This window comes from Pseudoalteromonas sp. bablab_jr011 (assembly GCF_016464045.1).
Lineage (GTDB): Bacteria > Pseudomonadota > Gammaproteobacteria > Enterobacterales > Alteromonadaceae > Pseudoalteromonas > Pseudoalteromonas lipolytica.
Genome location: NZ_JACDWU010000200.1, coordinates 1 through 57,671, shown reverse-complemented (window position 1 = coordinate 57,671; position 57,671 = coordinate 1). Strand labels below are relative to the sequence as shown.

41 protein-coding genes and 1 pseudogene are annotated in these 57,671 nt (G+C 42.7%); 29 read left to right on the top strand and 13 right to left on the bottom strand.

Annotated features, from left to right (window positions below):
* Positions 1-205: 205 nt before the first annotated feature.
* Complete coding sequence (locus JIG41_RS12210) at positions 206-2,383, bottom strand: malate synthase G (RefSeq protein WP_199524830.1); 2,178 nt, start codon at positions 2,381-2,383, stop codon at positions 206-208.
* Positions 2,384-2,617: 234 nt separating this feature from the next.
* Between JIG41_RS12210 and JIG41_RS12205 the strand changes: the two genes are divergently transcribed.
* Positions 2,618-4,219, top strand: a complete 1,602-nt coding sequence (locus tag JIG41_RS12205) for an isocitrate lyase (protein ID WP_036972569.1) — start codon at positions 2,618-2,620, stop codon at positions 4,217-4,219.
* A gap of 830 nt (positions 4,220-5,049) precedes the next feature.
* Here the strand turns inward: JIG41_RS12205 and JIG41_RS12200 are convergent.
* Positions 5,050-7,077 carry a S9 family peptidase gene (locus tag JIG41_RS12200; protein ID WP_065979218.1) on the bottom strand — a complete coding sequence of 676 codons (2,028 nt, stop codon included), beginning with the start codon at positions 7,075-7,077 and terminating at the stop codon, positions 5,050-5,052.
* 150 nt (positions 7,078-7,227) lie between these two features.
* Here JIG41_RS12200 and JIG41_RS12195 point away from each other — a divergent pair, with 150 nt between their 5' ends.
* Entirely contained in the window at positions 7,228-7,605 is a 378-nt protein-coding gene (locus JIG41_RS12195) for a VOC family protein (protein WP_065979219.1), read from the top strand.
* A gap of 662 nt (positions 7,606-8,267) precedes the next feature.
* On the top strand, positions 8,268-9,251 hold the full coding sequence (locus JIG41_RS12190) for a WD40 repeat domain-containing protein (protein ID WP_199524829.1): 984 nt from the start codon (positions 8,268-8,270) through the stop codon (positions 9,249-9,251).
* Between the two features lie 56 nt (positions 9,252-9,307).
* Here JIG41_RS12190 and JIG41_RS12185 read toward each other — a convergent pair whose 3' ends face one another.
* The 5 genes from JIG41_RS12185 to JIG41_RS12165 all read right to left on the bottom strand — a co-directional run bounded on the left by JIG41_RS12185 (position 9,308) and on the right by JIG41_RS12165 (position 14,428).
* Positions 9,308-10,165: an aminotransferase class IV gene (locus JIG41_RS12185; RefSeq protein ID WP_065979221.1), complete on the bottom strand. Its 858-nt coding sequence runs from the start codon at positions 10,163-10,165 to the stop codon at positions 9,308-9,310.
* A gap of 2 nt (positions 10,166-10,167) precedes the next feature.
* Positions 10,168-11,022 (bottom strand): glutamate cyclase domain-containing protein, encoded by an 855-nt coding sequence (locus JIG41_RS12180; RefSeq protein WP_036972560.1) that lies wholly within the window; start codon positions 11,020-11,022, stop codon positions 10,168-10,170.
* Positions 11,007-11,738 (bottom strand): 5-oxoprolinase subunit PxpA, encoded by a 732-nt coding sequence (locus JIG41_RS12175; protein ID WP_118845284.1) that lies wholly within the window; start codon positions 11,736-11,738, stop codon positions 11,007-11,009. The genes JIG41_RS12180 and JIG41_RS12175 overlap by 16 nt, the downstream gene beginning before the upstream one ends.
* Positions 11,739-11,745: 7 nt before the next feature.
* A complete protein-coding gene (locus JIG41_RS12170; RefSeq protein ID WP_199524828.1) occupies positions 11,746-12,543 on the bottom strand; it encodes a putative hydro-lyase in 798 nt (265 codons plus the stop codon).
* 67 nt (positions 12,544-12,610) lie between these two features.
* A complete protein-coding gene (locus JIG41_RS12165) occupies positions 12,611-14,428 on the bottom strand; it encodes a glycoside hydrolase family 3 protein (protein ID WP_199524835.1) in 1,818 nt (605 codons plus the stop codon).
* A gap of 350 nt (positions 14,429-14,778) precedes the next feature.
* Here JIG41_RS12165 and JIG41_RS12160 point away from each other — a divergent pair, with 350 nt between their 5' ends.
* The gene (locus tag JIG41_RS12160) at positions 14,779-17,646 is read left to right on the top strand and encodes an FAD-binding and (Fe-S)-binding domain-containing protein (RefSeq protein ID WP_199524827.1); all 2,868 of its coding nucleotides are present in this window, start codon (positions 14,779-14,781) and stop codon (positions 17,644-17,646) included.
* Positions 17,647-17,727: 81 nt separating this feature from the next.
* Here the strand turns inward: JIG41_RS12160 and JIG41_RS12155 are convergent, their stop codons facing one another.
* Positions 17,728-18,915, bottom strand: a complete 1,188-nt coding sequence (locus JIG41_RS12155) for an acyltransferase family protein (RefSeq protein ID WP_199524826.1) — start codon at positions 18,913-18,915, stop codon at positions 17,728-17,730.
* A 275-nt stretch (positions 18,916-19,190) separates the two neighbouring features.
* Between JIG41_RS12155 and JIG41_RS12150 the strand changes: the two genes are divergently transcribed.
* Together JIG41_RS12150 and JIG41_RS12145 are read left to right on the top strand one after the other, a co-directional pair.
* Positions 19,191-20,846: a sensor domain-containing diguanylate cyclase gene (locus JIG41_RS12150; RefSeq protein ID WP_312000497.1), complete on the top strand. Its 1,656-nt coding sequence runs from the start codon at positions 19,191-19,193 to the stop codon at positions 20,844-20,846.
* Positions 20,847-20,898: 52 nt separating this feature from the next.
* Positions 20,899-21,600 (top strand): M15 family metallopeptidase, encoded by a 702-nt coding sequence (locus JIG41_RS12145; RefSeq protein WP_206770764.1) that lies wholly within the window; start codon positions 20,899-20,901, stop codon positions 21,598-21,600.
* A gap of 145 nt (positions 21,601-21,745) precedes the next feature.
* Here JIG41_RS12145 and JIG41_RS12140 read toward each other — a convergent pair whose 3' ends face one another.
* Positions 21,746-23,911: a M3 family metallopeptidase gene (locus tag JIG41_RS12140; RefSeq protein ID WP_036972554.1), complete on the bottom strand. Its 2,166-nt coding sequence runs from the start codon at positions 23,909-23,911 to the stop codon at positions 21,746-21,748.
* A gap of 423 nt (positions 23,912-24,334) precedes the next feature.
* Here JIG41_RS12140 and folE2 point away from each other — a divergent pair, with 423 nt between their 5' ends.
* From folE2 to JIG41_RS12070, 14 genes and pseudogenes are all read left to right on the top strand, one after another.
* Positions 24,335-25,216, top strand: a complete 882-nt coding sequence (gene folE2, locus JIG41_RS12135) for a GTP cyclohydrolase FolE2 (protein ID WP_199524825.1) — start codon at positions 24,335-24,337, stop codon at positions 25,214-25,216.
* Positions 25,217-25,330: 114 nt separating this feature from the next.
* Positions 25,331-27,490 (top strand): S46 family peptidase, encoded by a 2,160-nt coding sequence (locus JIG41_RS12130; RefSeq protein WP_036972550.1) that lies wholly within the window; start codon positions 25,331-25,333, stop codon positions 27,488-27,490.
* A gap of 190 nt (positions 27,491-27,680) precedes the next feature.
* Entirely contained in the window at positions 27,681-28,322 is a 642-nt protein-coding gene (locus JIG41_RS12125; protein WP_051501895.1) for a thermostable hemolysin, read from the top strand.
* Positions 28,319-29,296 (top strand): annotated as a pseudogene (locus tag JIG41_RS12120) (AMP-binding protein); the annotation flags it as partial. The gene JIG41_RS12125 and the pseudogene JIG41_RS12120, both read left to right, overlap by 4 nt.
* 492 nt (positions 29,297-29,788) lie before the next feature.
* Positions 29,789-30,478, top strand: a complete 690-nt coding sequence (locus tag JIG41_RS12115) for a TenA family transcriptional regulator (RefSeq protein ID WP_199524833.1) — start codon at positions 29,789-29,791, stop codon at positions 30,476-30,478.
* Positions 30,475-31,251 carry an SDR family oxidoreductase gene (locus tag JIG41_RS12110; protein ID WP_065979227.1) on the top strand — a complete coding sequence of 259 codons (777 nt, stop codon included), beginning with the start codon at positions 30,475-30,477 and terminating at the stop codon, positions 31,249-31,251. The genes JIG41_RS12115 and JIG41_RS12110 overlap by 4 nt, the downstream gene beginning before the upstream one ends.
* Before the next feature lie 20 nt (positions 31,252-31,271).
* Positions 31,272-31,871 (top strand): hypothetical protein, encoded by a 600-nt coding sequence (locus JIG41_RS12105; RefSeq protein ID WP_199524824.1) that lies wholly within the window; start codon positions 31,272-31,274, stop codon positions 31,869-31,871.
* 51 nt (positions 31,872-31,922) lie between these two features.
* Positions 31,923-32,582, top strand: a complete 660-nt coding sequence (locus JIG41_RS12100; RefSeq protein ID WP_036972544.1) for a response regulator transcription factor — start codon at positions 31,923-31,925, stop codon at positions 32,580-32,582.
* Positions 32,582-33,892, top strand: a complete 1,311-nt coding sequence (locus JIG41_RS12095; protein WP_199524823.1) for an ATP-binding protein — start codon at positions 32,582-32,584, stop codon at positions 33,890-33,892. Before JIG41_RS12100 ends, JIG41_RS12095 begins: the two co-directional genes overlap by 1 nt.
* Positions 33,893-33,911: 19 nt before the next feature.
* Positions 33,912-34,229 (top strand): cupredoxin domain-containing protein, encoded by a 318-nt coding sequence (locus JIG41_RS12090; protein WP_118845288.1) that lies wholly within the window; start codon positions 33,912-33,914, stop codon positions 34,227-34,229.
* The gene (locus JIG41_RS12085) at positions 34,216-34,962 is read left to right on the top strand and encodes an iron transporter (protein ID WP_199524822.1); all 747 of its coding nucleotides are present in this window, start codon (positions 34,216-34,218) and stop codon (positions 34,960-34,962) included. Before JIG41_RS12090 ends, JIG41_RS12085 begins: the two co-directional genes overlap by 14 nt.
* A complete protein-coding gene (locus JIG41_RS12080; protein WP_036972537.1) occupies positions 34,950-35,654 on the top strand; it encodes a hypothetical protein in 705 nt (234 codons plus the stop codon). Before JIG41_RS12085 ends, JIG41_RS12080 begins: the two co-directional genes overlap by 13 nt.
* A 202-nt stretch (positions 35,655-35,856) precedes the next feature.
* Positions 35,857-36,066: a cold-shock protein gene (locus JIG41_RS12075; RefSeq protein ID WP_036972536.1), complete on the top strand. Its 210-nt coding sequence runs from the start codon at positions 35,857-35,859 to the stop codon at positions 36,064-36,066.
* A gap of 110 nt (positions 36,067-36,176) precedes the next feature.
* Entirely contained in the window at positions 36,177-36,941 is a 765-nt protein-coding gene (locus JIG41_RS12070; RefSeq protein ID WP_036972534.1) for an ABC transporter substrate-binding protein, read from the top strand.
* On the opposite strand, the gene JIG41_RS12065 is transcribed toward JIG41_RS12070, so the two are convergent.
* The 3 genes from JIG41_RS12065 to udk form a co-directional block, all read right to left on the bottom strand.
* Positions 36,938-37,669: an ABC transporter substrate-binding protein gene (locus JIG41_RS12065; RefSeq protein ID WP_036972530.1), complete on the bottom strand. Its 732-nt coding sequence runs from the start codon at positions 37,667-37,669 to the stop codon at positions 36,938-36,940. The two genes, JIG41_RS12070 and JIG41_RS12065, sit on opposite strands and share 4 nt — an antisense overlap.
* Before the next feature lie 158 nt (positions 37,670-37,827).
* Positions 37,828-39,051, bottom strand: a complete 1,224-nt coding sequence (locus JIG41_RS12060; protein ID WP_075593388.1) for a NupC/NupG family nucleoside CNT transporter — start codon at positions 39,049-39,051, stop codon at positions 37,828-37,830.
* An 18-nt stretch (positions 39,052-39,069) separates the two neighbouring features.
* Positions 39,070-39,699 (bottom strand): uridine kinase, encoded by a 630-nt coding sequence (gene udk / locus JIG41_RS12055; RefSeq protein WP_036972527.1) that lies wholly within the window; start codon positions 39,697-39,699, stop codon positions 39,070-39,072.
* 191 nt (positions 39,700-39,890) lie between these two features.
* On the opposite strand from udk, the gene JIG41_RS12050 reads away from it, so the two are divergent.
* From JIG41_RS12050 to JIG41_RS12035, 4 genes are all read left to right on the top strand, one after another.
* Entirely contained in the window at positions 39,891-41,120 is a 1,230-nt protein-coding gene (locus tag JIG41_RS12050) for a phosphopentomutase (protein WP_036972526.1), read from the top strand.
* Entirely contained in the window at positions 41,120-41,821 is a 702-nt protein-coding gene (gene deoD, locus JIG41_RS12045) for a purine-nucleoside phosphorylase (RefSeq protein WP_036972525.1), read from the top strand. Before JIG41_RS12050 ends, deoD begins: the two co-directional genes overlap by 1 nt.
* Positions 41,822-42,184: 363 nt before the next feature.
* The gene (locus tag JIG41_RS12040; RefSeq protein ID WP_199524821.1) at positions 42,185-53,461 is read left to right on the top strand and encodes an Ig-like domain-containing protein; all 11,277 of its coding nucleotides are present in this window, start codon (positions 42,185-42,187) and stop codon (positions 53,459-53,461) included.
* A gap of 7 nt (positions 53,462-53,468) precedes the next feature.
* Positions 53,469-54,161: a hypothetical protein gene (locus JIG41_RS12035; protein ID WP_199524820.1), complete on the top strand. Its 693-nt coding sequence runs from the start codon at positions 53,469-53,471 to the stop codon at positions 54,159-54,161.
* Between the two features lie 160 nt (positions 54,162-54,321).
* Here JIG41_RS12035 and JIG41_RS12030 read toward each other — a convergent pair whose 3' ends face one another.
* The gene (locus JIG41_RS12030) at positions 54,322-54,540 is read right to left on the bottom strand and encodes a hypothetical protein (RefSeq protein WP_199524819.1); all 219 of its coding nucleotides are present in this window, start codon (positions 54,538-54,540) and stop codon (positions 54,322-54,324) included.
* A 19-nt stretch (positions 54,541-54,559) separates the two neighbouring features.
* Between JIG41_RS12030 and JIG41_RS12025 the strand changes: the two genes are divergently transcribed.
* From JIG41_RS12025 to JIG41_RS12005, 5 genes are all read left to right on the top strand, one after another.
* Positions 54,560-55,417, top strand: a complete 858-nt coding sequence (locus tag JIG41_RS12025) for an RHS repeat-associated core domain-containing protein (RefSeq protein ID WP_199524818.1) — start codon at positions 54,560-54,562, stop codon at positions 55,415-55,417.
* A gap of 2 nt (positions 55,418-55,419) precedes the next feature.
* A complete protein-coding gene (locus tag JIG41_RS12020; RefSeq protein ID WP_199524817.1) occupies positions 55,420-55,911 on the top strand; it encodes a hypothetical protein in 492 nt (163 codons plus the stop codon).
* Between the two features lie 61 nt (positions 55,912-55,972).
* Positions 55,973-56,137, top strand: coding sequence for an RHS repeat domain-containing protein (locus tag JIG41_RS12015; protein WP_199524816.1), 165 nt, complete (start codon positions 55,973-55,975; stop codon positions 56,135-56,137).
* A 330-nt stretch (positions 56,138-56,467) separates the two neighbouring features.
* Entirely contained in the window at positions 56,468-56,899 is a 432-nt protein-coding gene (locus JIG41_RS12010; protein ID WP_199524815.1) for a hypothetical protein, read from the top strand.
* Positions 56,900-57,337 (top strand): hypothetical protein, encoded by a 438-nt coding sequence (locus JIG41_RS12005; RefSeq protein ID WP_199524814.1) that lies wholly within the window; start codon positions 56,900-56,902, stop codon positions 57,335-57,337.
* Positions 57,338-57,671 lie beyond the last annotated feature (334 nt).

Genomic DNA, 57,671 nt, shown 5'->3' with positions numbered 1-57,671 from the left:
TAAAGCAATACAGGCGCAATTGCCGAGCACAACTCAATACAAAATTTTTGTCTTGTTATCAACGATGTATTATTGCCTCAAAATAGACCACTTAATTAAGCGAAATGGTATATAGACATGCGTTTATTGATTTTTAGACGAAAAAAAGCAGCCCGAAGGCTGCAAAGAACGACACATCAAACTCGAAAGGGAGTGAGAAAAGTGATTAATGTTGAGACTTATACTTTATACGAAACGCATGCAGTAATGGTTCAGTATAACCACTTGGCTGTTTAACGCCTTCTAAAACAAGGGCTAATGCTGCTTGGTACGCAACACTTTGTGCTAGGCTTTCGGCTGAGTCAGCCATATTGGTGTAAGCTGGATCCCCTTCGTTTTGCCCATCGACGACTTTAGCCATACGTGCCATCGTTTTACGAATTTGCTCTTCATTGCATACACCATGATACAGCCAGTTCGCCATATGCTGGCTTGAAATACGTAGCGTTGCACGGTCTTCCATTAAGCCTACATGGTTGATATCTGGCACTTTTGAGCAACCAATACCTTGATCAATCCAGCGCACTACGTACCCTAGAATGCCTTGTGCATTGTTATCAAGCTCGGCTTGGATATCTTCTTTTGATAACGTACTTGGGTCTTTCATCAGTGGGGGGGTAAGTAAGCGTGTGAGGCTTGCTTCTTTACGGTCCATCAGTGTCTTTTGACAGGCAAATACATCAATATCATGATAATGCATTGCATGCAGTGTAGCCGCAGTAGGAGAGGGCACCCACGCGGTATTAGCCCCGCTTTTCGGGTGGCCAATTTTTTGTTCCATCATCAACGCCATTTTATCAGGCATTGGCCACATACCTTTACCAATTTGCGCTTTACCACTGAGGCCTGTTGCAAGGCCAATATCGACATTACGGTCTTCGTAAGCGCTGATCCAAGGTTCTAGTTTTATAGCGCCTTTAGGCAGTACGACACCTGCTTGCATTGAGGTATGAATTTCATCACCTGTACGGTCTAAGAAACCCGTGTTAATAAACACAACACGGTTTTTTGCTTCGTAAATACAGGCTTTTAAATTTGCTGAAGTGCGGCGCTCTTCGTCCATAATCCCCATTTTTATGGTGTTTGCAGGTAAACCAAGCATCTGTTCAACACGTGTAAATAGGGTATTGGTGAAGGCCACTTCTTCTGGGCCGTGCATTTTGGGTTTAACAATATTGATGCTGTGAGCTGACGAATTTTTAAGGCCGTGCGTGCCTTTTAAGTCATGCAGGGCTGCGGTACTGGTGATGATGGCATCCATTATGCCTTCAAACACATCATTCCCCTCGCTATCTTGAATTGCTGGGTTTGTCATTAAGTGGCCTACGTTACGCACAAACATCATGCTTCGCCCTTTTAGGGTCACCGTTTCGCCATTAATACCCTGATATTGGCGGTCTTCAGCTAAGCGACGTTCAATAGTCTTCCCATCTTTGTTGAATGCTTCAACAAGGTTGCCTTGCATCAAACCAAGCCAGTTTTTGTAGACATTAACTTTGTCTTCAGCATCGACCGCAGCCACAGAATCTTCGCAGTCCATAATGGTGGTTAGTGCAGCTTCAAGTACAACATCTTTGAGGCCCGCTTTGTCTGCTTGCCCAATTGGGTGATGATGATCGATTTGTAGCTCAACATGTAAGCCATTATTTTTCAACAGAATAGCACTCGGATTTTGTGCTTCACCTTGATAACCAACCAATTGTTCTGGGTGTGCCAGACGCACTTGGCTGCTATCACGCAAGGTGATAAGTAGCTCGTTATTCACAATGGCGTAGCTGGTACTTTCAATGTGTGAGCCATTGGCTAAAGGCAGTGCTTTATCAAGGAATTGGCGTGCAAAAGCCATTACTTTAAAGCCTCGCACAGGATTGTATGCAGCGCCTTTTTCTGCGCCATCGTCTTCACTGAGCACGTCGGTGCCGTACAGCGCATCGTACAAGGAGCCCCAGCGTGCATTAGCTGCATTCAGTGCAAAGCGTGCATTACTAACAGGCACAACTAGCTGAGGGCCTGCTGTATTGGCTATTTCGGGCTCTACGTGTTCGGTTTCAATTTTGAAATTGGCGGGCTCTGGCACCAGGTAGCCAATCTCCTCAAGGAAACGTTGGTAATTGGCTGCATCCCATACCGGCTGCTGTTTATGGTAGTTATCAATCTTGGCTTGCAGTTGTTCGCGTTTTTCTAAAAGCGCCCGATTGATAGGAGTTAACTCATTAACAATATCGGCAAAGCCTTGCCAAAACGCTGCTGGAGAAATGTCTGTACCAGGTAGCAATTGTTGTTCAACGAACTGTGCTAGCTGCTGGTCAACACTTAACCCATTTAGTGAGGGAGTGGTGGTCATAATAATGTCCTTTAAACGGTCGTAATTCGATCAGTCATGGCTCAACCATATCGTAAAAAAGGGTAAATGGCAGGCTAAATGTCATTCACCAAAAGTATAGTGGCAATAACAACTATAAATTTACTAAATCCAAAAAATCGGCCTAATGTTGATTTAAGCGCTACGGAGCGAACACTTCTTAGCCACTCTCACTAACAAAAAAGATTAAATGAACCCGTTCGAAGGATTTTTATTATGACTACATATCAACGCGAAACAGATAACTTAGCGACTTTATGCCAAAGCCAGGGCAAAACGTGGCAATCAATTAACCCTGAATATGCAAGCCGCATGCGTTTACAAAACCGTTTTCGTACAGGGTTAGACATCGCACAGTACACAGCAGATATCATGCGCGCCGATATGGCAGCATACGATGCAGACCACAGCCAATACACGCAATCTTTAGGGTGTTGGCACGGTTTTACTGCACAACAAATGATGATGGCGATTAAACGTCATAATAAAACAACGAAACGCAGCTACGTGTATTTAAGTGGTTGGATGGTTGCTGCACTGCGCTCAGAGTTCGGTCCATTACCTGACCAAAGCATGCACGAAAAGACTTCTGTTCCAGCGCTAATTGAAGAAATTTATACGTTCTTAAAGCAAGCAGATGCACGTGAGCTTGATCACCTTTATAAAGACCTCGATGCGGCGAAAGCAAACGGCGGAGACGTACAAGCAGTCCTTGATAAAATTGATAACTTTGAAAGCCACGTAGTGCCAATTATTGCCGATATCGATGCTGGTTTCGGTAATGAAGAAGCAACATACCTACTTGCGAAGAAAATGATTGAAGCAGGTGCGTGTGCGATTCAAATTGAAAACCAAGTATCTGATGCAAAACAATGTGGTCACCAAGCAGGTAAAGTAACCGTTCCACATGAAGATTTCTTAGCAAAAATCAATGCGGTTCGTTATGCATTCCTAGAGCTAGGCATTGATAACGGTATTATTGTTGCACGTACTGACTCACTAGGTGCAAGCTTGACACAAAAAGTACCTGTATCGAAAGCGCCTGGCGACTTGGCAAGCCAATATACTTCATTCTTAGAAACAACGCCTGTAAACAGTGTTGATGAGTTAAACGAAGGCGACACCGCAATGAAGCTGAATGGCCAACTATGTAAGCCAACACGTTTAGACAATGGTTTATACCAATTCCGTGAAGGAACAGAGAAAGACCGCGTTGTACTCGACTGTGTAACAAGCTTGCAATCAGGCGCAGACTTACTGTGGATTGAGACAGAAAAACCAAACGTCAAACAAATTGCAGAGCTTGTTAACCGCGTTAAAGAGCACGTGCCAAATGCGAAGCTTGTATACAATAACTCACCTTCGTTCAACTGGACGCTTAAGTTCCGTGAGCAAGTATACGCTGAATGGCAAGAGCAAGGTAAAGACCTATCTGCATACCCAAGCATTGATGACAACAAAGCATTAATGGCACCAGAAATGGATGATACTGAGCTTGCTGCAGCGGCTGATGTGCTTGTTCAAAACTTCCAACGTGATGGTGCGCGTGAAGCCGGTATTTTCCATCACTTAATTACACTGCCGACTTACCACACTGCGGCGCTAAGCACAGATATCCTATCAGAAGGTTATTTTGGTGACTTAGGCATGCTAGCGTATGTTCGCGATGTTCAACGTCAAGAAATCCGTCGTGAGCAAGCGTCAGTGAAACACCAAGATTTAGCAGGTTCTAATATTGGTGATACGCACAAAGAGTACTTCTCTGGTGAAAACGCACTGAAAGCGGGCGGTGAAGCAAACACCATGAACCAGTTCTAACCAAGTTGTAATATTCCTTTATAGCTATTCAATAATGTTGTTAGGGGCCTTCGGGCCCTTTTTCTCTTTTAGTTATCAGTCTTCAGACTCGCATCCCGTAACTCGCATCTCGCATCTCGCACCTCGTAACTCGCATCTCGCACCTAGCATCTCGCACCTCAGATCAGAGTTTAACTAAGTCTTGGATCAGCCATTTACTAGCTTTTAGAAAAGACAGATCACGCTTTTACCAGCCTGCATTTTTTGGATCAGGATTTAACTACCTCCGCTATTTCTTGGTTGATTCAGCCTATTTATTGCTTATAAGTGTGGGTAAAAGGCCAAAATTGGCTTTTATAGCTGATTAGGGGCGGTAATTTGCGAGGAGAACTTCGTTTATAAACCGATATTTTACCAACTTAAACGACCTACAAACCAAAATTTTACTAACTGATGCTAGGTTTTTAGCGGCACAAACCGATTTTTTACCAACTCAAGTTATTGATATTGGCCATAAACCGATTTTTTACTAACTGATGAGGAGACTATGTCCGATATTTGAGAAATGTATGTAAGGAGTTACTTACATATGTACTGTAAAGGGGGTTTACAATAATGGTTAAGAGTAAAGTCAAAAAGTAACAGCGGGTTTACCCCGCGTAATGGTTTTATTCATGACACGGCATAAAGCCACTGCTACTGGTATGTGCGAAACTATTTTACATTTTATGCTTTGCAAGTGACGCGATATAAAATCGCGTCTAATACTTTTTGCGATAAGTTAAACGAAACTGCGTCACGAAATCAGTTCACCTTGCGCAAATGAAACGTTCTTGCTTCGCTCTATGTTGTTAATCATTTCCACTGTTCTTATCAAACCACCATTGAATATACGCTACTTTGCTCATTAAGTTTGATGGACGAGCTGTAATGCCATGTGACGCATTTGGAATGCGTACCATTGCCGTATCAACACCTTGTAGCTTTAACGCTTGATAGAATTGCTCTGTTTCAGAAATCGGCGTGCGATAATCAGACTCACCCGTTAATAGCATAGTAGGAGTTTTTACATTACCTACATAACTAATGGGTGAGCGTTTCATATAATGCTCAATATTGTCCCAAGGTTTGCCCGGAAACCAATAATCAGCAAAGAAAGGGTAGTAGTCGGCAGTTAGTACAAAACTGATCCAATTGATAACCGGCTTCGCAACAACGGCAGCTGCAAAGCGGTCAGTATGACCCACAATCCATGCCGTCAATACGCCACCACCTGAGCCTCCAGTAACAAACAGTTTGCTTTCATCAATAAAGCCTTTAGCGATAACCGCATCGACACCTGTCATCAAGTCATCAAAGTCATTGCTTGGGTAGTTATGATGAATTGTTTGCGCAAACTCTTTACCGTATGAGTCACTGCCACGTGGGTTCATGTATAGAACGACATTGCCCTTCGCAGCAAACAACTGAACTTCAGGGCTAAAGTGAGGTCCATAGTTTGCAACGGGCCCACCATGGATTTCGAGTACCAATGGGTACTTTTTGTTTTTATCAAAGCCAGGAGGGTAGGCAATCCACCCTTGAACAGCTAAGCCATCATGGCTTGATTTAACCCAAATTTCTTCCACTTTAGCCAGCTCTTTGTTGCCAAGTGCATCTTCGTTAAGTTGAGTTAAACGATTCACTTTACCGCGTTTAATTAATGCAATATCTGCAGGGCGCTGAGTGTCAGCCAGTGTAATTGCAACATCACCGTCTTCGCTTACATCAAAATCTCCGCCTGAATACGGGCGACCAAATGCCACACTGCCTATCTTCTCGGTAATAACCTTGTGTTTACCGTTTCGAGGTTGGTACGCTAAATGCGTTTTCCCTTCGCTGTCATAGCTAAAGTAAATGCCTCTACTGTCATCATCCCACTTAATTTCTTCAACGCTACGGTCAAGGTCTGTTGTTAAAACTGAGGTCTCACCAGACTTAAAATCAAGAAGGTAAATGTCACTGTTTTCATAGTTTGTTTTTTTATCATCGTAGCCTGTGTAGGCAAGGTATCGGCCATTGGGAGAGACTGCTGGTCGTGAGTCAGGACCTACCCGGTCGGTCACCTGTGAAATTGATAAGTCAGCTACGTTTAATTTGTAAATTTCCGAGTTAGTAGGTTTTAACTCATGATCTTCATGACGATTAGCTGAAAAATAAAAAGCATCACCCGTTTCGTTAAAGCTAATTGAGCCGCCATGATCAAAGTTACCAAAGCTCAGCTGACGCGCGTTACCGCCAGTTGCACTGATCATGAAAAAATGGCGATAACCCGCCTTTGTATAACCGCCCCCATCGGCACGGTAATAGACGTCATCAATATATTTTGCAGGCTCCGCCCACTTAGCGCCTTCAGGCTTGCCCGGTAAAGACACAGGGCCGGCTGATTTTTCAGGAACAAATTGGCTAAACACCAAATTTTTACCATCTGGCGTCCATGTTAAACCACCCGGACTTTGCGTTAGGTTACTAATTTTTGCGACATTCCCTGTTTTTAGCCACTTAACATAAATTTGGCTACTCCCATCACGGGTTGAAATAAATGCCAAGCGAGTTTCGTCAGGCGACAACACAGGTGAGTAATCCATATGTACGCCGGATGTAAGCGGTAGCATTGTTTTACCATCAGGATTAACCGACCAAATATTACTGACTTTGCGATCGGTTTTAATGTCCATTCGATTTCGTACGAAAAAAATGGTCTCGCCATTTTTTGTCATTTCTAATTGGTTCGCGTATTCAAGATCGAAGACATTTTCAAGTTGGAATGTGTTGCTAGTTTGTGCGTGGCTATAAAAGCTGGCTACAGCAAGTAACGCCAAAGACGCTTTGAACTTCATAATGATTCCTTGTTATTGGTCGGTGTATATTCTGTTATAAAGTAGCAAACCATAAAAATATAGTTCATTGCGATGAATGGAAAAATCAATAGACAGATGCCCAATTCCCTTCTATGTTGAACACACTATTTTTTTCTTAAGGAGCAGAAAATGATTGGTTACATAATGTTAGGCACGAATAACTTAGCTAAAGCGGTGAAGTTTTATGATGAACTTTTTTCTACCTTAAACGCTGAGCGCTTTTTAGAAACTGACCGCTTTGTGGCATGGAGCACAGGCCAAGATAAACCAGGCTTTGCAGTTACAAAACCTTATAATGATGAAAAAGCCACTGTTGGTAACGGTACGATGATTGCGATTGCCGTTGAAACACCAGCTCAAGTTGATGAGTTTTATAAAAAAGCCATTGAACTCGGTGGAACAGATGAAGGTGCTCCGGGTCCTCGCGAAATGCCCGGTTTCTATGCCGGTTACTTTAGAGACCTAGATGGTAATAAACTTAATGTGTTTTGTTTTACACATGGGTGAGGAAAGTTAGCAGGCGCTAGGCACTAGAAAATAGGGCCTAGCAAATGTAGCTGCGGCTTTTGTTCGGCGCTAAAGCACCTCCTACCTCGCACCTCGCATCTGCCACATTGCACAAATGGTGACGGCCTCGCGCGAAATAAATTTCACGCCTACAAGAAAATCGTAGGGTTACCTTAAGCTGTGATGGGGCGGCTTTTGTTCGGCGCTAAAGCACCTCCTACCTCGCCCAACTGGTGATGGCCTCGCGCGAAATAAATTTCACGCCTACAAGAAAATCGTGCGGTTACCTTAAGCAGTGATGAGGCGGCTGTTGTTCGGCGCTAAAGCACCTCCTACCTCGCCCAACTGGTGACGGACTCGCGCGAAATAAATTTCACGCCTACAAGAAAATCGTGGGGTTATCTTAGCTGTGATGGGGCGGCTGTTGTTCGGCGCTAAAGCACCTCCTACCTCGCACCTCGACTATCTAACCACTAACCACTAACCACTAACCACTAACCACTAACCACTAACCACTAACCACTAACCACTAACCACTAACCACTAACCACTAACCACTAACCATCGAAAGCTGACAGCTAAAGTCAGAACTCCTACCCACTTCTACTTATTTTTATTACACTGCTGCTATACAAAATAATTATAAAAATAAGAGTAGTAGTATGACGTCGAAATTGCTTAAATCGCTTTCTTGTTTATTTGCTTTAAGCCTTGTGGGTTGTGGTGGGGGTGAGGTGTATACCGCGCCAGCAAAGGATGAATTTGCTCATGGTGATGAGTTATTAAGTGCCGCAGCATTGACTGAAGATGCCAGTCACTCTCTACTCGCAACTGAGTCTAAAGTGTGTGTTTGGGATAACCAGTTAAAAGCACGTCTATACGATTGCATAATAGGGCAGGGCGCTGAGCATGTGGAGCTTGCGGGCTTTAGTGCTAACAAATCGCGTTTTTATATTTCTAATCGTTTATCGGTGACCTTATTTGATACCCGCACGGGTCGAAGTATTGGCTCTTGGCTAACAGGGCAGGAGATAGCCAGAGATATCGCTATTTCAGCGTCAGGCGATACATTAGTGATTGCTTATCGTAGCGGCAAGGCTGAGGTAATAAATACCCGTACGGGCGATACTAAGCGCTTTGACATTCATCGTCTTGATATTAATAGCGTGGCGTTGTCGGCTGATGGGCAATGGGCGTTTACCGGCTCGAGCGACAAATACGTTAAGCTTTGGTCAACGAGTGATGGCAGTACGCGCTTTGAACAGCGTTTAGCTACCAGAGTGAATCGTGTCACCTTAAATAGAGCAGGCACGTTAGGCTTTGCAATCGACTCGGTCGATGATCGAATTTTCTTTGATTTAGCTAATAAAAAAGAGCTTGCTGAGGTAGCCTCATACTCTAACTTTATTGAGTTCACCGCATCGCAATTTATCAATCAAGACAAATGGCTATTGACGGGATCGCCAAAAATGAAGATGCGATTATACCGTGTTGCTGATGGCGAGCTAATCGCTGAATATGAAGCAAAACAGCAGCGCCAACGTACCTCGGTGCTGAGTGTGGCTTACGATGGTACGCAGTTGTATTCAGAAACCAGTGACGGTCTATTACAGGCTTGGCCGTTTGAGCCAAAAAGCAGCAAATAGCAGATAAAACAAAAACGCCTACTTTAAGTAGGCGTTTTTTAGATTTCTAATTTTAACTAGTAATCAAATTTATGCTTGGTAAACAAGCTTTGTACTTGTTGCCATACTGCACCCGGTTTACCGTCACCCACCAATTTACCGTTCACTTTTACCACTGGGCCCACTTCTTTGGTGGCGCTGGTGATCCACACTTCGTCGGCATCGAGTAGCTCATCTTTGCTTATAATGCGCTCTTGCACCTTAAAATCACTGTGGCTGTGTAAAATATTGAGGATTAACCAGCGAGTGATCCCCGGTAAAATTTGGTTATCAAGAGGTGGAGTGCTGATCGCCCCCTCTTTTACAATAAACACATTACTTGAGCTGGCTTCGGTAATTTCTTCTAAGCGGTTAAATAAAATTGTTTCTTTGTTGCCCGCTGCTGCGCCATGTTGGTAATGCATAACATTGCCCAGTAGCGCTGTTGATTTTATATGGCAGCGTTGCCAGCGACGGTCTTGCTCAAGTGATACCGTGTACGTTGTTGCACTGTCGACATCGCTTTTGGGCTCTGCAGGAATTTCAAAGGCAAAGGCGAATACGGTTGGCGTGATATTGCTTGGGTAGCCGTGAGCGCGTTTTGTGTCGGCACCACGACTAACATGCAAGTAAATGCCTAGGTTATCACCGTGGTTTTTTTCGCATAAGTCGTTACAAATTTTACGCCACGTATCAGCACTGTAATCTAGCTTTATTTCGAGCTCATTTAAGCCGTTATTCATGCGTTCGATATGCGCACCAAAGCCGAGCATTTTACCGTTGTAAGATGGGATCACTTCATAGATGCCATCGCCAAATAAAAAGCCGCGATCCATTGGTGAAATCTTTGCTTCATCAGCACTTAGGTATTCACCGTTTAGGTATACCGTACCCATTGTTAAACCTCATTCTGTCTAGTAAGTTGGCGAAGCCGAGTTATTAATTGTTGGCCATGCATTGCATGAAGGCCGTCTTCAGTGAGCTCGTTTTTATGGGTAACACCATCCACACTGCCGCGCTCACTCAGGTATTGCAAAATGTTCAAAGGCTCTATATCAGCCAAAAAATCGGTGTTATGCCAGCGGCTTAAAAATGCGATAAGGCCATAGGCTGCCCAGTTAGATACATCGGCAAGTAGTAATTCATCGCAAGGCGTTACACTGGGTGTTATGTTGAGCCCATGCATATGCTTTGCAAGATTACCCATGCCAATTTCGTTGCCACCATCGCCTATTGCTATGGTTGGGCAGGTTGCTTCTGTTATAAAAAAATCAAAACAGCCACAGTGCTCCGAAATATCGATACCACGCATATTGTAATAACGTTGATGCTCATTAAGCCCCGGACGTTCGATTGACAGTACGCAATCTGGCTTTAATTGCTCAAGCGCTTTAATGCTAAAGGTGCGGGCATTTTCTATACTGTTAATCGGCAATTCAAAACAGTTAAAATCGTTTTTTAATGCGCTGTAAAGGGGGTTGCCAGTGACTAAAATGGGCTGTTTTCCTAGCTTGTCTAACACGCTATAAAGTGCAATTGCACCAACCGGGCCATCGGTTTCAAAGGTGTTATTAACCGCAAATCCAGTGCCAATTAATACCGGTCCATTTGCTTTATGTAATGCCTGAGCTGCGCGTAAGTACGTGCCGGTGCTTTGCATTGCGTATAAATGCTGCATACCACGTGGATTTTGTTCAACCATCATGGTTTCAATTTGTCGGCTGAGGGCTTCGTCGCTTAGGCTTGCTGACATAATGTTTTAATCTCTTGAATTAGGGCAATGCCTGCTTCGTTATCACCATGCACGCAGAGGCTATCTGCATTCAGCGTTAACTGTTGACCGCTTCGAGTGGTCACAGTACCGTGTTTAATCAACTGTTTAACTTGTGCGATTAACGCGGGCTTGTCGTGTACACTGCCAGCAAGGTTACGTGACACAAGTGTACCTTCGTCGGTGTATTGGCGGTCGGCAAATGCCTCTAAAATAAGTTCTAAATTGAGTGCGCTTGCGTGTTCTTTGTGTTTATCTGCTTGATTGGTAGCTAAAATCATTAATTTTAATGACTTTGGGTAACTTGCAACGGCACGCATTACACTCTCTAAAATACGCTCATCACGCATCATGTCATTGTAAAGCGCGCCATGAGGTTTCACATAATTAAGTGTTAAACCATGGACTGCTGCCATGCCATCAATCGCCGCTATTTGGTAATGCAGGCAATTTATCAATTCTTGAGCGCTCATAGCCATTGAACGGCGACCAAAACCTTGTTTATCGGGGTAGCTTGGATGAGCGCCAACAGTGACATTATGCTGCTTGGCAAGGGCCAATGTGTTTGCCATTACATCGGCATCACCCGCATGAAAACCACAGGCAATATTGGCCATATCAATATGTGGCATTACTTGCTCATCAAGGCCCATTTTCCACATGCCAAAGCTTTCGCCTAAATCGCAATTAAGTTTCATGGTCATTTTATAACGCCGCCATTCTACTGTTTGGAATATCGGTGATCAGCATATGACCAGGACTATGTGTAATGCAAAAATCGGGTGCTGCATTCGCAATGGCAATTTGTGGGGTGACACCACAGGCCCAAAACACCGGAACTTCGCCATTTTTAATGGTGACAGCATCGCCAAATTCAGGCTTATTTATATTTTTTATACCAATCGCTGCTGGGTCACCAAAATGAACTGGTGCGCCATGAACACTTGGAAAACGGCTACACACTTGAATAGCGCGAATCGCATCAGCAGGCTTCATTGGTCGCATACTTACGACCATATTTGCATGAAACATTCCTGCACTTTGACAGGGCATATTAGTCACATACATCGGCACATTTTTATGCTCGGTGATATTACGAATTTCAAGCCCTGCGGCAATCAATGCTTCTTCAAATGAGAATGAGCAGCCAATTAGAAAGGTCACTAAATCATCACGCCATACATCGCTTATGTCAGTGACTTCTTCAACCATTTGACCATTTTTGAATATGCGATAGCGAGGCAAGTCGCTGCGTATATCAATGTCTTCACCAACGGTTGGCATATTGGTTACACCTGGCGAGTGGCTGGTTGCAATAATAGGGCATGACTTAGGGTTGGCTTGGCTAAATTGCAAAAAGTCGAACGCATATTGTTTCGGTAAAATAACTAGATTTGCCTGCACGAAACCAGGAGCAAAGCCAGAAGTATGACCGCTGTAGTCACCTGCCCGCACCAATTTCCTAATCGCTGCTGGGGTCGTTAATGATGCATCTTTTTGCACGTGCCTCTCCTTCAGTATTTAGCTTGAACCAACCATAACATTCAGCTCAATCTAAGGGTATTAGACATTAATTTATACCGTTAATTGTAACGGGAAGCTGTCCTTTCGCAGGGGCTTTACCCAGCAAAACTTTTGCCAATGCTGTGAATGCAGGGCCTGCGATTTTCTCGTCAGTGTCCACGTCAATATTGTAAGCATAGGTGGCAAGGACTGCATCACCAAATTTGCCAAATTGGGCAATATCGTACGGTGCGCGTAAGCTGACAAATACGGTCTTTTTGTTTGCTAATTTAGCTTGTTTAAGTAACGATTCTAGCGCGGCTGATTGGTCTGCAATCGCAAACTCTGGGTTATCGGCCAAGTCATCCATACCACCTACTTCGACAGCACTTTGCTTGGGTGAAGCATTCGCCGCAATAATCACATCCGCTTCGTTTAACTCTTTTAACGTTGAAAGTGGCTCAAAGCCTTGCAAGCTGGTGCAGCTAAAGCTTAACAACGTGTGTGTGTTATCCAGCAGAGCTTGTTGCAGAGCGAAACATTTTCGTGTGTCAGGCATAATTATATGCACTTTGGTGTTTTCTTTAAGTTTAAGCGGTAAAGTGTGCTTTTCGTTTTTAACTTCGGTAATGGCCGCTAATGCCAGTTCTGCCTCTACTTTTCGGTGGTGTTGATCACCAAGCAGTAACTGCGCTTTTTTTATTGCGGCTTCATCGTCAAGCTGCGTTGTTAGGTTGAATTTTTCTTTAAGTTTTAAAATGCGTGTTGCTGATGCACTCACTTCATCGGCATTTAAGGTGCCACGTTTTACTTCGTTTTCTAATCGCTCTAGCAGTGTTTCGAGTACGGCTAAGTCTTTAGGGCTTCTGATTTCAATTGGCATCAGCGCGATATCAACGCCTGCGGCAAATGTGTTGATTACAGCTTCGATAGGTTCAAAAAAATGGCTGATACCAGCCATATCGAGGGCATCAGTGATAACAACCCCTTGATAGCCAAGCTCATCGCGTAGCAAATCGGTGATGATTTTGCGCGACATGGTTGCAGGCTTGATCATGGTTTTACCTTCTTTGCTCACAAAGGTGCTGTTATCAAGCGCTGGGTACTGTATGTGCGCGGTCATTATCATACCCGGTTGCTGGTTTTTAATGATCTCTTTAAACGGCGGTAAATCTTGTTGCCAAATAGTCTCTTTGTCGTGCATCACTTTAGGCAGGCCTGTGTGGCTATCGACATTGGTATCGCCATGCCCCGGAAAATGCTTTAACGATGAAATAACCCCATTATTTTCAAAGCCTGCCACTTGAGCGCCACCCAGTTTAGCAACCAATTGGGGGTCTTCACCGTAAGAGCGTACGTTGATCACAGGATTATCGGGGTTCATGTTTACATCAACCGTCGGCGCATAATTTACGTTAACGCCCAGAGCAAGCAGTTCATCAGCAATAATACGAGCGGACTCTTTGGCAAAGTGAGTTCCATGCTCTTTATACGTTGCGCCAATCGACATATTGCCCGTGAATGACGTGCCTACATCGCGTGGTATACGAGCAACCCGGCCACCTTCTTGGTCAATCGAGATAAACAAAGGTAAGCCTAACGCTGACTTAGCCGCGGCTTTTTGTAAGTCGTTATTAAGTTTAATTACTTGCGGCACGGTATCAATATTTTCGGCAAATAAAATTACGCCACCAATATTATGTTTAGTGATGATATTGGCTAAATCAGCGGGTAAGTGTGTAACTGGCGTGCGGCATTTTTGCTCGCCGGTGTCTTGCTCGCCGATTTTTTGTTCGCAGTAATAGCGTAAGTCGAGCATTAGTTTTTGCCCTAACTGCTGTTTTAAAGTTAACGCAGACTCAGCAAATGATGATTGTAATGGCATGAAACACCCTAATCCGATAACCAGTGAAGATAGTGCAAACTTATTTAACACAGCAAGCTCCAAAGCAAAACGCTTAATTAATTTTAAGAATAAATTATTCTCGATGTTAATGTGTTTTTAAATAGAAATACAGTATTTTTTTGCTACCCTAACGGTTTTTGGTTTGGACTGCAAAAAGCGTAGTTAAAACACTGAATATTACTTATAACCCCAAAAAATATAACGAAAACCCGACCTGCTCAGAACGAAGTTGATAATTTATCAATTTAATAAGTCGCTTTTTGATTAAAATTAAAGTAATAATATATTCCATATTTATCACACCAGATTAAGGCTAGCTTGGGGGCGAGATGGCATTAACCCGATTGCATGCGTTTAAACAATACATTACACCTTTTTTACCAGAGTCCGCATTAATAGAAGATTACTCGCGCCGCTATGCGTATGGAACAGACGCGAGCTTTTATCGTTTAATTCCAGAGTTAGTGGTTCTTGTCAGTAACCAAAAACAAGCAAAGCAGGTTATTAGCGCGGCAAATCAACATAACGTGCCTATTACCTTTCGGGCTGCGGGCACTAGCTTATCTGGCCAAGCAATTACCGACTCTGTCTTGGTTTTGCTGTGTGATAGTTGGAGCAACTTTGAAATTTTAGATAACGCCGATGCAATTCGTCTTCAGCCTGCCATTATTGGAGCAAGAGTCAATCAGGTGTTGGCCCCTTATGGTAAAAAGATTGGTCCTGATCCTGCGTCGATTAACAGCTGTAAAATTGCCGGTATGGCCGCTAATAACTCTTCTGGTATGTGCTGTGGTGTCGCACAAAATAGCTACCATACACTAAAAGATATGACGCTTATTTTTGCCGATGGCACAGAACTTAATACGGCTGACGAACACAGCTGCCAACGTTTCTTAAGCACCCATAGCGATTGGGTTAATGAGTTAATGAATTTAGTAGCCAGTGTTAAGCAAAACGCTGCACTCAGTGAGCTAATTACGCATAAGTACCGACTAAAAAACACCACCGGTTACGGTTTAAATGCGTTGTTGGATTTTTCTGATCCAATAGACATTATTAAGCATGTGATCATTGGTTCTGAGGGGACGTTAGCATTTATTGCCGATATCACTTACCACACGGTTATTGAACACAGCCATAAGCACACCGGCTTCTTTATTTTTGATGACATAAACAAAGTGTGTGAGTTAGTGCAAAGACTTAGCGAGCTTGATGTCGCCGCCGTTGAGCTACTTGATAAACGTGCCTTGATGTCAGTGGCAGAGCACGCCATTATGCCCAAGAATGTTGCTGATTACCCAGAGCACGCCGCGGCGCTTTTAATTGAGCTAAGAGCAGAAGATGCACACACGCTCAATGAGCTTACGCACGCCACGCAGCTGTTAATTAATGAGTTTAGCGAATCTGCGCTTGCTACCATCGCCTTTTCGGCAGATAGCGTGCGCAATGCCGCACTGTGGAATATTCGCAAAGGAACATTTCCAGCGGTGGGAGCTGTGCGCGAAACAGGCACCACAGTAATTATAGAAGATGTTGCTTTTGCCCTTGATAAGCTGGCTTTGGGTGTTAATGCGCTTCATCAGCTCTTTATAAAATATGGCTACGATGAAGCGATCATTTTTGGTCATGCGCTGGCAGGAAATCTACATTTTGTGTTTACACAAGCATTCGATACTAAGCAGCAAGTAACGCGCTATGAGCAATTTATGGCAGATGTTGCCAACTTAGTCGCCGTTGAGCTTAAAGGATCACTAAAAGCAGAGCATGGCACGGGCCGTAACATGGCGCCTTTTGTGGCGACAGAGTGGGGCGATGATGGTTTTGCCGTTATGGTGAAGCTTAAGCAATTGTTTGATCCGAAAAATATACTCAACCCCGGGGTGATCATCAATGCTGATAAAAATGCGCATACGCAACATTTAAAAACCATGCCCAAAAGTGACGATATTATTGATACCTGCATTGAGTGTGGCTTTTGTGAAGTTGTGTGCCCTTCAAAAGGACTCACTCTAACCCCAAGACAGCGCATAACTTTGTGGCGTCATCGCACTGAATTACACTCCGCGTTGCAGGCAGCAGACGATTTAAAAACCAAGCAACAGTTAAATCAAAAGCTCACCGTTATTGAAAATGACTTTAAATATCTGGGAATTGATTCGTGTGCAGCAACAGGGCTGTGTGGCTTAAAATGCCCTGTGGGTATTAACACGGGCGAATTTATTAAATCATTAAGAGCCGAAAAAGCGGCTACAAACAAACTCACACGCTCGCTTGCAGCCTTTGCGAGTAAGCATTTTGCGGTCATGGCCGGTGGGGCACGATTGGGTTTAAATGTGATGCAGGTGCTTGAAAAAGCTATCGGCACAAACAACCTTGTGAGCTTAACTAAACCTGCTCACAGACTACTGGGTACGCCTTTGTATTTTTCGGCGTGGCCTCGTGCTGAGCAACCAATTAATTGTCACGTAAAGCAAAAGCCGCAACATAAAAAAATGGTGTATGTGCCAAGCTGCGCAGGACGGGTTTTTGCTGCCGATAAAGGCAGTGATGATACGCGTTCTCTTGTCGAAGTAATGCATTCGTTAGCTGCAAAGGCAGGGTTTGAAGTTATCATCCCTAAGCAGCCAGATTCATTATGCTGTGGTATGCCCTTTGCGAGTAAAGGCCTTAATAAAGAGTTTAAAAACAAAAGTGAGCAATTACTAACAGAGCTCATTGACTGTTCAAATAATGGAGAATACCCCATCGTTTTTGACGCCAGTCCCTGCGCTTTAACCACATTGAATGCAGCAAAAAATACGCAACTGACTATTTTCGAAAGTGCAGACTTTGCAACCGAGCAGCTTTTAGCGCATTTGCAGGTAACTCAAACAAGCGAGCCTATTATGTTGCATGTAACTTGTAGCTCAAAGCGGTTAGGAAAAGAGCAAAGTTTAGTCACACTTGCCAAGGCATGCAGCTCAGACGTTATTATTCCGGCTGATATAGAATGCTGCGGCTTTGCTGGCGATAAAGGGTTTAACCTGCCCAAGCTTAACGCCAATGCGCTCAAAACACTCAAACAACAGGTACCAAAAAACTGCAATCGAGGGGTGTCTAATAGCCGCAGTTGTGAAATAGGCTTAACAGAGCACAGTGGTATTAGTTATCAATCTATTTTGTATCTACTCGATAAGCAAAGCAGCACTGTTAATTAGGAGCCTGTCTTATTAACAGTCAGTTCTATTTACGAGCCAGAACGAGCCAGTTGTGTTGCCACAACTGGCTTAATTCATTATTTACACTTTCCAAAAAATGCCTTTCTTATAGCAGCCATACATCACACCGTATGACACAGCTAAAAACAGCAACGAAAACACAAAAGAAGCTAAGTGGTTATCTGTGATCAACGTGTTTATTGAGCCGTAAATAAGGCCCTTTAAGCTTGTATCCCCCACGGGGATCATAATTAATAACCGCGCCAGTATTGCTGCAAACATAAAGAATAAAATGGCGTTAGCACCAAACACAATGAAGGGAGCACCCCATGCACGTACTTTGTAAATGTCTAAAATTGCACTGCAAAACGCATAGGTAATTATTGCAAGTCCAGAGCTGAGTAACACATAGCTTGGTGTCCAAAGTGCTTTATTGATAGGTGTAAGTGGCGAGATTAAGTAGCCTGCAATAACCGCTAGCACACCTGTGAGGATAAAGACGCGCGCTTGTTTTTTTAGGTCTGTTTGTTTGGTTAAGTACACCGCCGCCAGTATGCCACTCAGCGCGCTGGCAATGGCAGGCAAAGTAGAGAAAATCCCCTCAGGGTCAAAAGGTAAGGGCTGTGCTTTAGCATAATAAACATGGTGACTACCCAGTACTGCATTATCAATCCACGCGCTTAAATTATTACCGTGTAACCATAAACCATTAACTATATCTCCGTTGGGCAGTGGGTAGGGAATGTAAAGCATCGCTACAGCATAGACTGCAAGTAAGCTGATACAGGTTAATGCAATTTTTTGAGGCGTTAAATAGAGGTAACAACACAGTGCTACGATATACACTAAGCCAATACGCTGCAGCACGCCAAGCACTCTCAGTTGCAAAAGTGTGTCATCAATCCAGCTAAAGGTTGGATCACGAAAATTATAAAAAAACAGTGCTAAAAACCAACCAAGAGCGAGTAGTTTAACGGCTCTAATTGCCCCCATTTTTAGTATATAAGCATGGTTAAACCCTTTAGCTCGCATGCTATCGACAGAAAGAGTAATCGACATACCAACAATAAAAATAAAAAAGGGAAAGATTAAATCGGTTGGTGTCCAGCCGTGCCACTCAGCGTGTTTTAGCGGCCAATACATTGCGCTCCAACTGCCTGGATTATTTACTAGAATCATTGCGGTGATGGTTAAGCCGCGCATAACGTCTAACGCCATTAAGCGATGCGGCGGTAATGTGTTTAGAATGGATGAACAGTGTTGTTTCATTTTGAATTTTTTATCTTTTATTAATGATTTTAATCTAGATAATTTATTCCTTTAAAGCAAGCCGTATCTAATTTTTTATAAACGAGGGCACCACACGCATGAATTTAAATGAAAGTGTATGAACCTATGAACCTATGAATCTATGAATCTATGGCAGTGGTTAATCAATAAAGTGATTTATTAGAGTAAATGCACTTATTGTTGCGCTAAATCAATATTTGAGAAAAGTTCTATAGAGGTACAAATTTATAATTGCTAGTATAAAGGTATTAGATGTGCTCGATACGGAGATTGGGCTTTATAAAATGAGATGTATCGTGCTTAATTGTCTTAGAGCGGGCTTGAACCTGCATCGCTTAATTTTACTGCTGGCGTTTTCTGCAACGCTCATTACCTTGCTAAATAGTTACTACTCAAGCTATCAAGTTCAAAAACAGCAGCTGATAGATAACACATTAAATAATCATGAAGCGTATGCGGCGAAGCTTGTGTCTGCTACCGATAACTTTTTATTGGCGGCGCAGCAGCAATTAGCATACGTTGCCAAAATACTTGAAGCAGATTTTACAAATCAAACGCTCATTAATGCTGAAGCAGAACGATTAAGGCTGCAAACAAACAGTTTTAACTCAACAATTATAGTCAATAAGTTTGGTGACATATTAGGGGTGTCGCCCCTTTCACTTAACTTACAAAATCGTAAAGTGGATAGTTATGGTACCAAAGCCGCGTTGTCGTATCGCGTGCCTATGATCAGTGAGCCCTATATCTCAATGGCCGGTAACTTACTGATTTTTATGTCGCAGCCGTTATTTAACTCAAATAATGAATTTATTGGCTATGTAGGCGGCACGTTATATTTAAAGCGTGCCAGTATTCTCAACGAACTATTGCAGGTGCATTATCACCAAGACGGCTCGTATTTGTATGTCGTTGATGAAAACAACCGTTTGCTTTATCACCCCGATAAAGAGCGCATAGGTGAGCAAGTATTTGATAACCAAGTGATCAATGCTGTGCTTAAAGGCAAAGTTGGTAAGCAACAAGTGATTAATAGTCAAGGTGTTGCAATGTTAGCGGGGTATGCCCCCATGACAATGGCACCCTGGGGTGTGGTAACACAACGTCCGCTTGAAAGTACCCTTGCACCGCTTGATAGCTTAATGTGGCAAGTATTTATTAAAACGGCGCCAATAGGAATATTAACATTCGTGTTAATTTGGGTGCTTGCAAAATTGATAGCTCAGCCTTTAAGAAAGCTGGCTGAAACAGCAAATACTTTGGATGAGCCCACAACATCAGTTGCACTTAAACACATTCGCTCTTGGTATTATGAGAGTGATGAACTGAGAAAAGCAATGCTCAAAGGCATTGGGCTGTTAGAAAGTAAAATAGGCCTTTTGCGTCACGAAGCACACACTGATCCGTTAACGGGTTTGCACAATCGAAGAAGCTTAAATATGCAGTTAAGCCAATTAATGGCACAGCAGCGCTCATTTGCGGTATTAGCGATTGATATTGATCACTTTAAACGCGTAAATGATGAGTTTGGTCACGATATTGGCGATGTTGTTTTGCAATCTTTAGCAAAAATACTCCTCGATGTGACGCGTGATAGCGATATTGTGGCACGCACTGGCGGTGAGGAATTCATTGTTATTTTACCTAATGTGCACCCTAAGCGTGCGTATCAATTGGCTGAACGTTTACGTATACGCATTTCTAAAAGCATTATTGAACCGGTGGGTAATATTAATGTATCGATTGGTATTGCGGGCTGGCCGCTTGAGCAATTAAGCCTAGACGACGTTATGAAATTAGCCGACCAAGCGCTTTATCTAGCAAAAAGAACAGGTCGCAATCGCTGTGTTGTCGATACGATTTATGATCAACAGGATACGTCGCTTTTTGAGGCGACAGAGTTGGAATAAGTTATTTATTGTGTAATAGTGAAATTAATTAAGTTATTAACGGATAAATTTAATGGCATTCACTCACTTATATAGCGTGTCTAAATCAATGGCCTTTGTCAGTGTGGCATTACTGGGCGCGGCATCGGTCAATGCAACCCCACAAGAAGATAAGCGCAGCGAGTTTGTAGATGTCGGTGCATTATTGCCAAATGCGATGCTCGATATTCGTTATTTTGGCCATCATAACTTTGTCGGCAAACCGATAGAGGGCTATAACGCCCCTAAGTGTTTATTGCACACCAGCGCTGCCAATGCGCTTAAAAAAGTGCAAAATGCGGCGCAAATTGAGGGACTTGGTCTAAAAATATTTGATTGTTACCGCCCACAACGCGCTGTTAATCATTTTGTGCGTTGGGTAAACGACCTAGAGGATACCCGCACAAAAGCTGAGTTTTATCCAAATTTAGGGAAAGACCAGCTGCTTGGCGACTATATTGCTGCTAAATCAGGCCACAGCCGAGGTTCAACTATCGACTTAACGTTGGTTGACTCTAAGGGGAAAGAGCTTGATATGGGGTCACCGTTTGATATGTTTGATACCCTTTCTAACACCGACGACTCACGAATTAGCCCCAGTCAAAAAGCAAATAGATATAAACTTAAACAGTTGATGACCGATGCAGGCTTTGCCCCGTATTCAATGGAATGGTGGCACTTTACTTATCAGCCTCAGGCATACCCAGCCACCTACTTTGATTTTGTGGTGGAATAGAAAAGCTCTAAATTATTAAAAACGCGGTATAAAACGTTGTGACAGGTCGGTGTGAAACTACGGGGTTAATCCCACATAGCCATTGCCTAGCGAAATGCCCCCACTTCGTGCCTTTATAAGCACAAAGTGGGGAGTCGCAACTGCTCTACTGAACAGTCGCTTTTAAACCACGGCGTTTTAATAGCGCTGAGGTATCAGGTTCTTGACCACGGAATGCTTTGAACGATTCCATAAGGTCACGTGAGTTACCAACTTCTAAAATCTCTTTACGGTATTTATCACCCATTTCGCGTGTTAAACCACCTTGCTCTTGTACATAAGCAAAGGCATCTGCCGCTAAGATTTCACTCCACATATATGCGTAGTAACCAGCTGAGTAGCCACCGCCCATAGAGTGTGAGAAGAAGGCTGATTTATAACGAGGTGGAACAAATGGCACGTTCACGCCGTGTTTAGTCAGTGCTTCTTGTTCAAACTTCTCGATATCTTGCAGGGGAGCATCTGCACTTAGTGAGTGCCATTCCATATCTAACAGCGCTGCTGCAACATACTCAAGCGTATCGTAGCCTTGGTTAAAGCTGCGAGATTGAATTACTTTTTTCAGTAATTCATCAGGAATTGGTTCACCTGTTTTGTGGTGTTTTGCATAATTAGCGATAACTTCAGGGTACATTGCCCAGTCTTCTTCAAAGGTAGAAGGGAACTCTACGAAGTCACGCGATACCGACGTACCAGACAATGTTGGGTACTTCACGTTTGAGAACATGCCGTGTAGGCCATGACCTAATTCGTGGAAGATTGTCGTGGCTTCATCATAGCTGATAAGTGTTGGTTCGCCATTGGCACCTTTTTGAATGTTCATAACATTCACAACCACGGGTTTTTGCTCTTTTAAGCCAGACTGTTTCACGAACGAGCTCATCCATGCACCACCACGTTTACCTTCACGGGCAAAGTAATCAGCAAAGAAAATAGCTAAGCTCTTACCGTCTGCATCAAATAATTCGTACGCTTTCACATCTGGGTGATAAACGGGCAGATCGTTGCGTGGTTTGAAAGTAATACCGTATAAACGGTTCATTGTGTAAAACACGCCGTCTTCTAATACGCGGTTAAATTCAAAATATTCTTTAACAGCGTTTTCATCTAGGTTGTATTTATCTTTACGCACTTGCTCTGCGTAGAATAACCAGTCCCACGGTTGCAGCTTAAATTGCTCACCTGACTCATCAATTTTCGCTTGGATTGCTGCCGCTTCTGCGTTGACGTTTTGCATCAATGCCGGGATCATGCTGGCAAACATATCAAATACGGCTTCTGGTTTTTTCGCCATTTGCGACTCTAAACCAAACGCAGCCCAGCTGTCATAACCTAGTAATTTGGCTTTTTGAGCACGTAACTTAGCAAGTTCAGCAACAATTTCACGGTTGCTGTTTTCGCCTGAAAGAGCACGCTCTGCAGATGCACGCCATACTTTTTCACGCAGGTCACGATTTTTCAGTGTGGCTAAAATTGGTTGACGTGTGGTGTTAGTGATTTTGATTAGGTACTTACCCGGGTGACCCGCTTCTGTGGCAGCATTAGCAAGCTGTTCAACTTGACCCGCAGGTAAGCCTTCAAGCTGTGCTTTGTCATCAACTAACACAACGTTGGTTTTAGTCAGTGCTAATAGGTTTTGCGAGAACTGCGTGGTTAAGCTTGAATGCTTTGTATTGATATCACGGATTTGTTGTTTTTCTTCTGCGTTTAGTTTTGCACCTGCACGTACAAAGCGCTTGTAGTAAACATCAAGTAAGCGCTTTTCTTCGGCTGTTAGCGCTAAAGAATCCATTTGTTCATGTACGCTAGCAACTTTGTCGAACAGTGCTTTATTTAAGAAAATATTGTCGTTATGTGCAGCAAGCTTTGGAGCGAGTTCTTTTTGTATTTCACGACGAGCAGGGTTTGAATCACTGCCTGCTAGGTTATAAAAAATGCTGCGTGTGCGCGTTAATAATTCACCGCTTTTTTCAAGTGCAACAACGGTGTTAGCAAAGTCAGGCTTTGCTGTGTTGTTGATGATCGCTTGAACTTCTGCCATTTGCTCTGTCATGCCCTTATTGAAAGCAGGCATGAAGTGCTCATCTTTAATGGCGTTGAAATCAGGCGTTTCGTATTGTAGTTCGCTTTTCACAAACAGTGGGTTTGTTTGTTCAACAGCGCTTGCCGGTGCTGTTTGCTCTGTAGTGGTATTGTTTGCTGTTGTTTGTGGTTCAGAACAGGCCGTTAACAATAACGCTGAACTGATCGCTGTTGCGAGTAAGTGTTTCATTGTTTATCTCTTTTTTATTTCTAAAATTAAATTGCGCCGGTAATGCGAAAGCTTCGTTAATAGTTAGTCGCGGCGCAGTTATGCTCACTAGGAGCACAATGACTGTGTAACCAATAGACTGAGGATACTGTGGATGACGACGAATGACCCCATCCGTTGCGATAAGGTGATTATTGGCTGCGATAAGTGGTGAATCTACCCTAAACCCCGACTGTCTTTATTATATAAACAGACCAAAATCATATCGCCTTTTTGTCAATTTTAAAAGCAACCGTATTTTTTAGCCCCATTCCCAGTGAATAAATGGTATGTTATATTGTATCATTAATTATTCAGATAGACTTTATTGGCATTTTATTTTTAAGTCAGTCATTAGGAAAAGGCCATCAGGCTTTTAATTTTAGTCATTTATAAGAATCCACTATGTATTTACCCGATATAACCTCACACAGTAATAGCCATTTTCAATTTCCGTTAAAGTGGGTCGGTATGGAAAAAATAGCCTTACCTATCAAGCTTGAGTTGGCGGGGTTAAATGTGGCGCTTAATGCGTTTGCTGATGTGTTTGTTAGCCTAGACAGCAATGCTAAAGGCATTCATATGTCGCGTTTGTATTTAATGCTTAATCAGATGTTGGCACAGCAAACATTAACTCAGCATCGATTGGCTGAGTGTATGAACCACATGCTTGCTTCTCAACAGGGCTTAAGCCAAGGAGCAAAGCTGGTGCTGCATTTTGATTTACCGTTGTTAAAACCGGCATTGCTCAGTGATAACGCGGGGTATAACGCTTCCCCCGTGGTGTTAACCATTACTCAGCAAGCGCACCTAACGGTTAAATTAAACGTCACGATTGCATACAGTAGTACATGCCCGTGCTCAGCGGCGTTGTCGCGACAGCTTTTAAGTGAAGCGGTCGACACACATTTCAAAGAAGACAGCATCGATAAGCACGCATTGTTAGGCTGGCTTGCCAGTGAAGAAGGCTCGATTGCAACGCCGCATAGCCAGCGCTCTTATGCCTACATAGACGCCACCTTTGAGAGTGAACAATTGCCTGATCTTTCGCATTTTATACAAACATGTGAACACGCAATTGGTACTCCCGTGCAAACCGCGGTTAAGCGTGAAGATGAGCAAGCATTTGCAGCCCTTAATGCAGAAAACTTATTATTTTGTGAGGATGCAGCAAGGCGATTAAAGGCATGTTTAGAGGCAATGAATGGGCTTGCTGACTATCAGTTTAAAATTGAACATCAAGAAAGTTTGCATGCGCATAATGCAGTGGTTTACGAGGCTAAGTAGGCTTAAATGTTTACAAACTTTGACAATCGTAGTCGCAAATTATTGCTATTGTACAAAACAAGGTGAATGATACGACCGCTAAAAATGATTAACAAAATAATATAAAGGTATTCTATGCGTTTTAAATTTATTGCAGCTGCAGTGGGTCTCGCTGTTGCAAATGTTGCTGTTGCAGACGAAGGTATGTGGCAACCTCACCAATTGCCAGAACTTGAATCAATTTTGAAAGCGAAAGGCTTGAACATCGACGTACAGTCAATCTCAAAATTGACAGAGTTTCCAATGAATGCAGTTATCAGCCTTGGGGGGTGTACCGCTTCGTTTGTTTCACCTAAAGGGTTAGTGGTAACAAATCATCACTGTGCGTATGGCTCAATTCAGTACAACTCAACAACTGAGAACAACATTCTTGAAAACGGCTTTCTTGCTAAAAATCATGCCGAAGAAGTACCTGCTGCACCAGGTTCACGCGTGTACGTGACTGAAGACGTCGTTGAAGTCACAGATAAAGTAAACCAAGGCACCGATACCCTAACAGGTAAAGCGCGTTTTGATGCCATTGAAGCAAACCGAAAAGCATTGGTAAGCGAGTGTGAGCAAGATGATAGCTACCGCTGTAATGTGTATACTTTTCATGGTGGCTTAGAGTATTACTTAATTAAGTCACTTGAAATTAAAGATGTGCGTTTAGCGTATGCCCCAGCCATGGGTGTGGGTAAATATGGCGGCGATATTGATAACTGGATGTGGCCGCGTCACACGGGTGACTTTTCATTCTACCGTGCTTATGTGGGCAAGGATGGCAAGCCCGCTGAGTTCTCTAAAGACAATGTTCCTTACCAAAGCGATGCGTTTTTAAAAGTCAGTGCCAAGGGCGTACAAGAGGGTGACTTTGTAATGGTAACGGGCTACCCAGGTAGCACTAACCGCTACCGTATTTCACCTGAGGTTGATTACGTGTTTAACACGGCTTATCCACTGGCACGCAAATACAATTCAAAATATGTTTCATTGATTGAAGAAAATGCCCCAGAGGGTTCCGCGGCGCGTATTGCTTACGAAAGCACAATCGCTGGCTATAACAATTACATTAAAAATTATGGCTCAATGATAGAGAGCTTTAATAAAGGTTCAATGTATACCCGCAAACAGCAATTCGAGAAAGATCTAGCAGCGTGGATTAATAAAGACAGTCAACGTAAAGCTAAATACGGCAGCGTGTTGGCAGATTTAACTGCGTTAGTCGATGAGTCGCAGCAGCATAATCAACGCGACCGCATGTTAGGGTATGTGCATCGTTCGCAAATGATGTCATCAGCGCGCATGCTGTATCGTTTAGCCTATGAAAAGCAAAAGCCAGACGCAGAACGTGAAAGCGGCTACCAAGAGCGTGATATTCCACGTATTAAATCTCGCCTAGAAAGCATGAGCCGCCGTTACGACGAAACGGTTGATAAAGCTATTTTACTGTACTTTATTGAGCAGTATGCAGCGCTACCAAGCGACGAGCGTGTTGCAGAAGTTGATAAAGCACTTGGTTTAAGCGCTGGTTTTGACAAGCAAAAGCAACAGGCTTTGCTTGATGATATGTATGCTAACTCAGTGCTAAGCGATGAAACAAAGCGTCTATGGATGACTGATTTAGACCTTGCACAATTAAAGCAAAGCAGCGATCCATTTATTCAATACGCACACGCTATTTTTAACGTGATGAAAGACATTGAAGATGCGAAAAAAGAGCTTGAAGGTAAGCAACAAGCTGCGCGCCCAGCTCTAATGGAAGCCATTATTGCTTACAACAAAGCGATGAACAAACCTGTTTATGCTGATGCTAACAGCACATTACGTGTGACGTATGGCACGGTAGGTGGCTATTCACCGCAGGATGGCTTAGTGGCAACCCCCTTTACATCTTTAGAAGGATTGCTTGCAAAGAACACCGGCGTTGAACCATTCAACTCTCCTGAAAAGCAAAATGAGTTGATTAAACAAAAGCTTTACGGCGACTACACGGGCGGCATGAATACGGTGCCCGTTAACTTTTTATCGAATGTTGATACCACAGGTGGTAACTCAGGTTCACCTACTTTAAACGGCAATGCCGAGCTGGTTGGTTTACTGTTTGACGGTGTGTACGAGAGTATTATTGGTGATTGGGATTACGATGCTAATCTAAATCGCTCTATCCATGTTGATTCACGCTACATGCTGTGGGTGATGGATAAGGTCGACAATGCCCAAAACTTATTAAAAGAAATGAGCATCGTTAAATAACACGGTTAAATAGCTTTATTATCTGAGCGATAAAATGCCAGTCCTTGCGACTGGCATTTTTGTTTTTAATGAAAATAAACGCATTTCAGTTCAAGGAAATAAAAATATTTTATAAAAATAAATATTTCTTAAGTTTTATTTAAGTTTCGCTCGATAAATTTTACACATAACCTATGTGGAGCGAACGATAATGCTTTCAGTTAAACACTCACAATATACGCAAGTAAACGATCCCACTTTTGTTTGTGTACGCGAAGGGGGACACGGCCGTGACCGTCTCGAGAATACTATTAAGCAAGGTTTTGCTGCTGCCTATAATGCGAAAATTACGCAATTTATGCCGTTACTTTGCGAGCTCAATATTGATGGTGAAGTGTGTACGCTAGGGCTTCGCTCTGCATCATATCCTTTGTTTATTGAACAGTACCTGCCAGCGCCTATTGAGCATTTCGTGAATGCCAAGCGTGAGCAGATTTTTGAGCTAGGTAATTTGTGCTCAACGCATCGAAAAGCCACCTTGGCGCATTTTGTGTTAATGAACGAAGCGCTTTATCAAGTAGGGGCAAGCCATTTAGTGTTTTGCGCCACTCGTAAAGTACGTGCTTTATTAAAAATGCTGGGTGTTCATTGCAATGAAATTGGTGTTGCGAATGCCTATGCACTTCAAGACCCTGCGAGTTGGGGCAGCTATTACGATAACCAACCGACCCTTTGTGTCGTTGACTTAAATGAAGCACATCAATGCATCATAAACACTCCCGCTTTATTCAATATTAAACAACAGTGTTTGTTGTCATCGCTTGAGCTTGCTGTGTTTTTGGAGGCGCTATGAATTGGTTTGCACAGTTACCGCACCGCGATAGCGACGTTTTATTGATGTGCCAGCACCCTGATGGTGTGCGTTCTTTAACTAAGCATGGCTTTCTTGAAGAGGTCGCACGTTTATTACCAACATTGGCTGAGTTTTCAGGTAAAGGCGTTGCTTTCCAACTGGATAACACGCCTGCATGGTGTGTGCTTGAAGCCGCACTCACTGAACTTGAAAGAGTCGCAATTCCGCTTCCAACGTTTTTTACCGCACAGCAAATTGCGCTGAGTCTACAAAATAGTGGGGCTGAGTTGTTTGTATGTGACCGTGTTTTCGAAGGCGAAAATGCAACATTAGTGGCCTTGGTTGACGTATGTAAACGCTACCCTTTATATGTATATCAGTTATCTGATACACAGCCGATTACATATTTCGAAAATACGCAAAAAATAACCTTTACGTCGGGCTCAACAGGTACGCCAAAAGGGGTGTGTTTATCGCTTGAAAGCCAAATTAAGGTGGCAACGTCACTTTATAAACGTATTGGTTTAGAAAAACCAAACCATCTGTGTCTTTTACCTTTACCTGTACTTCTTGAGAACTTAGCTGGTGTATATGCGCCTTTGTTAGCGGGTGGGAGCGTTAATGTAGTGCCATTGGCTGAACTTGGTTTTTCGGGGGCTCAGTTACGTGAACCGCAAAAACTGATTGCTGCAATAGAGCGCACTGAGCCTAATACCCTCATTTTAGTGCCAGAACTTCTCAGCTGCTTAGTGGCCTTTGCAAAGCAGGGATGGCAAGCCCCGACTAGCTTACAATTTATTGCTGTGGGGGGAGCTGTGGTGAGTAGCAAACTGATCAAGCAAGCCCGTGAATATGGCTTACCGGTTTATCAGGGTTATGGCTTATCTGAGTCTTCATCGGTGGTGAGCTTAAATACCCCAGCTGATGATGATATTGAAACGGCGGGGCGCGCGCTCAATCACATTCAATACAAAATTGAAAACAACCAACTGTTTATTAAAGGCTCATTATTTTTAGGTTACTTAGGGCAAGCGGCACATAAGAGCGATGATTGGTATGCAACAGGCGACTTGGTCGCTGAGCACGAGGGTCGCATAGTGATCCAGGGACGCTTAAAAAACCAGCTAATCACGAGCGTTGGCCGCAATATCAGCGCTGAGTGGCCTGAGTCGTTATTACTTAGTCACAGTCATGTACAGCAAGCGGTCGTTGTTGGTGAAGGCCGCGCGTTTTTATCGGCGCTAATATTTGCCAACCCAGCAATGACTGATGATGAACTTGCCGCGCATGTTGCTGCCCAAAACGCGCAGCTGCCTGAGTACGCACACATCCTAAAATGGCACCGTTTGGCAGAGCCAATGAGCCACACACAAGGTTTATTAACGAGCAATAATCGCCCTAAGCGCGAGGTGATTAACTCATTTTTTGCTAGCGAGATTTCAGCATTCTATCAAGAGGCGACGAACATGAGTCAATTTTTCAATACATTACAAGCCGAAACACAAAAAGAGCGTGATTACCTATTAGCAGCACCAATCATTGGTCGTGTGTTTAAAGGTGAGGTAAACCTTGCAGAATATGCGTCGTTTTTATCGCAAGCGTATCATCATGTTAAGCACACCGTACCGCTTTTAATGGCGCTGGGTGCAAAGCTAAGCGATAAACAAGAGTGGCTACGTGAAGCCGTTGCAGAATACATCGAAGAAGAGTTGGGCCATCAAGAGTGGGTGTTAAACGATATTGCTGCCTGCGGTTTTGATAAAGAGCGGGTACGCAATTCGCGTCCGCAGTTTTCAACAGAGCTGATGGTGTCATACGCGTACGATTTAATAAATCGTGGTAATCCTGTGGCATTTTTTGGCATGGTGCATGTGCTCGAAGGCACTTCAATTGCCTTGGCAGATAACGCAGCAGGGCAAATTCGTGACGTCATTGGTTTACCTAAAAAGGCGTTTACTTACCTTACGTCACACGGTGCACTTGATATTGAACATGTGAAGTTCTTCGAAAGTTTAATGAATCAAATCGATAACGAAGACGATCAACACGCCATTATCCACGCTGCTAAATGCTTTTATAAACTTTACGGCAATATTTTCCGTGATCTTGATACCGAGCCTTTCTTTCGTGAGTCAGATTTGGAGCAAAGCGCATGAGTAGCCCCGTTTGTGTACTAACCGGTGCAACGGGGGGCATTGGTCGTGCTATTGCGCTTCGTCTTGCAAAAGAAGGCTGGCGTGTGGTGTTGGTAGGGCGCAACATTAAGCAACTTGCTGCACTGCAATTAGAATGTGGCAACGACGCTGAATATTTTCAGGCCGACTTAAATAACAGTGAATCACGCGATGAGCTCGCTAAATTTGCGAAGCAAATAGGGGGGGCAAGTTTACTTATAAACAATGCGGGTGTGAACGTTATGCAAGGCTTTAGTGAAATGAGTGAGCAGCAAATAGATCATCTATTGAATATTAATCTCACTGTACCGATTAAATTATGCCAGCTGTTTTTGCCCCAAATTACTCGCAATAAAGGCACCATAGTCAACATAGGTTCGTCGTTTGGAAGTATCGGGTATCCGTATCAAACGGTGTACTGTGCCAGTAAATTTGGCCTGCGAGGTATGACAGAAGCACTTGCTAGAGAGCTGAGCCACAGCGAGGTTAAGGTGTTGTATTTAGCACCTCGTGCAACCGACACCGCCATTAACTCGCCACAAGTACGCGCCATGAACAAAGAACTTGGTAACACGATGGATCCGCCAGAAAAAGTAGCTGATGCATTGGTTGAGTTAATTAAATCAAAAAAACGTCGCCGCTTTATCGGCTTCCCTGAAACATTATTTGCCCGTATTAACGGTGCATTTCCATCACTAGTTGATAACGCAATTGCAAAACAACTTCCTAAAATAAAAAGTTTTTTTGCGAACTAAATTGATTAAGGTGAACGATTATGACTAAACTAAATTTAAAAGCCCTGATGATGTTAGGCGTTATTATGGCAGCCCCAGCAAAAGCCGACTTTAATAGTGATTTAAGCTCGGTGCAAAAGCAGTGGGCAGTGGTTAATTACGAATTAGTTGATGATGCACAGTTAAATGCGTTTGAAAAGTTGGCCAGTGAAACGGCTGAATTTACAAAAGCAAATGACGCACAAGCGGCAAGCCATATTTGGTATGGTATTGTGTTATCGAGCTATGCAGGTGCAAAAGGCGGGCTAGGGGCGTTAGGTCTGGCTAAAGATGCTAAGGCGCAATTTGAAAAAGCGCTCAAACTTGACCCAAATGCACTTGATGGCTCAGCATACACAAGCCTAGCAACCTTATACGGAAAAGTACCCGGTTGGCCCATCGGTTTTGGTGACGATGATGAAGCGAAAAAACTATTTAAACAGGCGCTTGAGCTAAATCCTCGTGGCATCGACAGCAACTATTTATATGCCGCGTTTTTATATGATGAGCATAAATACAAATCAGCAAAAGAATTTTTACTGGTTGCTCAGCAAGCGCCTGCGCGCCCTGATAGAGTAAAAGCAGATCTTTATCGCCAATAAGAAATCACGCAATTATTGGCGAAGGTCGAGAAAAAATTAAAGAGATAACTCATGCATTTATTGCTCGTTGAAGACGACCATTTAGTCGCAGAAGGCCTGTGTCGCTCTTTACGTCAACAAGGTTATAGTGTTGAACACAGTGCGACCGTTAAGTCTGCGATGCAATGGTTGCAAAGCGATGAAATTGAACTGGTAGTTCTTGATTTAGGGCTACCAGATGGTGATGGCATCGATATTCTAAAGCACATAAAAAAGAATCGTAAACAGCTTCCTGTGGTGATTTTAACAGCCCGTGGCAGCATTGATGATAAAGTGATGGGGCTTGATTTAGGTGCTGATGATTATTTGGCTAAACCGTTTGATCCAGCCGAGTTATTTGCTCGCCTTAGAGTGGCAAGCCGGCGTTTAACGCAAGCGCAAACGAGTATACTGCAAGTGGGCGACGTCGAAATGGATACCGCAGCTTTTACCGTGAGTTATCAAGGCGAGCCTGTCAATTTACCTCGCAAAGAGTTTATGTTGCTTAAAGCCTTGTTAGAAAACCAAGGTCGGGTGCAGTCCAAACAGCAGTTAGAAAGTAAACTCTACGAATGGGGTGAAGAAGTAGGTTCAAACACCATCGAAGTGCACATTCATCATTTGCGTAAAAAATTCCCTAAGGAATTTATTAAAACCTTGCGTGGTATCGGCTATGTGGTGGGTAAACGCTAGTGTCAATTCGTAAGCGACTCACCTTATTAATACTCTCAATGGTGATTTTGACCTGCTTTTTGGCTTTCACCAAAGGTTACCGCGAAAGTATGAATCAGGCTGAAGCATTACTCGATAATGAGTTGGTGACGCTTGCACATGTGCTGATTGAACAACCGCTAAGCAAAGAAACACCCTCATATAGCACTGATTTGCCCCAGCTGTTGTTTCAGGTTTGGGTTGATGACAAAGTGGTCTCAAGTTCAACGTCATTGCACAATAACCCTATTAATCAAAGCCAATGGCAGCCAGGTTTTAGTGTCGAAAACTTAGCGGGGCAACGGGTCAAGGTTTACCGTTTAAGCGAAGCTAATAAGCGGGTATTAATTGCAGAGCCGTTAAGTAAGCGCGTAGCGCTCACCGAAACCGTTATTCTGTCAGCAATGACCCCATTGCTGTGGAGTGTGCCCATTTTGGCTGTTCTAATCAGTGTCTTTGTAAAACAAGGGCTTGCACCGCTAACACGTCTTTCTAATCAGCTTCAGCATCGCCAAGCAAATGACTTTACCGCAATACCATGGCAAACCCCAGAGCAAGAAATTAAACCCGTTATTAACCGCTTAAACGACTTGTTTAAGCGTGTTGAGAGTGCCTATTTACGGGAGCGTTTTTTTGCTTCAGATGCTGCCCATGAACTGCGAACTCCACTCAGCAGTTTAAAAATCAATGTACATAATTTACTTGCCCAAGGGGGTGATAATATTGAACTTGATGCGATGGAAAAAGGGCTCGATAAACTCAGTAACATTGTTGAGCAAATGTTGATTTTAGGGCGAACTTACCCCGAGCAATGGCAGGCGCAATTTAGCCCCATTTCAGTGCTAGAAATTAGCCAGCAAGTGGTGTCGCAACTTTATGACCGCATTGATGAAAAAGAGCACACAATTAGCATAGAAGGAGATGATTTTATCATCGACGGAGACGAATTTACGCTCGTCACTTTATTTGGCAACTTACTCAGTAACGCCATAAAATACACCCCCGCTCAGGGAGAACTGAGCATTACCCTGAAAACCGACAATAGTCGGTATATCTGGCAAATTGATGATTCAGGCCCCGGTATTGATGAAGCCCAAAAACAGCGTATTTTTAACCGTTTTTATCGGGTGGGCGGCGATAAACACCCATCAGGAGAGCAAGGGGCAGGACTTGGTATGGCGATTGTTGAACACATTGTATCGATTTATAACGCTGATATTGCGCTTGCCGATAGCCACTTAGGTGGCTTACGTGTGAGCGTGTCCTTTATACAAGGAGACAGGAGTGAATAAATGGATTTTTGCGTTCACTATGATGTTGTGTCTGCCTTCTTGGCTCGCTTATGGCAAAGAGTACACACTCATATTAAAAGATCATTTATTTTATCCCGCCGAAATTAAAGTGCCGGCAAACAAAAAACTACGTTTACTGATCGACAATCAAGATAACACCCCAGAAGAGTTCGATAGTTTTGATCTAAACCGCGAAAAAGTACTTTACCCAGGCCGCACAAGCGTTATTTATATTGGCCCGCTAAGCCCCGGACGCTACGACTTTTTTGGTGAATTTTCGCCCAATACTGCACGCGGCACCGTGATTGCGACGGAGGATAAAAATGCTGATAACTAGTTTATTAATGAGCATAAATCAGTTGTTGCCAGTGGTAATTTTAGCCGTTTTATTAAGTTTGATTGTGCCCCTTAGCCAACGACAAGTACTGATACACACCATGGTAGGTATTGCGGTTAGTTTACTGTTTGTTCAAGCTGCGGCGTGGGTCAGTCAGCTGTTTCAGCACCGAGGGTTAGAGTTTATTCAAATGCTACTGTGTGTGGTGATATTTGTTGCCGCGTTACTAAGCTGTCGGCACAGTAAAGTGGCAGCAGCAGTGGCATTAGTAGCGACTATGGCGTTGTATTTAAGTCATTACATGATTTATTTGGTGAGCTTTTGGCACAGTAAAGACGCGGCCGAACCACTACTATTAGGGACCTTTTTAGGAGTCGGTATTTGCATTAGCTTTGGCGTGCTGTTGTTTTTTTTACTCGAGAGCATTGTCAGGCGTGCAGGATGCCAGCCATTAATTGTGTTGTTGGCATTAAATGCGACGGCGAAATTACTCATATTGCTTGATTTAGCGAGTCAAATCGACGTACTCGATATAACATCAAACTATTTAGACTGGCGCGGGTTTGTGGTTGAAAACTCCGAGTTGGGTCGGGTGTTAAAAGCGTTGCTAGGCTACGAAGCAACGCCCAGTAAAACGGCGCTATGGGTTTATGCAATTGCCACAATTGTATTTTTAGTCCTCGCCCGTGTTTTAAACGTTAAACACACTAAGGAGCCTGTATGCGGTTCTTAATTATTAGCTTTAGTTGCTTGTTATTGGCAAGTATGGCACATGTTGCGCACGCCGATGGCATGGTGGTTGATAAAGTATATCACCCCTATGTTATGCCGTTTGAGCGTGAGGTTGAATGGCGGCTCGTTTCAAGGCAAACCGACCAAGGCAACGTACTTGCTCAGCGTGCAGGTTTTGGCGGAGCCATTAACGATACCATGAGCCTTGAGGGGTATATGGTTGGCGAAAGAGACGATAATGGCGATTTCGGTTTAGCGTCTTATGAGGTTGAACTGCGCTGGCAGCTTGTTGAGCAAGGGCGGTTATGGGCTGACTGGGGCGCCTTATTCGAGCTTGAAAAACAACATACAATTGATGCTTACGAGGCCACGACAGGCTTTTTATGGGAAAAAGAATTTGGTCGTACAAGCTTAACCATGAATGCATTTTTAGTGTACGAGTGGGGCGCAGACATAGAAAGTGAATGGGAAACCGAGTTCCGCTTACAATACCGTTATCGTTATCGCGCTGAGTTTCAGCCATCGATAGAGGTGTATTCGGGTGAAGACTTTTTTGGTGTAGGACCTGGTTTTATCGGTTTGCACCGCTTTAGCCCTAAACACCAGCTTAAATGGGAAGCCGGCTTTATAAGTGAATTAAGTCAATCGGGTAAAGACCACAGCTTTCGTTTAGCGCTTGAATTTGAATTTTAATTGTCGATAGTGTTTGACTTATCGCTTTAACTCTATATAGTGGGCGTCAGCTAGAAAGAAAGCGTGTAATTAATAAATCTTTATTTCGTTGTTGTATAAGTAATACTTGTAGTACCGTCCTGAAGTTTTTAAGTACCATCTCATTTTTTGCTACACCCGCCCACATGGGCATTTTTAATTTTTTAATATCAGGAATAATACTATGTCTAACATCGTATCAGGTACAGTTAAGTGGTTTAACGAGTCTAAAGGTTTTGGTTTCATCGAGCAAGAAAATGGCCCAGACGTGTTTGCACACTTCAGCGCTATCAAAAGCGACGGTTTCAAAACTTTAGCTGAAGGCCAACGTGTAGAGTTCACTCTTTCACAAGGTCAAAAAGGTCCTCAAGCGGATAACATCACTCCGTTATAATTTTTACTGAAAAGTAAAAGTTAAAAAGAAGCAAGCTACGGCTTGCTTTTTTAATGCCTAAAAATTGACTGGCATGATGAATATTCCTATATTTAATGCAGTAATTTTATCTGAGTGCATTAGCTATTTTAAAATATTTAATATTAGTATGCCTATGTTTTGCCCCTGTCGCGTTAGCAAAACAAACGCTCACGATCTACACTGAGCAGTTTCCGCCATATAACTTTTCTAATAAAGGGCACTTAGAAGGCATTAATCTCGAGTTTGTAAGTGCAATGTGCATTGATGCAGGCATTGAGTGTCACTTCGAACTGTTACCCTGGGCAAGATCCTACCATTTAGCACAGCAGCATCCTATGTCTGGGCTTATATCAGCTGCGCGTATTAGCGAGCGTGAAGCATTGTTTAAGTGGGTTGGGCCATTGGCATCATCGCGTAATTACTTTTACCGCTTAAAATCGAATACCCATGTTAATCCCCGTGACTTATCAGAAGTGAAAGACTACACCTTAGGTGTTGTACGAGATGGCATTTACGAAAAATTTGTCGAAAGTATTGGCTTCGAAAATAATAAAAACTTACTCAAATTCGGCCATCATTATGAGTGCATCAACCTCTTTTTCAAAAATAAACTCGACTTAATAATTGGCTCTGAGTTGTCATTTCATTACCAGCTTACGCAATATGGTTATGTTGGAAAAGAAGTGGTAAAACTTATTGAGTTGCCACTAAATGAAACCGTGGGTAACTTTTTGGCGCTTAACAAAAACATGCCTCAAGAGTTTGTTGAGCGTTTGCAAGCGAGCTACAACAAGTTAAGTCGCCAAGGGCTACTTGATAAATATATTGCTAAGTACGCCCCACCCAATAATTAATGTTGTTTGTTAAGCATCATTATTTCTTTATACCGTTGTGTTTTTGATACTTCATTGAATGCGGCTTTTAAGGCCATTATGTAGCGTGGGTTGGTGTGTTTATTGGCAGCTAAATAGCCATTTATGCTTAAAAAATCGATAGCATGAACAAAGGTAAAACGTGACTCATCCTGTGCCAGTTGATCGGCCATCGCATTAAGATAGTTTTTATCATCGATAATTAAATCAACTTTACCCGAAATTAATAACTGATACGACTTTGTAATATCCGTCGTATAGACCAGAATATAGTCACGCTCGGTCAATTGCTTCGCAGCAAGATCATCACGTTGTACCGCTATTTTATAGCGTTTTGCTTGTTCGTTTGAGCTGATTTTAATGTCTTTACGGGAGGTCAGTTTAACAAATCCCATATGGTACGTCGCTACTTCACCAATCCATTCAAATTGATTTAATCGCTCAGGCGTTTTTGCAATGCTGTAAATAAAGGTATTAGGTTTTTTTTGCGCCATATTAAAGGCACGTGCCCAAGGGTAAAGTTCAATATTTGCTTGTAAGTCAGCTTTGTCAAAAATAGCTTTCACTAACTCAGTGCTTACGCCCGTAACCTGATTATTGATGAGCGTTTGATTAGGAGGAGAGAGCTCAGTCACGACCGTGAGTGATGGTGCGGCGAATACAGACCAACTCATACATAAGAATAAAGATATAAGTAGAGAAGATTTCATTTATGTACTTAAAAAGACTTAGTAAATAAATATTAGCACATAAAAACGATAAAAGGGCCTTTCGGCCCTTGGTGAAGTATCGTTCAAGTCAGATAGACCTTTAACCCCTTAAAGTCCTATCCTATTGTTTTGCAACTACGGCTCATCTCATTAAGTTTCTAAGCTAGCGAGAGGAAAAAACCTGCAATTGCTGCACTCATGAGGTTAGCCATAGATCCTGCTAACACTGCTCTGAGCCCTAAGCGTGCGATATCCTTTCGCCGACCAGGCGCCATACCGCCTAATCCACCTAGTAAAATTGCTATCGATGATAAGTTAGCAAACCCACATAACGCGAATGTGACAATCGCTTGTGTGTGCGCACTTAACGTATCGCGATAATTTATAAAGTCGAGGTAAGCAACGAATTCGTTAACTACAACCTTTTGACCTATAAAACTGCCTGCGATTACGGCTTCGCTCCACGGTACACCTAATAACCAGGCAACTGGGGCAAATACATAACCTAAAATTTCTTGTAGCGTTAATGTTGGGTGATCAAACCAACCACCAATACCGCCTAATAAACCATTTAGAAGTGCAATAAGCGCCACAAAAGCAAGTAACATTGCACCCACATTGAGCGCTAAATGCATCCCGTTTGCGGCACCTGACGCCGCAGCATCGATGACATTAACGGGCTTTTCTTCTTGCACGTCTAAATCGGCTAAATCTTCTTTAGGGGTCTCAGTCTCTGGCACAATCATTTTTGCCATTAAGAAACCACCCGGTGCAGCCATAAAGCTGGCCGCAATTAAGTATTTGAGCTCTACACCAATTGTCACATAACCCGCCATAACAGAACCTGCTACGGTTGCTAGGCCACCCACCATTACTGCAAACAGCTCTGACTTAGTCATACTGGCAATAAACGGTTTAACAATCAGTGGTGCCTCTGTTTGGCCAACGAAAATATTGGCGGTTGCAGAAAGCGATTCTGGACGCGAGGTTTTCAATAGTTTTTGTAAACCACCGCCAAGAATTTTAATTATCCAATCCATCACCCCTATGTGGTACAACACAGCGACCAGCGCTGAGAAGAACACAATAACGGGCAATACTTGAATCGCAAAAATAAACCCTAAGGTATCTTGCGATGCGAGTGAGCCAAATAAAAAGCTGATCCCGTCATTTGCATAGCCAATGACTGAAGAAACGGCTTTAGACATACTTGCCAGTACGTTTTTACCCACCTCAAAGAACAAGACAAAGCCACCAATTAATACTTGTAGCAAGAAGGCAATGCCGACTGTTCTTAAATTTATTGCTTTACGGTTTGTTGATGCCGCAAATGCAATGGCTAGTAGCACAACAATGCCTACTAAGCTCATAAATGTTGTCATACTGACTGTTTCCCGTTGTTATTGTTGCAGTAAATATTTTATTTTACTTTTAATTATATCAATCGCAACGCGATTCATACCGCCGCGTGTGACCACTAAATCAGCCTTGTGCTTTGATGGCTCAATAAACTGATAAAACATAGGTCGCACTGTCGCTTGATATTGTTCAACAACGGACTGTAATGTTCTGCCACGCTGCTCCATATCTCGTTGCATACGGCGCATAAGGCAGATATCTAACGGTGTATCAATGAACACCTTAATATCAAATTCTTTTCGAAGTGCCGGATCACTCAATAATAAAATACCTTCGACTATGAGCACTTTTGCAGGTGCAACACGACGTGTTTCATCACTGCGTGTATGCATTGCATAATCGTAAGTAGGTACTTCTACAGAGTTACCAGCGCGTAATTGAAGCAAGTGCTCATGTAAAAGTTCATGCTCGAAAGCATCAGGATGGTCGTAATTAGTTTGCGTTCGATGGTCGAACGGTAAATGCGACTGGTCCTTGTAATAAGCATCTTCTTCGATCACTGCGATCGCGCCCGGTTCAAGCTCACTGACTAATTCGTTATAAATTGTCTTGCTAAAAAGAGACTTGCCCGACGCAGATGCGCCAGCAATAGCTATAATTGTTCGTGTCACTAAAGTTCTCGCCCACACAGAAGGAAACATTGTTAGGTAGATCACAATAGCAAAAAAGACACGATTAATCTCTTTTGCTTCGCTTAAGGACGCAAATTTATAATGTTTCCGTTTAATGAAACAGGACTTATGTCCTGTACCAAAAATTCAAAGAGCATATAAAGTATTCACACATTGATAACGAGGTACCCATGGCAAGAGCAATCATCTTAATGGCAGATAGCCTAGGAATTGGCGCAGCACCTGACGCAGAGAAGTTTGGTGATGTAGGCGCGAATACCTTTGCTCATCTATTGAAAGCCTATGCAGACGAAACGGGTGAGCATTTAGCGTTGCCTAATTTAACGCGTTTAGGGTTAGCCGATGCATGTGAAGCTGCTGGTAAAGAGCCTTGTTTAGTCAGTGACCGTCAAGCGCCAACAGGTGCGTGGGGTTATGCTAAAGAGTTATCAAGCGGTAAAGATACACCGTCTGGCCATTGGGAAATGGCGGGCGTTCCTGTGTTATTTGATTGGGGTTATTTCCCTAATACACAGCCGTGTTTTCCGCAAGAATTTGTTGACGAGCTAATTGCTCGTTCTGGTATTCCTGGCATTTTAGGTAACTGTTATGCCTCAGGAACCACCATTTTAGAACAACTGGGTGAAGAGCATATGAAAACCGGCATGCCGATTTGCTACACCTCAGTTGATAGCGTGTTTCAAATAGCCGCGCACGAAGAATCATTTGGACTGGAGAAACTTTATCAGGTTTGCGAAATCGCACGGGCGCTGCTTGATGAAATGAACATAGGAAGAGTGATTGCGCGGCCATTTTTGGGTTCTAACCGCGATGATTTTGCCCGCACAGGTAATCGTCGTGATTATTCGGTGTTACCACCGTCGCCAACCTTGCTTGATAAATTATCGCAAGACGGCGGTGAAGTGATCAGTATTGGCAAAATTGCCGATATCTATGCACACCAAGGCATTACCCAAAAACACAAAGCGCCGGGCCTGATGAACCTACTTGAGAAAACCTCAGAGGTGATAGCATCGGCTCCGGACCATAGTTTGATTTTTACAAACCTAGTTGATTTTGATGAAAAGTACGGTCATCGCCGTAATGCAGTGGGTTATGCCACAGCGTTAAAAGAGTTTGATGATTACTTACCGACTATTTTAAATCAGCTACAGAGTGATGATGTACTTATCATTACCGCTGATCACGGTTGTGATCCAACCGCAGCGGGTACTGACCACACACGTGAATATGTGCCAGTACTTGCCTACCAACCGGGAATGACAAACACCCCGCTTGGTGAAAGAGCTAGCTTTGCAGACATAGGTCAAACCCTTGCCCAGTGGTTTAATCTGCCTGCACTTGAATACGGTGATGGCTTTAAAGATGAGCTATTAGCGAACAAAAAAGGAAACCAATAATGAGTACTCCTCATATCAGTGCCAATGTAGGCGAATTTGCAGAAACGGTATTAATGCCGGGTGATCCACTGCGCGCACAGTACATTGCTGAAAACTTTTTAGATGACGCAAAACAAGTAACAGGCGTTCGTAATATGTATGGCTTTACCGGTACCTACAAAGGTAAGCCAGTGAGTATTATGGGTTCTGGGATGGGTATTCCATCGATGTCAATTTATGCCCGTGAATTGATTGTTAGTTATGGCGTTAAAAATCTAATTCGAATTGGTACCTGTGGTGGTATTGGTAGCGATATTAAAATTCGCGACGTTATCTTTGCACAAGGTGCAAGCACTGACTCAAACGTAAACCGTGCACGTGTGCGTGGTTACGATTTTGCCGCTATTGCTGATTTTGGTTTACTACTTAATGGCGTAAACGCTGCGAAAGAACTAGGTATCGAAGCAAAAGTAGGTAATGTATTCACAACAGATACATTCTACCAAGCAGATAACACATTCTATCAAGAGCTCGACAAACTAGGCGTACTCGCCGTTGATATGGAAACAGCAGGCATGTACGGCGTAGCAGCCGAGTATGGCGCAAAAGCTATGGCACTATTTACCGTAAGTGATCACGTGATCACCGGAGAAGCAACGCCGAGTGAAGAGCGTCAAAGCACCTTTAACGAAATGGTTAAAATTGCTTTAGAATCAATTTAATTACATTAAAAAAGTTCCTTGGTAACGTATTCACTGAAATTTGGAGACACGCCCAAAGTGAAGTGAGACTAACCTCAAAGCCGCATTTATGCGGCTTTTTTTATGGCTGATATAAATATAATTTAGATAAGGTGAATAACTTTTACGTGTAAATAATGAAATAGATTTATAACGTGTAATATATCTAATGCTAAACAAGTATTTTCTCTTCTTTATATGTTTTTTGAATAAATTATGTTGTGGTGTTGTTCTTGTTAATGTAACTTTTTAGCAATCTACGAATGGAATTCGAATAATACACAGGGAAATAGTGTCTTTTTTTGACACAAACAAAGTTCCCTTAAGTATATTTTTGGGAACGATATGATATTACAGCCTCGATTTTTTTTATCCACGCTTTTACTTTTTGTCGCTAGCGCAGGTTTTGCTGCTAACAATGATTTTTGTGAAATTTACCCGCTTACCTTACCTCATGATCTGATCAAAAATGAAGTGCCCTATTCTCACGAAAAGGTACCATTAGGTCGTGGGAATGGTAACTATAGTTGGTTAACATGGAGTGGTGATAATAACGCGAAGTCTTTAGCGGAAGGATTTATTTCTCCTGGAACGAGTGATAGCTATATCAACCCGTACGATAGTTCAGATAACTTGGTTGAAGTTGGTGATTGGGTTCAAGGAGTACCCGGTGTCAAAAATTCAAAAGAGCTCAATACAAACCTGAGCAAATTGATTGGTAAAGACATAATAGTCCCATTCTGGATAGAAAATGATGCCTTTGGTGCGAATTTCAATTATCGCATACAGGAATTTGGTGTTGTTGAGTTAACTGATTATCGCTTAGGTGGAAAGGGGTGGATAACGTTCAACTTTAAGGGATTCACTACCTGCTACAACGTTGCCCCTGTTGCGAATGATACACTTATAACCACTCAAGAAGACACGACTATAACATTCACAGCTCTGGCTAGTGATGAAGACAATGACCCTCTAGTTTACACTAAATTAAGCTTGCCTAAATATGGTCAATTGACAGGCGAAGGTCCTGAATACACTTATACCCCAAATATAAACTTTGTTGGTACAGACCAATTTACCTTTAGCGTAAATGACGGTGAAGAAGATTCAAACACTGCAACCATAACAATTACAGTCACGCCGGTAAACGACGCGCCGATCGCATTTGCACAAACACTTACGACGGCTGAAGACAGCCCACTTTTAATAACTCTTTCGGGCGCAGATGTGGATGGCGATGTTATCTCGATTGGGCAATTTACAAGTTCTAGCAATGGGGTTATTTCAGGCGAACCACCAACTGTTACTTACACACCAAATCCGAACTTCTTTGGCAATGATGAATTTACCTTCACTGTGTCGGATGGGGATTTAGAATCTGAACCGGCTTTAGTCCGAATTAATGTAACCCCAGTAAATGATGCACCAGTTGCTGAAAATGAAAATTGGGAGACTCTTGAGAACACGGTTCTATTAGCAAAATTAGCAGCATTAGATCCAGAAGCGGATGTACTAAGTTTCGAGATTGTTACTCAACCAAATAATGGTATAGCTGTATTAGCAGGTAACCAATTCACATATAGTCCGAATGCAGGATATTTTGGCCCAGATAAGTTTACCTTTGTTGCCAGAGATCAGGAGCTTACTTCTAATTTAGGGCAAATAACGATTAATGTAATTGAGGCTAATAAGCCTCCAGTGATCACCAGTACACCTCCTTTGAATGTTATAACGGGTACGCCCTATTTATATGACGTTGAGGCGCAAGACCCAAATACGGTAGATGAACTTAAATTCTCACTTCAAAGTGCTCCAAAGCAAGCCGATATTAATCCATTAGATGGCAAGTTAGCTTGGAACCCCAGTGCAGAATATTTGTCTTCGTTATCATCATTCAACCCATATTGTGCTACCTCGCAGCAATTAGATAATGCTGAAAACGTATTTTCAGACGTGGCAGTTGTAATTGACGAATCAGGTTCCATGAGCGGTGAGCATGGCTGGGTTGCTGAATTAATACCATTATTAGATGCTCATTTACGTTCAAACAAAATCGGTGATGGTAACGATATAAACAATTACGGTTTAGTCGGTTTTGGAAGTGGAACAGTTGCTCCAAGGCAAATTGACATTGAAGGGCAGTCATTTGGAAGTTCAACTGCTTTTGTTGAGGCTAGCGATAAACTTATACTAAATGGTGGAACAGAAGATGGTTGGGCAGGGCTAGACTTTGCTTTGAATTATCCACTGCGAGAAAGTTCGTCTCGAAACTTTATTTTAGTTTCGGATGAGGATCGCGATAACTGGGATCAGACACTATCGTATGAAAATTTGAAACAAAGCCTATCTGCTAAGAGTGTTATTTTAAATGTTGTTGTTAATGCAACATTTTTGTGTGGAGATGGCACGACGATAGCATTGGGTATGGGTCAAAACCAAATTGGTTATGTCGCTGATGGTAGCGGTGGCTATAAGCTGTGTGAAAATGTCAAAATTAGAAGTAAATCTGGCACTACAGATAAAGATTATATTGATTTAGCGCTATCGCTTGGCGGTGCAGCATGGGATTTGAACGTATTACGCTCGGGTGGTTTGAGTGCGCAGTCATTTTCAAGTGCATTTGTTGCTATAAAAGTACAGGAGATTAAGAAACAGTTCGAGAGTATTCCGCAAGCTGATGTTGCTATTACTTCAGTACAAGCGCTGGCTGAACAAGTAAAAATCACTGTTACAAACCGAAGCAGTCTAGATATCGATGAGCCAATTATATTAACGGTACGCGATAACAATCAACAATTGGCTCAAACTGAAATTGACCGCTTATCACATGGGCAAAGTGTAAATATCACATTACCACTGTTAAGCAAACCAACTTCAGATTTAACAGCTCGAATAGATTTGACATCCGATAAAATTAAAGAGTGTAGTACTGAGAACAATTCGGTTAAGTCTGCGCTATTCGATGTCGTTGTAAGAGATAAAGCGGGATTGTCAGATAGCCAAATATTTTCTATTACTGTTACCGATTCAAATGATGCACCAAAAATAGTGTCATCCGCAATTACATCAGCATCAGTCGATGTTTTTTATTCATACCAGCTAAAGGTTGAAGATCCTGATATTGGGGATGGACATCAGTTTACGCTTGTTGAGGGGCCCACTGGTATGTCGCTGGATGCGATTAGTGGCGTACTCGATTTTAAGGCAAATTACTCTCAAGTTGGGAGTCATCGAGTTGCTGTTAGAGTTTCTGATATTGCTGGTGCTACAGATCTGCAAGAGTTTGAACTAATAGTTGATGGCTCTTATGTGCCGCCAAAATTTACTTCAAAACCAAGTATTCGCGCAATTCAGAGTGAGCTGTATCAATACCAAGCAATGTCGAAGTATGACTCAAGCGCTAGCATTTCTTATCGTGTGTTTAGTGGACCTGAAGGGCTAAAAATTGACTCGCAGTCAGGATTAGTAACTTGGCAAGTACCGAGCGCTATCAAAGGGCAAAGATTTCATGTGATATTGCAGGTACAAGATAGCTTAGGTAACTACGATATACAGTCCTATGAACTAACTGGAGACATACCGCCTTCAGCGCCAAACATTATTGAGCATTCTCTTTCGCTGGCTAATGACCTAAGCTCATTTTCGCATACTTTTACAGCGTTAGATGCGAACACTGTTGAAATCAAAAACTGGGAGCTTGAGCTTGCTCCTGAATCTGCACGTATCAATCCTGAATCTGGGAGCTTTATTTGGAATCCCGTAAAAAATAGCTATCCTGGCCATTTATCCAGTTTTAACAACCAGTGTATTAGTGAAGATTCACCTTTGCACAATCTTGAACATAAAGTATTAAGTACTTCTCGGTATATAAGTTTGAATCAACCTTTAGTTGCGCCTTTGTTTGATTCTAACCAAGATGGGCTTTTAAACAAGCAAGATAAGAAAGCAATAGTGGGTATCACAACTAGCCGCTATATATATGCTATAGATGCAATTTCTGGTGAAGAAATATGGCGTCGAACAGACCTTTCTGCCCATCGTTATGTAGTTGGTGCACTTATAAACTTGGATGGTGATACAAATACGGAATTTGTGTTCATCCAAGAAAATACAGGCTCTATGATTGCATTAAATTCAGATGGGACTACTCGGTGGATAAGCGATGTCGCAGCAGTTGATGTTCATTATAGTTATTATAACTACTCATCTATCCATACTGCAGATATTGACTCAGATGGTGAGCCAGAGATCATCTTTGGACCGAGTGTTTATAATGCTCAAGGGAAAAGGCTTTGGAGTTTCACTCAGCCAAGTAATCGAAGTCCTTATCAATCGGCTCAAGGGAACACACTTGTAATAGATATAGATAATGATGGCACATTTGAACTAGTACACTTTAATGAAGTTCGTGATGCAAGCGGAAATTTACTTTGGAATACATCAAAAAGTGAAAGCACGAATGTTTTATACAAAGCTTTTTATGCTACGGGTAATTTTGACAACGATTTATTTCCTGAACTTGTCGTAAATGAATATCGGTCTAATGGTCGTTGGCTTAATTTAATAGATGACGATGGAACACTAATTTGGAGCAAAAAAGTCACTTACGCAGGGTCTTTAAATATAGGTGATTTCACTCGAGACGGTAATCTCGAAATATATTCACCTAGTAACAATACCTTGTATGCAGGTCTCGATGGCTCAAACTTATGGGCGGCAAATGAAAAGGGAAACAACGTTGGGGCAACTATTGTAGACCTTGATTTGGATGGATATTTCGACATACTTCGATATCACAGCGATGGAAAAATGTATGTTTACAATGGTTACACAGGTGAGCTTTCAGCAAAGAATACAAAAGGTTATGCTACACAATCATTAAACGGATCGCCTGTTTTTGTTGATGTAGATAACGATGGTGAAGGTGAGTTGGTGGTTAGTGGGAATCAAGTCGTAGTGCTTGAATCAAGGAACGAAAAATGGCCAAGCGCACACTCTAACTACAGTTACCTGCAGCAAAGTGAAGGAACTGTTTCTGAGAATATACAACCGACCATGTTGGCATCTAGCACCTTTGATATTTCGAGTTTAGTAGCAAATGATGTATTAGCTAGTGGACGTATGTTCGACTTAGTTGCTACTGACATTTCTGCGAGACCATCAAATGGAAAGATAGCAATCCGTTTTGGTGTTACAAACAGAGGTACTTTGCCTTCAACTGAGGGAGTTAAAGTTAAGCTATATGCTGATACATTAGTAAATCAAAACGTACTGAAAGAGTTAGCTATACCTTCGTTAGGTGTAAACAAATCTTACAATGGTTTTCTTACTCTTGATGATCCAAGCTTAATGGGAAAAGAGCTTATCATCAAAATAGACGAGGTTAATGCTTATGAATGTGCCTTTGAAAACAATATAGCATCTGCAAAAGTTGCTCGGATTAGTGTAACAGATATCGATGGGCTAAGTGATACCAAAAGTTGGGCTCTTGGGAGTCGTGAGCGCAATCTAACGCCTATTATTGATTCTACTCCGAATCGTACCGCAGTCGTTGGGCAAACATATACCTATAAAATGAATGCGAGTGATCCAAATACATCTGATTTTGTCATGTATTACATCAATCAGGGGCCAGCTGGTGTTTCTTTGGATTCATTAACGGGCGAAGTTACTTGGACACCTAAGCCGCATCAAGTAGGAAGCCAATACATTCATATTAGTGCATTTGATCTTGCCTATGGTACAAAAGCACAAGCTTTTTATATTAATGTCACTGCATCAATTGATACTAACCAACTACCTGTAATTACAACAGAGCCTGTATTATTAGCCTCTGTAGGATACCCTTATTACTACAATGTAGATGCAACCGACAGCGCAGACGATATTTTTAAATTTAGCTTAACCTCTGCTCCAGAGGGAATGAGCATCAATAGTTTGTCAGGCGAGATCACATGGAACCCTCAGGTAGCCGATTTAGGGCAAGTCGAAGTTGCGTTAAAAGTTACAGACCTAGCTGGTGGCAACGATACTCAAACATTTACACTTAACACTCGTACTAACGCGCCACCAACCATAACGTCGCAGCCGCAAAATGAAGTAATTCAAGGCGCTACGTATTTATATAATGTCACAGCGACCGACCCTGACGGAGATAATGTTACCTATAGCCTTGTCAGTGCGCCGCAGGGAATGATGGTCAATTCATCCACGGGCGCTATCAGTTGGCCAACCACATCAGTCGAGCTTGGTGAATATGCAGTTAAAGTGAATGCAACTGATATCTTTGGTGCCTACTCACAGCAAAGTTTTGCTCTGAGAGTCGTTGAGCAGAAAGGAGGCAACGCTGCTCCTACAATCACTTCAACGCCGCAAGGGCAAGCTCAGTATGGTGTTGAATATAGCTATGATGTTGATGCACAAGATACAGATGGTGACTCATTAAGTTATCTACTAGTGACTTCACCTGAAGGGATGAATATTAATTTTGAGTCTGGGTTGATCACATGGGTACCTCAACTATCAGACTCTGGCTCACAAGAAGTCAGTGTGCGCGTTGAAGACGGCCGGGGCGGTTATGCAACCCAATCATTCATATTGAATGTTAGTGATGGCACGGCAACTAACACATTACCTGTTATTAGCTCAACGCCAGGGACGATTGCCCGTGCAACCTACCTTTACCAATATCATGTTGAGGCGACAGACGCTGAAGGCGATGCACTCACTTATACCTTGGAACAAGCCCCTGAAGGCATGAGCATTAATGATACCGGTGTAATTTCTTGGCAGCCAGATGCTAACCAGCAAGCTGCTGTGCGCGTACGAGTTAGTGATGGCCAAGGATATGTAGAGCAGGGATGGACTATCACAGTTAATAGTGCGGATACTGTGCTTGATGCAACTGTTAGTGCAACACCAGGCTTTGCTGATGAAGGCGAACTAGTCACCATTAAAATAATCCCTACTAATGCCATCGCACCTGTTACTGTGGCATTAGAGGTTGACGGGCAAGTTGTTGTTACAGATTCAACATACAGTGCGCAAATTACCGCTTCTGGCCTGGGTGAACATGCAATTAAAGCTACCGTGACAGATGCATATGCAAATATTGAAGTAACGGCAAGCTTTTATGTTAAAGATCCAAGTGACATTGACCCTCCATCCTTAGCGATTATTTCTCCAACTAATAACGCGGTGGTATCTGAACCTATAGATGTCGTTATTAGTGTTGAAGATACCAATCTAGCAAATTGGCGGTTAGTGTATTTTGAGCGTGGTACTGAAGACAGCAACCCAATTGAGCTGGCAAGTGGCCAACAGAATGTTCAGCAACAGGCTGTAGCAACCTTTGACCCAACAATGCTCAATAACGGCTTATATACGCTGGTGCTTGAGGCGCAAGACGCATCAGGGCGGTTGTCGCAAGAAAGCGCCAACATCGCTGTTGAGGGTGACCTAAAAGTGGGTAACTTCTCCATCACCTTTGAAGATGTGAACATTGCCGTTGCGGGAATGCCCATTGGCGTGACGCGAACGTATGATACGCGCGATAAGCATAAAAATTTAGATTTCGGTTACGGTTGGCGAGTTGATTACCAGAATATCCGTATTCAGGAATCTCGCACTCTTGGTAAAGGCTGGGGGCTGAACGAATATCGTTCTGGTTTCTTCAGTAACTGGTGTGTGGAACCCAATGGCGACCCAATTGTCACTATCACTTTACCCGATGGGCGAATCGAGAAGTTTAAAGCTAAGGCAAACCCGCATTGTAATCAAATAATCCCTATTCAAGACGTAACCTTAGAATTTGAGGCGATAGACGGCACAACTTCTACGCTGACGCAAAAAAGTTATGGTTTGTTGCGTGTGTATGCGGGTGACTTAGTTGATTTAGGTGACCCAGGCAACCCAGTTGATCCAACTCAGTACCAATTAGTAACAGTCGATGGTTATACCTTTGACCTAAACGAAGGCTTTACTATTGAGCGTATTACTACGCCAACAGGCCACACGCTGACCTATACCAAAAATGGTATTATTCACAGCGGCGGGATGAGCATCACTTTCGAGCGCGATGCCAATGACCGCATAAAAAAAATACTGTTGCCAGATAACACCAGTATTAGTTACGAATATGATGAAAATGGCGATTTAATCGTCCACAAAGATCAATTGCAACAAGGTACAGAGTTTACTTACAACAAAAGCCATGGCTTGCTCGATATTATTGCTGCAAATGGCGTTCGAATTGTGCGTAATGAATACGATGAACAAGGTCGTCTTGTTGCGCAAATTGATGCCGATGGCAACCGCCTTGAGTTTACGCACGAGCTTGATGCGAATCGCCAGCTTATTAAAGACCGCCGTGGCAATACCCAAATCCTGACCTACGACAGCATGGGTAATGTGCTCACGCAAACCAATGCGCTAGGTGAAACCATCACCCGTACCTATGACGGTGACCAAAACGTCTTATCAATGACCGATGGTGAGGGTAATACCTTGGCCTGGACATACGATGGTAATCGTAACAAGCTGAGTGAAACCAATGCATTAAACCATACGGTTAACTTCAGCTACGGTAATTTCAACAGGTTGCTGACGGAAGCTGATCCTGATGGTGTTCGTTTACTCATCAACGAGTACACTCTTGATGGCAATATTTCGAAGAGTACCAACGCGCTCGGTGAGGTTTCTAATTTTATCTACAATGCATCTTTGGGTGAACTTGCATCCTTATCTGACGATATAGGTACACAAGCCGCCTTTACCTATAAAAAATATGGTGATGCCTTTTATATTGGCAGCAAAACTGATGCTGATGGCGTGGTGACTCAGTACCAGCGTGATGCAATGGGCCGTGAGCTGAGCGAAACTATGACGCGCACCCTCGCCAATGGCACAGCCGAATCGCTAGTCACTCAGTATGAATATGATGACAAAGGCCGATTAGTTAAAATCATCGACCCTATGGGGCATGAAACCCTCATTGAGTACGATGTATTCGATAACGAAACGGCGATGGTTGATGAGTTAGGTCGCCGTACCGAGATGGATTACGACACCCGTGGTAACCACACGCAAACGCGTTATCCTGATGGTACGCTTACCACCAAAACATACGATGCTGAAAGCAACCTGATTAGCGAAACCGACCGCAATGGCGCAAAGACACAGTATGAATACGATGCAGCCAATCGCTTGGTTAAAACCACTTACCCAGATGCATCAACTATGCACCAAGAGTACGACAAAGCCGGGCGCATGGTAGCTGCAATTGACAGCCGTGGTGAGAGAACTGAATATACATATGATGCCGCTGGTCAGCAGATTGCGATAAAAGATGCCCTCGGGCAAACCTCGAGTTATGAATACGACAAACGGGGTAATCGCATCGCCATGATTGATGCCCTTTCTAACCGTTATGAATATGACTATGACTTAGCAGACAGGCTAATCAAAACCACCTTCCCAGATAGCACCGTTAGCACGACGACCTACGATGCCCGAGGTCGCAGAGCCTCACAAACAGACCAAGCAGGTATTATCACCCGTTACCACTATGATGGCTCAGGCCGTTTAACGAAGGTAGAAGATGTTGAGGGTAACCCGACCACTTACACTTACGATGAATTAGGCAACAAGCTCACGCAAACAGATGCGCTGGGCCGCACTACAAGCTGGGCGTATGATAAACGTGGTAATGTACTTAGCCGTACTTTGCCCCTTGGTCAAGTGGAGCGATTTACCTATGATGAAGTGGGTAACCAAATTACCCATACCAACTTTAACAGTGAACTGACTCGTTATGAATACGATACCAATAACCGCTTAGTAAAAGTGATTTACTCACAAGCTGATGTAGAAACCTATACTTACGACAATAATGGTAACCGTACTCAAGCCTCTGGCCGACAAGGAACATGGCAGTACAAGTATGATGCGCAAAACCGCTTGATAAAAGAAACCAAGCCAAGCGGTGAAGTGTTGGCATACAGCTATGACAACAACAGCAACAAAGTGCAAACGGTTATCACCTATCAAGATGGGCAAACGCGCACTGAAAGCGCAGATTACGATGCGCTCAATCGCTTAATCTCGGTAGCCGTAGATGGCGTGATGCAAGCAAGCTATGGTTATGACGATAATGGTAATCGCACCTCGCAAATTAACGCTAACGGCACCAGCACCACCTATGAGTACGATGTGCTTAATCGCCTCACCAAGGTGCAACATTACAATGCCCAAGGTGCGTTAATTGAAGCGTTTACCTACACACTGGATGACACAGGCCGTCGCACTAAGTTAGAGCAAAGCACAGGCAGAACCTCAGATTATGGCTACGACAACCGCTATCGTCTGATTTCTGAAAGTGTCACTGATGCACTACAAGGCAACTACCTCGCACGCTTTACCTATGATGATGTGGGCAACCGCCTAACACAAACCATCAATGGTGAAACAACCAGCTATGTGTATGACGACAACGACCGTATCAGCAGCGAGAGCAGCGGGACGCAAAACACCACCTACAGCTACGATGACAATGGCAATACCCTAGCTAAAACCGTCAATAATGCGCAGGTGCAGTATGTGTACGATATTCGTAACCGCATGATATCGCTCGATGCCACAGCAGTAGGTGGTGGTAAGGCTGACTATCAATACAATATTGATGGCATTCGTATTGCGAAAACCCTCAATGGGCAGGCAACGCATTATCTGGTTGATAACAACCGTGATTATGCACAAGTGATTGCTGAGAGTAACGACCTTGGCGCACGCCTCAAAACCTACCTTTATGGTGATGACTTACTCAGTCAAACCCTTACTACCAATGCAAGCCAGAATACCACCAATACCTATCACTACGACGGCCTAGGCTCAACGCGCTTACTTAGCGACGACTCAGGCACACAAAGCGACAGCTATACCTATGCCGCCTTTGGTGAGCTGCTTAATCAAACTGGCACCACGGAGAATAACTTTTTATTCACTGGTGAGCAGTTTGATGGCGACCTAGACCAGTACTACTTGCGTGCGCGTTATTACGACCAGAGTATAGGGCGGTTTACTCAGCAAGATGAGTGGATGGGGAAATCGTGCACTCCTATTACGTTGAACAAATACTTATATGCCCACTCTGAACCGACTAATGGAATAGACCCAAGCGGTAACATGTTCATAGGTTTTGGTCTTGCAGATTTTGGCTTATCAAGCTTTGTGAGAGTCTGGGGAAATGGCTATAAAGCCAAAAAAAGATATGAAACATATCAGAATATTAGACGAAGTCTATGTAAAGCGGGGAGCCTAGTACGTCAATATGGTAAAAGTAACAAACATCATGCTCGTCCAAAATATATGGATGGTCCGGACGTGAGGGGTAATTTGGTTGATGTAGCTGAACATCTACATAGGCGTTTGCATTGGCTGGTGAGAATTTTACATAGACTGAATGGGCTAAATGTTTATTCTGGTAAAACTTATAAGGCCTTATCGAATAGTGACAAAGATTTTGCATTGCTAATTTTATATGAAACATCTTTGGCAATGGATGTTGCATGTGCCACGGTTAGGGGTTACAAGCCAATTGCACCAATTGTTAAACGGTACCTATAGATAAAATATGAAAAACTATTCAAATGATTTTAGAGACTTACTACTTAGTCATTACTTTCTAGGAGATGACTTACTTATTGAGCACCTCGAATACACTGATTCAGGGTTTCCTAGAGCATGGTTTGAAGCACTGACAAATGGGGCTGCTAGGTTTATATTGTTTAAGCACGCTTCAGACTGGCACTGCGGCTATAAATTGAGTGAGCAAGCATCAATGGTAAATGATTGGAACTCAGTATTTGGACAACCGAGGTCGACTGGAAACACGTACTCAGAGTTTGATAAAGAAATTGTTTTAGACCCAAAACTTGTCAGTTATTGGCAGCAACCTTTCATTATGATCAGAGAAAATGGCAAATTTATGGCTGAAATAATGCCTGGTGTGCCTATGATTCTAGCCAGCGTCAATGATATTGATTATGGCAAACTAAGAAGCCTTGTCCCGTTACCAACCCCTGCAGTTGGCAGCCTCTATGGCAAAAAATACAACCGACCATTAAAGCGTTTTGCAAAAAAGTGTGAACAAGCTGGAGTTTTAAAAATAGTGATTGATGGAGCTGGGTTTGTTGTATATGGCTCAGGGGAAGATATGAGGCTGTTCTTAGAGTTGCTGTTACCTGATGGTTGGTTAGAGAGTCAATTTGAGGCAGATGAACTGGCTAGCATCATAGATACTCTCACACCAAATGTGATTAATTAATCAAGACAGTCACCTTAAAAAAAGAAAAAAGTTCATGACTTTTTTCTTTAGTTTGTTCGTAAAAGCGCTCGCTTGTGTGCTCAATGTGGTTAAAGCAAACGGTTAATTCACCTGAAATATCTGCTTTTACTAATTTTAGGTATAAGCTGGTCAAAGAGGGTTAGCTCTTTATCAAATCAGCTGTGGTCTGCAAGTTAAGCAAACAAGGCTTTGCTGATACTTTATTAAGGCCGCTTCGTCGCTTTCGATGCATATGGTTGGTGTAGTCGGTGACAGCAAGCTCTTTGCCAATGGCTGCTTTGAAAGCTTTGGTGAGTGATGTTGTGAGTGTAAGCCAATTTCCAGGATTGATATCTAATCGCTCTAGTATGGGTAGCATTATATAAATTTTAGGGTGAGTGTCCTGTTTAGCTCCTAGCGACGACTCAGGCACACAAAGCGACAGCTATACTTACACCGCCTTTGGTGAGCTGCTCAATCAAACGGGCACCACGGAGAATAGCTTTTTATTCACCGGTGAGCAGTTTGATGGCGACCTAGACCAGTACTACCTGCGTGCACGTTATTACGACCAGAGTGTAGGGCGGTTTACTCAGCAAGATGAGTGGTTGGGGAATGGTTATTACCCTTATAGTTTAAACAAGTATACCTATGCAAATTCGGATGCAACTAATTGGATTGACCCTTCAGGGCATTATGGTTTAGCTAGTCTTAATGTTTCCAGCAATATGAGAAATACACTGATTTCTCAGACTATACCTAATTATTCTCGCTATATAACGAGAGCGATGTGGGGAGAGGTCAAAGACTATGTAAAAGACCAAGCTGTAGAGCAAGTATTTGGTGTTGTTGGTGAATTTGTTCTTACTAATATGGTACAAGCTGTTGATGATGTGGCTGAAAGAGGGCAATCGGCTCAATCTTTTGGTTCAAGTGCTCATAAAAACCTAAAAGACCGCATTGCGGAAACCTCTTCACAGTTGAATCGTCAACTTAAGAAATACAATGTTAGGCTTGAAGCCGAAGTGTTCTTTTTTGATGCAGGTAAAAGGACTAATGATGGAATTGGCGATAAAAGAGATAAAGGGTCAATGGGGCTTGATGTAATACTGACTAATACTAATACTGGTAAAGTAGTTTTAGCTTTTGATTTAAAAACAGGTAAAGCGGGGACTTCTAAAAGTAAGTTGCCTGGTTATAAGAAAAGACATAATAATGCTCCCATCATCGATGTATTTATAAACAGGAGAAAATAGTAGTGACTAATAATAAAGCCTTGATACAGTGTGCTTATGATTGTGGCTTTACTGAAAGTCTCAATAGATTAGGTTTCATACTTGGACCAGACAAATTTTGGTTTTATCGAATAAGAGGAGACTATATAGACTTGGTTATGTTTTGGCTTCTTTCTAACAAAAAATTTATGACAGTTCCTGTTGACTGCCAAAAGCTTGCGTTAATTCCTGGATACCAAGAGGAAAAATTCCCTTCTAATTTTATAAAGGGCTTTGGGCAGGTTTCTGGATATTTTATTGATGAAGAGGAAATTTGTTTTGGGAGTTGGGGCTGGGATGTTAGAGACACATGTTCAATAGAAAAAGCATTGAATGATATTTTGATCGTGATAGAAAACTCGGCCGAGCCTTGGTTTCAAAGCATAACAGATGATCAGAAGATGTTTAATAGTTACTCCTTGGCTTTCAGAGAATCAGAATCTGGGACTAAATTAAAAGAAAAATTAGACTTTTGAAAGGATAGTTAATCAGGACACCCACTTTAATCTACGCCAAGAGTACGATAAAGCCGGGCGTATGGTGGCAACTGTTGATGGCAGAGGCAACCTCACTGAGTATCGCTACGATGCCGCTGGCCAGCAAATAGAAGTCAAAGACGCGCATGGGCAAGTTACCCGTTATGAATACGACAAACGGGGTAATCGCATTGCGATGGTGGATGCATTGTTGCACTATTATTAATCAGGACACCCACTCTTATCACCTAATACGATGGCCTTGGCTGAACGCGTTTACTGAGCGACGACTCAGGCACACATAGCGACAGCTATACCTACTCCGCCTTTGGTGAGCTACTCAACCAAACGGGCACCACGGAGAATAACTTTTTATTCACCGGTGAGCAGTTTGATGGCGACCTAGACCAGTACTACTTGCGTGCGCGTTGACCAGAGTATTGGACGGTTTACGCAGCAAGATGAGTGGATGGGCTGCAAGTTTAATATATTAAGTCTAAATAAATTTTTGTATACAGAAGCAGATCCAGTTAACAAGTTAGATCCGAGTGGTTATATGTCTATAGCATCTGTTAGTCCTACCCTCAATGTTATGTCTACACTGAGGCTTTCGACGGCTATTAGATATACTGGATATTTAGTAGGTACGGCTGGTGCTATCTATCTAGTTGAGAAAAGATATGCCGAAAATTTATGGATGATGGCAGAGTCTGCATCAAGTCCTTTTGTACAATCGGAAAATGACAGAGTTGCCTATGAAGGCAACAGGCGGCAGTATAAGAATAGATGCCAAGAGCAGTACCCAGGAGGAGGCTCGCAGTGTGATAAATGGGAGTGGGAGCTAAGAAGAAATCGCGATTGTGCTGATTTGAGAGAGGAATTTAGTAAACGCTGGTTCGGAGGTGCTGATGAGAATCATCAAAATGCGATTAATGAATATAGAAAAGCAGCGGACAAATTGCAAAAAAAAAGTAGAAAGGTTTTGTAGATGACGGAACAGTATAGACAGTTAAAAAGGGCCTTTGCTTCTAGAGTCCGTCCAGCGCACTTTACAAATTATAATCATTGCGAAGAGTGCTTGGAACACGAAAGAACCTTACAACATAGAGATAACGAATCACTATCATTTAATGATGTAGGAATTATTACGTATTCGCCTATTAGTTTTATTAATCTAGAAGGTTTTTTATATTTTCTGCCTGGCCTAGCGCGACTTGCCAGTGCTAAAGGGGAATATTACTTTTTAGACACATTTTTGATCCACTTAGATAATGAAGAGCGGCGAAAGTCTTTAAATGCTGATGAAAGGAGAGCTTTACTCAGATACTTATTATATTTGAGAGGAAGCATATTCGATGATATCGCACGCAATTTAGATGAAGAAAGTTTAGATGAACTAATTTTTTGGTTAGAGAAGGAGAATTAACAGGATTGAGGTGTGTGATTCATGGACATCATTTCAATATACTTGGTGTCTATGAACAGAGAAATTCAACAACGGCTTACCTGGATTAAGCTGTATGAAGACACCCACGCGGCATTAAATACCTTGTCCATAGCGGGTTTAACTAGGTAGGTTTGACCTATTGTTCATCTTTATATTTACTATTATTAATCAGGACATATATGGACGCTCCCTTGAAGTCAAGACGAGCTAATGTATAAACATCAAAATTGATGCCTTTATTTTATTATCATGTATCTCATATCACAGTAATGATGCGTCACAAGCTTGCTGAAAAGCAAAGGTACTGACATAT

What these genes read in the sequence shown, in the direction of transcription:
- JIG41_RS12030 (WP_199524819.1), bottom strand. Translation starts at nt 54,540, where the DNA reads ATGCTACCCATACTAGAGCGATTAGATATCAATCCTGGAAATTGGCTT.
- deoD (WP_036972525.1), top strand. Translation starts at nt 41,120, where the DNA reads ATGAGTACTCCTCATATCAGTGCCAATGTAGGCGAATTTGCAGAAACG.
- JIG41_RS12015 (WP_199524816.1), top strand. Translation starts at nt 55,973, where the DNA reads ATGGTGGCAACTGTTGATGGCAGAGGCAACCTCACTGAGTATCGCTAC.
- JIG41_RS12185 (WP_065979221.1), bottom strand. Translation starts at nt 10,165, where the DNA reads ATGGGTACGGTATACCTAAACGGTGAATACCTAAGTGCTGATGAAGCA.
- JIG41_RS12180 (WP_036972560.1), bottom strand. Translation starts at nt 11,022, where the DNA reads ATGTCAGCAAGCCTAAGCGACGAAGCCCTCAGCCGACAAATTGAAACC.
- JIG41_RS12065 (WP_036972530.1), bottom strand. Translation starts at nt 37,669, where the DNA reads ATGAAATCTTCTCTACTTATATCTTTATTCTTATGTATGAGTTGGTCT.
- JIG41_RS12155 (WP_199524826.1), bottom strand. Translation starts at nt 18,915, where the DNA reads ATGAAACAACACTGTTCATCCATTCTAAACACATTACCGCCGCATCGC.
- JIG41_RS12190 (WP_199524829.1), top strand. Translation starts at nt 8,268, where the DNA reads ATGACGTCGAAATTGCTTAAATCGCTTTCTTGTTTATTTGCTTTAAGC.
- JIG41_RS12040 (WP_199524821.1), top strand. Translation starts at nt 42,185, where the DNA reads ATGATATTACAGCCTCGATTTTTTTTATCCACGCTTTTACTTTTTGTC.
- folE2 (WP_199524825.1), top strand. Translation starts at nt 24,335, where the DNA reads ATGTATTTACCCGATATAACCTCACACAGTAATAGCCATTTTCAATTT.
- JIG41_RS12165 (WP_199524835.1), bottom strand. Translation starts at nt 14,428, where the DNA reads ATGCCATTACAATCATCATTTGCTGAGTCTGCGTTAACTTTAAAACAG.
- JIG41_RS12145 (WP_206770764.1), top strand. Translation starts at nt 20,899, where the DNA reads ATGGCATTCACTCACTTATATAGCGTGTCTAAATCAATGGCCTTTGTC.
- JIG41_RS12195 (WP_065979219.1), top strand. Translation starts at nt 7,228, where the DNA reads ATGATTGGTTACATAATGTTAGGCACGAATAACTTAGCTAAAGCGGTG.
- JIG41_RS12205 (WP_036972569.1), top strand. Translation starts at nt 2,618, where the DNA reads ATGACTACATATCAACGCGAAACAGATAACTTAGCGACTTTATGCCAA.
- JIG41_RS12075 (WP_036972536.1), top strand. Translation starts at nt 35,857, where the DNA reads ATGTCTAACATCGTATCAGGTACAGTTAAGTGGTTTAACGAGTCTAAA.
- JIG41_RS12115 (WP_199524833.1), top strand. Translation starts at nt 29,789, where the DNA reads ATGAGTCAATTTTTCAATACATTACAAGCCGAAACACAAAAAGAGCGT.
- JIG41_RS12010 (WP_199524815.1), top strand. Translation starts at nt 56,468, where the DNA reads ATGTCTATAGCATCTGTTAGTCCTACCCTCAATGTTATGTCTACACTG.
- JIG41_RS12110 (WP_065979227.1), top strand. Translation starts at nt 30,475, where the DNA reads ATGAGTAGCCCCGTTTGTGTACTAACCGGTGCAACGGGGGGCATTGGT.
- JIG41_RS12210 (WP_199524830.1), bottom strand. Translation starts at nt 2,383, where the DNA reads ATGACCACCACTCCCTCACTAAATGGGTTAAGTGTTGACCAGCAGCTA.
- JIG41_RS12005 (WP_199524814.1), top strand. Translation starts at nt 56,900, where the DNA reads ATGACGGAACAGTATAGACAGTTAAAAAGGGCCTTTGCTTCTAGAGTC.
- JIG41_RS12100 (WP_036972544.1), top strand. Translation starts at nt 31,923, where the DNA reads ATGCATTTATTGCTCGTTGAAGACGACCATTTAGTCGCAGAAGGCCTG.
- JIG41_RS12200 (WP_065979218.1), bottom strand. Translation starts at nt 7,077, where the DNA reads ATGAAGTTCAAAGCGTCTTTGGCGTTACTTGCTGTAGCCAGCTTTTAT.
- JIG41_RS12160 (WP_199524827.1), top strand. Translation starts at nt 14,779, where the DNA reads ATGGCATTAACCCGATTGCATGCGTTTAAACAATACATTACACCTTTT.
- JIG41_RS12080 (WP_036972537.1), top strand. Translation starts at nt 34,950, where the DNA reads ATGCGGTTCTTAATTATTAGCTTTAGTTGCTTGTTATTGGCAAGTATG.
- JIG41_RS12105 (WP_199524824.1), top strand. Translation starts at nt 31,272, where the DNA reads ATGACTAAACTAAATTTAAAAGCCCTGATGATGTTAGGCGTTATTATG.
- JIG41_RS12085 (WP_199524822.1), top strand. Translation starts at nt 34,216, where the DNA reads ATGCTGATAACTAGTTTATTAATGAGCATAAATCAGTTGTTGCCAGTG.
- JIG41_RS12060 (WP_075593388.1), bottom strand. Translation starts at nt 39,051, where the DNA reads ATGACAACATTTATGAGCTTAGTAGGCATTGTTGTGCTACTAGCCATT.
- JIG41_RS12090 (WP_118845288.1), top strand. Translation starts at nt 33,912, where the DNA reads ATGATGTTGTGTCTGCCTTCTTGGCTCGCTTATGGCAAAGAGTACACA.
- JIG41_RS12125 (WP_051501895.1), top strand. Translation starts at nt 27,681, where the DNA reads ATGCTTTCAGTTAAACACTCACAATATACGCAAGTAAACGATCCCACT.
- JIG41_RS12035 (WP_199524820.1), top strand. Translation starts at nt 53,469, where the DNA reads ATGAAAAACTATTCAAATGATTTTAGAGACTTACTACTTAGTCATTAC.
- JIG41_RS12140 (WP_036972554.1), bottom strand. Translation starts at nt 23,911, where the DNA reads ATGAAACACTTACTCGCAACAGCGATCAGTTCAGCGTTATTGTTAACG.
- JIG41_RS12130 (WP_036972550.1), top strand. Translation starts at nt 25,331, where the DNA reads ATGCGTTTTAAATTTATTGCAGCTGCAGTGGGTCTCGCTGTTGCAAAT.
- JIG41_RS12175 (WP_118845284.1), bottom strand. Translation starts at nt 11,738, where the DNA reads ATGAAACTTAATTGCGATTTAGGCGAAAGCTTTGGCATGTGGAAAATG.
- JIG41_RS12050 (WP_036972526.1), top strand. Translation starts at nt 39,891, where the DNA reads ATGGCAAGAGCAATCATCTTAATGGCAGATAGCCTAGGAATTGGCGCA.